This is a genomic window from Rhizobium binae (assembly GCF_017357225.1).
Taxonomy (GTDB): domain Bacteria; phylum Pseudomonadota; class Alphaproteobacteria; order Rhizobiales; family Rhizobiaceae; genus Rhizobium; species Rhizobium binae.
Genome location: NZ_CP071604.1, coordinates 1862490 through 1920160 on the forward strand (window position 1 = coordinate 1862490; position 57671 = coordinate 1920160).

48 protein-coding genes, 1 tRNA gene and 3 pseudogenes (2 of these 52 cut by a window edge) are annotated in these 57671 nt (G+C 60.4%); 18 read left to right on the forward strand and 34 right to left on the reverse strand.

The features are described from left to right. Positions 1–1099: the 3' portion of a caspase family protein gene (locus tag J2J99_RS09050; RefSeq protein WP_168294938.1), read on the forward strand. It extends 839 nt beyond the left edge of the window; the window shows 1099 of its 1938 coding nt (coding positions 840–1938); the start codon falls outside the window, past its left edge; its stop codon occupies positions 1097–1099. Positions 1100–1552: 453 nt separating this feature from the next. On the opposite strand, the gene J2J99_RS09055 is transcribed toward J2J99_RS09050, so the two are convergent. The 6 genes from J2J99_RS09055 to J2J99_RS09080 all read right to left on the reverse strand — a co-directional run bounded on the left by J2J99_RS09055 (position 1553) and on the right by J2J99_RS09080 (position 12319). Continuing rightward, the gene (locus J2J99_RS09055) at positions 1553–2200 is read right to left on the reverse strand and encodes a hypothetical protein (RefSeq protein WP_168294937.1); all 648 of its coding nucleotides are present in this window, start codon (positions 2198–2200) and stop codon (positions 1553–1555) included. Positions 2201–2208: 8 nt separating this feature from the next. Next, on the reverse strand, positions 2209–5313 hold the full coding sequence (locus tag J2J99_RS09060; protein ID WP_168294936.1) for a DEAD/DEAH box helicase: 3105 nt from the start codon (positions 5311–5313) through the stop codon (positions 2209–2211). 148 nt (positions 5314–5461) lie between these two features. Further along, complete coding sequence (locus J2J99_RS09065) at positions 5462–9274, reverse strand: vitamin B12-dependent ribonucleotide reductase (RefSeq protein WP_168294935.1); 3813 nt, start codon at positions 9272–9274, stop codon at positions 5462–5464. Between the two features lie 625 nt (positions 9275–9899). After that, positions 9900–10394 (reverse strand): xanthine phosphoribosyltransferase, encoded by a 495-nt coding sequence (gene gpt, locus J2J99_RS09070; RefSeq protein WP_010025058.1) that lies wholly within the window; start codon positions 10392–10394, stop codon positions 9900–9902. A gap of 200 nt (positions 10395–10594) precedes the next feature. Continuing rightward, positions 10595–11437 carry a universal stress protein gene (locus tag J2J99_RS09075; RefSeq protein WP_168294934.1) on the reverse strand — a complete coding sequence of 281 codons (843 nt, stop codon included), beginning with the start codon at positions 11435–11437 and terminating at the stop codon, positions 10595–10597. A gap of 105 nt (positions 11438–11542) precedes the next feature. Continuing rightward, positions 11543–12319, reverse strand: a complete 777-nt coding sequence (locus J2J99_RS09080; protein WP_168294933.1) for a competence/damage-inducible protein A — start codon at positions 12317–12319, stop codon at positions 11543–11545. A gap of 261 nt (positions 12320–12580) precedes the next feature. On the opposite strand from J2J99_RS09080, the gene wrbA reads away from it, so the two are divergent. Continuing rightward, a complete protein-coding gene (gene wrbA / locus J2J99_RS09085; protein ID WP_168294932.1) occupies positions 12581–13177 on the forward strand; it encodes an NAD(P)H:quinone oxidoreductase type IV in 597 nt (198 codons plus the stop codon). 181 nt (positions 13178–13358) lie between these two features. On the opposite strand, the gene J2J99_RS09090 is transcribed toward wrbA, so the two are convergent. Both J2J99_RS09090 and J2J99_RS09095 read right to left on the reverse strand, forming a co-directional pair. Further along, entirely contained in the window at positions 13359–13577 is a 219-nt protein-coding gene (locus tag J2J99_RS09090; protein ID WP_168294931.1) for a hypothetical protein, read from the reverse strand. A gap of 24 nt (positions 13578–13601) precedes the next feature. After that, a complete protein-coding gene (locus tag J2J99_RS09095) occupies positions 13602–15530 on the reverse strand; it encodes a hypothetical protein (protein ID WP_168294930.1) in 1929 nt (642 codons plus the stop codon). 189 nt (positions 15531–15719) lie between these two features. On the opposite strand from J2J99_RS09095, the pseudogene J2J99_RS34680 reads away from it, so the two are divergent. The 5 genes and pseudogenes from J2J99_RS34680 to J2J99_RS34460 form a co-directional block, all read left to right on the forward strand. Further along, positions 15720–15851, forward strand: a pseudogene (locus tag J2J99_RS34680) (YcaO-like family protein); the annotation flags it as partial. Between the two features lie 101 nt (positions 15852–15952). After that, positions 15953–16205, forward strand: a pseudogene (locus J2J99_RS33915) (NADPH-dependent FMN reductase family protein); the annotation flags it as partial. A gap of 221 nt (positions 16206–16426) precedes the next feature. Continuing rightward, a tRNA-Leu gene (locus tag J2J99_RS09105) sits at positions 16427–16512 on the forward strand. A 299-nt stretch (positions 16513–16811) separates the two neighbouring features. Beyond that, entirely contained in the window at positions 16812–18806 is a 1995-nt protein-coding gene (locus J2J99_RS09110) for a hypothetical protein (RefSeq protein WP_168294928.1), read from the forward strand. 206 nt (positions 18807–19012) lie between these two features. Continuing rightward, a complete protein-coding gene (locus tag J2J99_RS34460) occupies positions 19013–19144 on the forward strand; it encodes a hypothetical protein (RefSeq protein ID WP_259664534.1) in 132 nt (43 codons plus the stop codon). A 107-nt stretch (positions 19145–19251) separates the two neighbouring features. Here J2J99_RS34460 and J2J99_RS09115 read toward each other — a convergent pair whose 3' ends face one another. Next, positions 19252–19626, reverse strand: coding sequence for a VanZ family protein (locus J2J99_RS09115; RefSeq protein ID WP_168294927.1), 375 nt, complete (start codon positions 19624–19626; stop codon positions 19252–19254). On the opposite strand from J2J99_RS09115, the gene J2J99_RS09120 reads away from it, so the two are divergent. From J2J99_RS09120 to J2J99_RS09135, 4 genes are all read left to right on the forward strand, one after another. Next, positions 19613–19828, forward strand: coding sequence for a hypothetical protein (locus J2J99_RS09120; RefSeq protein ID WP_168294926.1), 216 nt, complete (start codon positions 19613–19615; stop codon positions 19826–19828). The two genes, J2J99_RS09115 and J2J99_RS09120, sit on opposite strands and share 14 nt — an antisense overlap. Positions 19829–19843: 15 nt before the next feature. After that, positions 19844–21094 carry a threonine ammonia-lyase gene (gene ilvA, locus J2J99_RS09125; protein WP_168294925.1) on the forward strand — a complete coding sequence of 417 codons (1251 nt, stop codon included), beginning with the start codon at positions 19844–19846 and terminating at the stop codon, positions 21092–21094. A gap of 37 nt (positions 21095–21131) precedes the next feature. Next, on the forward strand, positions 21132–21455 hold the full coding sequence (locus J2J99_RS09130; protein WP_168294924.1) for an HlyU family transcriptional regulator: 324 nt from the start codon (positions 21132–21134) through the stop codon (positions 21453–21455). Positions 21456–21696: 241 nt separating this feature from the next. Next, entirely contained in the window at positions 21697–22968 is a 1272-nt protein-coding gene (locus J2J99_RS09135) for a GGDEF domain-containing protein (protein WP_207600960.1), read from the forward strand. 284 nt (positions 22969–23252) lie between these two features. Here J2J99_RS09135 and J2J99_RS09140 read toward each other — a convergent pair whose 3' ends face one another. Beyond that, positions 23253–24029 carry an SDR family NAD(P)-dependent oxidoreductase gene (locus tag J2J99_RS09140; RefSeq protein ID WP_168294922.1) on the reverse strand — a complete coding sequence of 259 codons (777 nt, stop codon included), beginning with the start codon at positions 24027–24029 and terminating at the stop codon, positions 23253–23255. A 93-nt stretch (positions 24030–24122) separates the two neighbouring features. Here J2J99_RS09140 and J2J99_RS09145 point away from each other — a divergent pair, with 93 nt between their 5' ends. Beyond that, the gene (locus tag J2J99_RS09145; protein WP_168294921.1) at positions 24123–24698 is read left to right on the forward strand and encodes a TetR/AcrR family transcriptional regulator; all 576 of its coding nucleotides are present in this window, start codon (positions 24123–24125) and stop codon (positions 24696–24698) included. Positions 24699–24752: 54 nt separating this feature from the next. Here J2J99_RS09145 and J2J99_RS09150 read toward each other — a convergent pair whose 3' ends face one another. Then, positions 24753–25367: an FMN-dependent NADH-azoreductase gene (locus tag J2J99_RS09150; RefSeq protein WP_168294920.1), complete on the reverse strand. Its 615-nt coding sequence runs from the start codon at positions 25365–25367 to the stop codon at positions 24753–24755. 137 nt (positions 25368–25504) lie between these two features. On the opposite strand from J2J99_RS09150, the gene J2J99_RS09155 reads away from it, so the two are divergent. Next, positions 25505–26473 carry a LysR family transcriptional regulator gene (locus J2J99_RS09155; protein WP_168294967.1) on the forward strand — a complete coding sequence of 323 codons (969 nt, stop codon included), beginning with the start codon at positions 25505–25507 and terminating at the stop codon, positions 26471–26473. A gap of 39 nt (positions 26474–26512) precedes the next feature. Here the strand turns inward: J2J99_RS09155 and J2J99_RS09160 are convergent, their stop codons facing one another. The 4 genes from J2J99_RS09160 to J2J99_RS09175 form a co-directional block, all read right to left on the reverse strand. After that, positions 26513–28501 carry a bifunctional 2',3'-cyclic-nucleotide 2'-phosphodiesterase/3'-nucleotidase gene (locus J2J99_RS09160; protein WP_168294919.1) on the reverse strand — a complete coding sequence of 663 codons (1989 nt, stop codon included), beginning with the start codon at positions 28499–28501 and terminating at the stop codon, positions 26513–26515. A gap of 324 nt (positions 28502–28825) precedes the next feature. Beyond that, positions 28826–29227, reverse strand: coding sequence for a PilZ domain-containing protein (locus J2J99_RS09165; RefSeq protein WP_168294918.1), 402 nt, complete (start codon positions 29225–29227; stop codon positions 28826–28828). Between the two features lie 83 nt (positions 29228–29310). Further along, positions 29311–30192 (reverse strand): DMT family transporter, encoded by an 882-nt coding sequence (locus J2J99_RS09170; protein WP_168294917.1) that lies wholly within the window; start codon positions 30190–30192, stop codon positions 29311–29313. A 71-nt stretch (positions 30193–30263) separates the two neighbouring features. Beyond that, positions 30264–30725: an Lrp/AsnC family transcriptional regulator gene (locus J2J99_RS09175; protein ID WP_168294916.1), complete on the reverse strand. Its 462-nt coding sequence runs from the start codon at positions 30723–30725 to the stop codon at positions 30264–30266. A gap of 154 nt (positions 30726–30879) precedes the next feature. On the opposite strand from J2J99_RS09175, the gene ald reads away from it, so the two are divergent. Next, entirely contained in the window at positions 30880–31998 is a 1119-nt protein-coding gene (gene ald, locus J2J99_RS09180; protein ID WP_168294966.1) for an alanine dehydrogenase, read from the forward strand. A 16-nt stretch (positions 31999–32014) separates the two neighbouring features. On the opposite strand, the gene J2J99_RS09185 is transcribed toward ald, so the two are convergent. From J2J99_RS09185 to J2J99_RS09205, 5 genes are all read right to left on the reverse strand, one after another. After that, positions 32015–32524, reverse strand: coding sequence for a DUF1203 domain-containing protein (locus J2J99_RS09185; RefSeq protein ID WP_168294915.1), 510 nt, complete (start codon positions 32522–32524; stop codon positions 32015–32017). A gap of 267 nt (positions 32525–32791) precedes the next feature. Then, positions 32792–33352, reverse strand: coding sequence for a GNAT family N-acetyltransferase (locus tag J2J99_RS09190; RefSeq protein ID WP_168294914.1), 561 nt, complete (start codon positions 33350–33352; stop codon positions 32792–32794). Between the two features lie 5 nt (positions 33353–33357). Further along, entirely contained in the window at positions 33358–34227 is an 870-nt protein-coding gene (gene sseA / locus J2J99_RS09195) for a 3-mercaptopyruvate sulfurtransferase (RefSeq protein ID WP_168294965.1), read from the reverse strand. A 14-nt stretch (positions 34228–34241) separates the two neighbouring features. Then, positions 34242–34979, reverse strand: a complete 738-nt coding sequence (locus J2J99_RS09200) for an alanyl-tRNA editing protein (RefSeq protein WP_168294913.1) — start codon at positions 34977–34979, stop codon at positions 34242–34244. A gap of 5 nt (positions 34980–34984) precedes the next feature. Next, positions 34985–36022: a cysteine synthase A gene (locus J2J99_RS09205; RefSeq protein WP_168294912.1), complete on the reverse strand. Its 1038-nt coding sequence runs from the start codon at positions 36020–36022 to the stop codon at positions 34985–34987. A gap of 223 nt (positions 36023–36245) precedes the next feature. Between J2J99_RS09205 and J2J99_RS09210 the strand changes: the two genes are divergently transcribed. Together J2J99_RS09210 and J2J99_RS09215 are read left to right on the forward strand one after the other, a co-directional pair. Then, the gene (locus tag J2J99_RS09210; protein ID WP_207600961.1) at positions 36246–36905 is read left to right on the forward strand and encodes a ChrR family anti-sigma-E factor; all 660 of its coding nucleotides are present in this window, start codon (positions 36246–36248) and stop codon (positions 36903–36905) included. A 98-nt stretch (positions 36906–37003) separates the two neighbouring features. Then, entirely contained in the window at positions 37004–37837 is an 834-nt protein-coding gene (locus tag J2J99_RS09215; protein ID WP_168294911.1) for an SDR family NAD(P)-dependent oxidoreductase, read from the forward strand. On the opposite strand, the gene J2J99_RS09220 is transcribed toward J2J99_RS09215, so the two are convergent. The 7 genes and pseudogenes from J2J99_RS09220 to J2J99_RS33920 form a co-directional block, all read right to left on the reverse strand. After that, positions 37838–39097: an SAM-dependent methyltransferase gene (locus J2J99_RS09220; RefSeq protein ID WP_168294910.1), complete on the reverse strand. Its 1260-nt coding sequence runs from the start codon at positions 39095–39097 to the stop codon at positions 37838–37840. A 96-nt stretch (positions 39098–39193) separates the two neighbouring features. Then, on the reverse strand, positions 39194–40045 hold the full coding sequence (locus tag J2J99_RS09225; RefSeq protein ID WP_168294909.1) for a DUF1365 domain-containing protein: 852 nt from the start codon (positions 40043–40045) through the stop codon (positions 39194–39196). Continuing rightward, the gene (locus J2J99_RS09230) at positions 40042–41379 is read right to left on the reverse strand and encodes an NAD(P)/FAD-dependent oxidoreductase (RefSeq protein WP_168294908.1); all 1338 of its coding nucleotides are present in this window, start codon (positions 41377–41379) and stop codon (positions 40042–40044) included. The genes J2J99_RS09225 and J2J99_RS09230 overlap by 4 nt, the downstream gene beginning before the upstream one ends. After that, positions 41376–42827 (reverse strand): cryptochrome/photolyase family protein, encoded by a 1452-nt coding sequence (locus J2J99_RS09235; protein ID WP_168294907.1) that lies wholly within the window; start codon positions 42825–42827, stop codon positions 41376–41378. Before J2J99_RS09235 ends, J2J99_RS09230 begins: the two co-directional genes overlap by 4 nt. Positions 42828–43015: 188 nt before the next feature. Then, entirely contained in the window at positions 43016–43342 is a 327-nt protein-coding gene (locus J2J99_RS09240) for a hypothetical protein (RefSeq protein ID WP_168294906.1), read from the reverse strand. A 545-nt stretch (positions 43343–43887) separates the two neighbouring features. Next, positions 43888–44511 carry a hypothetical protein gene (locus J2J99_RS09245; protein ID WP_207600962.1) on the reverse strand — a complete coding sequence of 208 codons (624 nt, stop codon included), beginning with the start codon at positions 44509–44511 and terminating at the stop codon, positions 43888–43890. Between the two features lie 331 nt (positions 44512–44842). Continuing rightward, positions 44843–45386 (reverse strand): annotated as a pseudogene (locus tag J2J99_RS33920) (IS1595 family transposase); the annotation flags it as partial. Between the two features lie 183 nt (positions 45387–45569). Here J2J99_RS33920 and J2J99_RS09260 point away from each other — a divergent pair. Next, positions 45570–46250 (forward strand): HAD-IA family hydrolase, encoded by a 681-nt coding sequence (locus J2J99_RS09260; RefSeq protein WP_168294903.1) that lies wholly within the window; start codon positions 45570–45572, stop codon positions 46248–46250. Positions 46251–46275: 25 nt separating this feature from the next. On the opposite strand, the gene J2J99_RS09265 is transcribed toward J2J99_RS09260, so the two are convergent. The 7 genes from J2J99_RS09265 to J2J99_RS09295 form a co-directional block, all read right to left on the reverse strand. Then, a complete protein-coding gene (locus J2J99_RS09265) occupies positions 46276–48933 on the reverse strand; it encodes a nitrate reductase (RefSeq protein ID WP_168294902.1) in 2658 nt (885 codons plus the stop codon). Further along, positions 48933–49283: a nitrite reductase small subunit NirD gene (gene nirD / locus J2J99_RS09270; RefSeq protein WP_064810169.1), complete on the reverse strand. Its 351-nt coding sequence runs from the start codon at positions 49281–49283 to the stop codon at positions 48933–48935. Before nirD ends, J2J99_RS09265 begins: the two co-directional genes overlap by 1 nt. Positions 49284–49287: 4 nt before the next feature. Then, positions 49288–51738, reverse strand: a complete 2451-nt coding sequence (nirB, locus tag J2J99_RS09275) for a nitrite reductase large subunit NirB (protein ID WP_168294901.1) — start codon at positions 51736–51738, stop codon at positions 49288–49290. Between the two features lie 18 nt (positions 51739–51756). After that, positions 51757–52998: an MFS transporter gene (locus J2J99_RS09280; RefSeq protein WP_168294900.1), complete on the reverse strand. Its 1242-nt coding sequence runs from the start codon at positions 52996–52998 to the stop codon at positions 51757–51759. A 385-nt stretch (positions 52999–53383) separates the two neighbouring features. Further along, entirely contained in the window at positions 53384–54667 is a 1284-nt protein-coding gene (locus J2J99_RS09285) for a CmpA/NrtA family ABC transporter substrate-binding protein (RefSeq protein WP_207600963.1), read from the reverse strand. A 34-nt stretch (positions 54668–54701) separates the two neighbouring features. Then, entirely contained in the window at positions 54702–55289 is a 588-nt protein-coding gene (locus J2J99_RS09290) for an ANTAR domain-containing response regulator (protein ID WP_168294899.1), read from the reverse strand. 84 nt (positions 55290–55373) lie between these two features. Further along, on the reverse strand, positions 55374–56378 hold the full coding sequence (locus J2J99_RS09295) for a LacI family DNA-binding transcriptional regulator (protein WP_168294898.1): 1005 nt from the start codon (positions 56376–56378) through the stop codon (positions 55374–55376). 226 nt (positions 56379–56604) lie between these two features. On the opposite strand from J2J99_RS09295, the gene J2J99_RS09300 reads away from it, so the two are divergent. Further along, positions 56605–57671, forward strand: the 5' portion of a protein-coding gene (locus tag J2J99_RS09300) for a sugar ABC transporter substrate-binding protein (RefSeq protein ID WP_168294897.1). It continues 73 nt past the right edge of the window; 1067 of the gene's 1140 nt are visible here — the first part of the coding sequence; the start codon lies at positions 56605–56607; its stop codon lies beyond the right edge, outside the window.

The following is a 57671-nucleotide window of genomic DNA, read 5'->3' on the forward strand; positions in this document are numbered from 1 at the left end:
CGATGCGGAACGCTTCCTCGATGTCATCCAGCCCGTGTGCCGAAGTTTGCATGATGAACCCGCTACGGCAGCAGCCTTCATCATGGGGTTGTCGACGACATTCGGAGTGCGAGCGGAGACGTTGGACGACCCATTCGAAATCGGCCGTGTCCACGCGGCATGCGCCGTAGCGTTGCTTCCTCTGGCGGAGTCGAACCCACTCTGTGGAAGCGCGATCCAGCAGTTGGTATCGAGGGTCGTGGATGCGGTCGTCCGAGGCGTGGAAAATCTCGCAGCCGAACTCGACCGCGAGAGCTATCATCTGCTGATATCAGGTGCCGGTGCCGCGGACTATTATTTCCTGCCGCTGAGAGTCATGAGTATTCTCGGCTGGATTGGTGCTGCGGCCCAGTTGGCAGGCGTCGCGGGTCAAGCTGTTGCTGAGACGATGGCTCCGGCTCGTGATCTCGTGCGCGTGATTTGCTCGCACTACTGCAACTCGATTGTTCCTGTGTCGGATGAGATTGCCCCGTTCTACGTCGCTTTCGCCTCGGCAGCTGAAGCCCTCGGATGCGGTGACGAGTTGGAGACCGTTTCTTGTCTTTTGCTCAGGAAGCTTCATGACCGGGGCGGCTACCTCGCAGCACCCGGATTGAACGGCGAGGAAGCCTTCCGGTTCCTGAATGCTTCCGCCGAGGGGCGATACGAAGATTGCCGCAAGCTCATCGCGAATCCCACGGGTCTTCTGCCAGCAGTACTGCTCGTGTTGAAGCAGATCGGACTCTCCGGTCAGGCGGAAGGTGCAATGCGAGGATTCGACCATACGAATATCAACTTTTTTATCCCCGATAATTACTGCGATTTCGGAGGTCGGGTGATCGAGGATGGCACCAATTTCACCCTGAACATCGGCCACACGATCTTCACGATCGACGATGTCTCCATGGAGTGGGGGACGATCGCCGATGGCCTACGATCCAACACTGCCCTGGCGACAACCTCCGTCAGGGGCGCTTGTTTACTGGCGTCTCTTCTTCGACCAGATCGGATCCCATGGTTCCTGATCGCCGAGCACCAGACAGCAGAGCCAGCCAGCACTAACGACACGGTTGAGGCATAGTGAACCGAAGTTGGGGGAAACGAAGATGGATCCTTGCGACGCAGCCGCAGCCTACCTACTTTCTCTATGAGATGTCTAAGCCTCGCCTCACCACATGCTCGAATCGAGGGTGACTACCATGACGGAAAGAGATAGCAGCCAAGGAAGCAGAAGCGTGACGCCACGCACGACCACTCCGGCACAGCCGGATAGGTCACCGGGCGAAGTGTCGTCTAATCCGGTGACTACAGGCGACGTTACGCCGCCCTCGCTGCCAAGACGCTAGGCGATTGATAACGACCATCGAAGGGAAGACACATGTCCGGCAATGGAAGCGATTACAGCCAGAAGAGCGCCACACCTAGAACAACAACGGTTCAGCCTCAGACTACCAGTGGTCATGGCGGGCAGCAGGGCTCCGTCCAACCACTGACGACCGGATCGGGTGATCGGCCACCACCGCCGCGGCGCTGATCATTTTCTCCAACCAACATCAATCTGCTTGATTTCCGACCGCGGAATGTAAGTGATGGTGGTGTCGCCCGCCGCGTTTACTTGATCGAATTCACGTCTCTCGTCGCCTTCGTATACAGCCGTCACATACATGGCGATACCGTCGTCATTCAGGATGATCGGTTTGGTCGGGATTCCGGCCTGTTCCGGCAATGCCAGCAAACTTTCGACGATCTTACCGTTGGCAAGGTGAACTTGAACGAAGCTCCACCTCGTATCGGCTGACATTACTGATCTGAACGCCGATGTCTCGTGATCGTCGTGATAGATCTTCAGCTTCGACATTGCGGCCTTGACCCACTTCTCGAGATACTTGCGCCACAAGAGCGCAAAGCCGACCGATCCGATGATGGCGAGCACGCTGATGATTGCGACGCTCTTGTAGTCCGACTCCACAACGGTGGTCGGCGCCCAGTAGCCGAGCTTCATCACCAGCCGCGCCACTACGTACGAGAACACCCGTCCGAGCGTTCCGAAGACCAGAACCTGCAAAAGGAAGTCTTCAGTCTTATGCTCGACCTTCTTGGTGGCCGTAGTCAGCTTGTAGCCGAGATAACCCGCCACGAGGACGATCTGGATTTCGAAGGGCAGTTTCAGGAGCTCATTCATCGGGTCATCTACGCCACGAACTGGGGAATGACGGGCAGGGGTGCAGCCGCCGCTTTCGATTTGCGCTCTTCCGCCGATCGGGCTGCCCCTCGCACTACTGCAACTTTTTCCTTGTCGTCGCCGAGGAGACGAAGAATGTCACCGTCGTCAGCAGTCACGATTTTTGCGGTATCGGCCAACCCGGCTTCGACCAGGGCACAATAGTCGCCGCGCGTAAGGGTCGCTCCCGCCTCACGGGCGAGATCAGCGGCGGCGCCTGGCACGCCATAGGTTAACCGCACAGCGAGCCTCTGGATGCGCTCCGCCAAGTCGAGTTCAGGATACAGAATTTCCGCAACCCTCGCTGCAACACCGATCAGGTCCGCGGTACGCGAGGAAACGCTCCGGATCGGTCCCGCGGATCCCCCGAACGCGCCGCCGTGCTGCCCCATCGTCACCTCGATTTCGCTCATCGACAGGCCGGAGACATACAGGAGCGTGGCCATAGCCTTTTTGGCTCTCAGAGTCGCGCTATGCTGATCGATTGCCTCTGAGTTCAGTCGGCGAATGACGTCCCATGGAACCTGTTGCTGACCAAGCATCGATGGCCATGTGTGCGGCTCCTTGTGGATGCTCTTCCTGTTGATAGGGAAGTTGACCTCATCCAGTTCGACAGTGTTCTGAACCACCGTGAGGAGCACAGGCTCCGTTATCTGTGACGGTGGCAAATGCGAAAGAGCGTCGACAAGCCTGACGATCGATCCAACTTCGGTAGCGCTCTCTCCAGCAAGGCGACCGAGTGGCACCAGCGAGTAAAGCCCTTCGCTGTTCTTCTGGATCAGTCCATTGGCTTCCAAGTTCGAAAGTGCACGCACAAGATCGTCGTGCGACCAGCGCCATCCGTCCTGCTGTCGCCCAGCCAGGTATGCGCCGAAGCTGCTCTCAAGGAACGACACGATATCATCGCGGGCAACACCAGAGGCAGCGGAGCGAGGCAGTGCGACGAGAACGCGGACGACTAGAGAGCGGGGATCCGTGCCGCTGGAGACAAAGCGCGAAGACAGGTCCTCCGGTTTACCAACCACGTAGCGGCGCCAGAGGTAGTCTTCTTCGCGGGCATTGATTGCCATCAGGTACGACGTGCCTTGGTCCGCGTATCCCAGACGGCCTGCACGACCAACCAGGTTCTTGTACTCGGCAACCGAATAGGGAACCGGGACTGGTCCGGGATGCTCAAGGCCCACGATAATCACACTGTTGGCGGGCGTGTTTACACCCATTGCAAGGGTGGTCGTCGCAGAAATGACCTGGAGCCCCGAGCCTTCGCGCCGGAATTCCTCCTCGATCACCTGGCGTTCGGCAGCCTGCAGGTCGGCGTTGTGGAACGCGACCCCATGCTGGAGATCCGCGATCAAATCGCGGTGCGCCTGCGAGGGGTCGAGCCGAGGCATTCGACGGAGGGCTTCGTCGGCAGGCGGCAGCCCCAACTGGGCCGCGAGATAGTTTCCAACGTTGCGGGACTCGCTCTTCGACTCGCGGAAGACGATGACGTGCTCGCCATTGGTCGTCAGTTTGCGTAGGAGTGGAATAATCCAATCCTGCGCCGTTTCCTTCAGGCCCATCCGAACGACGACACCACGCTCAATCTTCTCGGTCCCGTCCGAGGGATCGAGGTAGCGGAAGGAACCGTCGTAGCGCAGCACGCCCTCGCGCAGCGGTACGGGTCGCTCGGTGCGCCGAAGCAGCCTGCCGCCGAGCCATGTTTCCAAGCCGCCGGTATCGCCAATCACAGCGGAGAGGGCGATGATCTGCGGTTCGATGCCTTCACGTCTCCGCATCCTGATCAACGTCAGAATGAACTCGAGGTTGGCGCCACGTGACTGATCCGCAATCATCTGGACTTCGTCGACCACGATCGTGCCCGCCTGTGCCAAGATGTGAGGATAGGCCAGCGCCAGGGCCGCGAACTTTTCGTACGTGAGCAGGGCGATATCGTACTTGCCGCGAATCAACGGCGACACGTCGTCCGTTTCGCCGGTAGCCTCCAAAACACGGAGACCGAACCCGCCGTAAACTTTCTCGAAATGACGGCGCTTGTCCGCTACCAGCGCCTTCAACGGCAGGAGGAATATCGCACGCTTCCGGTCCACGACCTGCCGCAGCGCAGCCAACTCGCCGACCATGGTCTTACCCGACGATGTTGGTGCGGAAACGAGAAGATGCTTTCCGTCGAGGATCCCGTAGTCGTTAATCGCTTCGACCTGAAGGGCATTAAACGAAGGTATCGCTTGTCCCCATGCGGTGACGATCTCGTCCGGAAAGCCATACGAAGCCAGGCTGGCAACATCTTCGGTGACCGCTGCCGGGCGTGCGGATGGAAACGCCGCCAGGTATCGAGCTCCCTCCGCAAAGACAGGCCAGTTCAGGCCGTCGATTTGGCCCCGCATAGCAGGGTTCTGGCTTTTCCCGATCTGGTGGGCCGCAGCCTTCACGCGGCCGGTGACATATTCCAGCACCTGGTAGACGGACAGCCTTCCGGCCTGAACGATCTCTGCCGGTCCGCGTAGTGCTTCCAATAGGTAGTAGGTAAGGAGCCCGTGACCGTGGCTCGAGAACTCCCAGGCTTCTTCCGACGCCGCCGAGGCGGTGAGAATCAAGCGTCCGTTTCCAGCGAGCTTCTGAAGCCTAGCCTCGGTCGAAGCCATGCTGCGGGGAATGGCCGGTACCTGAAGAACCTTTGCACCGAGGCCGCCCGAAAAGCAGCAGTCGAGAAACAGGATCACCCGACGTGCCGGTATCTTCGAGAACCACTCCTGCAGCCGGTCGAGGGGAAGGGACGTGGCCTCGATATCGTAGTAGTCGGTATCGTGGACGATTAGTTCATGTGTTTGCGACCCGTGGCCGGAGAAGGCGATGACAACGGTATCTTCGGCATCGCACTGGGTCAGCTTATCGAGCTCAAACTCGATCCGAGAAAGGGTGGCATCCTGATCAGCCAAGAGGACGGTCGGTCCGCCAAGGGTATCGGAAAAGAGTGCGTCGAGCGCGGTCGCATCGCGAGCAGCGCAAGACAAGTCACCGATATCGGGCGACTGATAGCGGTCGACGCCAACAAACAAACCTCTGAAAGCCATCGCATTCACCCTTTGTTCTTCAGGGGATTTTCCGGACACCAGCGGCGCCCGGAAAGCTCTTCTGCGACTGAACTCGCCTTTGTGGCAAAGATTACGTCAAAGTGGCAAAGTTCATGTCATCTCACAATACTGAAGAACCGCAAGCCGCTCAGCTGCACCCGCTCGTCGCACCGCACGTGTCGCACTTCTCGCAGGTGCCGTTCCGCACCATCGTGAAGTTCTGGCATTCCGAGCACATGTTGCCGGTATAGCCCTGCATGATCGAGCGCTGGCGGCGTTCGGCTTCCACCTTCTTGGCTTCGGTCTTGGCCGTTGCCGCATCGGCTGCCGCCTTGTCGGAGAAGAGGGCAGTGGCGTCGCTGGTGATTTCTTCCATCACCTCTTCGGCGATCTCTTCCGCCAATTCCTTGGCGCGCTCCTCGTAATCGCGCTTGAAGGCGACGATTTCGGAGGTGGAGATGGCCGCGGTCGGCTCCAGCTTGCGGGCCGCAGAACCTGCAAAGGCGGTCACGGTGCCGGTGGAAGCGGCGCGGGCAGGGGCGGCGGTGGCCGCACCCTTGGGTTCGCCCGCCTGGCGTTCGCCGCCGGTGCCGGGAACCAGCGTCGGCTTGTAGCCGCGGGTCCAGCCAGTGGAGAGCAGGTTGGTCTTGCCTTCCTGGATGCCCTTGCCGAGTGCGGTGTTGGAGAAATCAGACGTATCGACATGGGCAAGGTCATGACGGCCGAGATAGGAGACGGCAAGCTCGCGGAACACGTAGTCGAGGATCGAGGTAGCGTTCTTGATCGCGTCGTTGCCGATGACCATGCCGGCCGGCTCGAACTTGGTAAAGGTGAAGGCCTCGACATATTCCTCGAGCGGCACGCCATATTGCAGGCCGAGCGAGATGGCGATAGCGAAATTGTTCATCATCGCCCGGAAGGCAGCCCCTTCCTTGTGCATGTCGATGAAGATCTCGCCGAGGCGGCCGTCACCGAATTCGCCGGTTCTGAGATAAACCTTGTGTCCGCCGACGGCGGCCTTTTGGGTGTAACCCTGGCGGCGGTTCGGCAGCTTCTCGCGTTCGCGCGAAACTCGTTCGATCACCCGCTCGATGATCTTCTCGGTGATGGTGACGGCCTGCGCGGCGACCGGCGCCTGCAGCAGTTCTTCCAGCGCATCCTCGTCGTCCCCGTCCTCGATCAGCGAGGCGTTGAGCGGCTGCGACAGCTTGGAGCCGTCGCGATAGAGCGCGTTGGCCTTCAGGCCGAGCTTCCATGAGAGCATATAGGCGTTCTTGCAATCCTCGACGGTCGCCTCGTTCGGCATGTTGATCGTCTTGGAGATCGCGCCAGAGATGAAGGGCTGGGCAGCCGCCATCATGCGGATATGGCTTTCCACCGAGAGATAGCGCCTGCCAATCTTGCCGCAAGGATTCGCGCAATCGAAAACCGGCAGATGCTCGGCCTTGAGGAAGGGCGCGCCTTCCAACGTCATCGCGCCGCAGACATGGATGTTGGCCGCTTCGATGTCCTTCTTCGAGAAGCCCATATGGTCGAGCAGGTTGAAGCTCATGTCGGATAGCTGCTCGTCGGAAACCTTCAGCGTCTCCTTCAGGAAGTCGGCGCCGAGCGTCCACTGGTTGAAGACGAACTTGATGTCGAAGGCGCTCTTCAGCGCGGCGTTGACGGCTTCCACCTTCTCGTCGGTCAGGCCCTTGGCCTTCAGCGTCGACGGATTGATCGCCGGCGCCTGGTTCAGGTTGCCGTGACCGACGGCATAGGCCTCGATCTCGGCGATCTGGCTTTCCGAATAGCCGAGCGTGCGCAGCGCTTCCGGCACGGCGCGGTTGATGATCTTGAAGTAGCCGCCGCCGGCCAGCTTCTTGAACTTGACGAGGGCGAAGTCGGGCTCGATGCCCGTCGTGTCGCAATCCATGACGAGGCCGATCGTGCCGGTGGGCGCGATGACCGAGACCTGGGCATTGCGGTAGCCATGCTTTTCGCCGAGCTCGAGCGCCTTGTCCCAGGCCGATTTGGCATGGACAGCGAGATCCTGGTCGGGGTTTTCCGAATGGATCAGCGCGACCGGATGGATCGACAGCGCCTCATAGCCGGAGGTTTCACCGTAAGCGGCGCGGCGATGGTTGCGGATGACCCGCAGCATGCTCTCGCGGTTCGGCGCGAAGTTCGGGAACGGGCCGAGTTCGCCGGCGATCTCGGCCGAAGTCGCATAGCAGATGCCGGTCATGATCGCCGTCAGCGAACCGGCGATGGCGCGGGCCTCAGTGGAGTCGTAGGGAATGCCCGACGACATCAGCAGGCCGCCGATATTGGCGTAGCCGAGGCCGAGCGTGCGGTATTCGTAGGAGAGTTCGGCAATGCGCTTCGACGGGAACTGCGCCATCATCACCGAGATTTCGAGCACGACTGTCCACAGGCGAACCGCATGTTCGTAATCGCCGATATTGATGCGCTTGGTGGCCTTGTCCTTGAACTGCAAGAGGTTCAGCGAGGCGAGGTTGCAGGCCGTGTCGTCGAGGAACATGTATTCCGAGCACGGGTTAGAGCCGCGAATCGGGCCGCCGGCCGGCGACGTGTGCCAGTCGTTCATCGTCGTGTTGAAGTGGATGCCCGGATCGGCAGACGCCCAGGCGGCATAGGAAATCGTTTCCCAGAGGTCGCGCGCCTTCAGCGTCTTCATTACCCGGCCGTCCTTGCGGGCGGTCAGCTTCCATTCGCCGTCATTCTCGACGGCGCGCAGGAAATCGTCCTTGATCGAGACGGAGTTGTTGGAATTCTGGCCGGAGACCGTGAGATAGGCTTCCGAATCCCAATCGGTGTCGTAGGTCTTGAATTCGAGATCCTTATAGCCCTGGCGGGCGAACTGGATGACGCGCTGGACGTAGTTTTCCGGAACCTGATCCTTCTTGGCAGCGCGGATCTCGCGCTTCAGGGCAGGGTTCTTGGCCGGATCGAAGCAATCGCCATTGTCGCCTTCGCAATTGAAGCAGGCCTTCATGATCGCCTTCAGGTGCCTGGCGACGATCTTCGAGCCGGTGACCAGAGCTGCAACCTTCTGCTCTTCCTTGACCTTCCAGTTGATGTATTCCTCGATATCGGGATGGTCGATATCGACGACCACCATCTTGGCGGCGCGGCGCGTCGTGCCGCCCGACTTGATGGCGCCGGCGGCCCGGTCGCCGATCTTCAGGAAGCTCATCAGGCCGGAGGAGCGGCCGCCGCCGGAAAGCTTTTCGCCTTCGCCGCGCAGCATGGAGAAGTTGGAGCCGGTGCCGGAGCCGTATTTGAACAGGCGCGCCTCACGCACCCACAGATCCATGATCCCGCCTTCGTTGACGAGATCGTCCTCGACCGACTGGATGAAGCAGGCGTGCGGCTGCGGGTGTTCGTAGGCAGACTTGGATTTGGTCAGCTTGCCGGTGAAGGGGTCGACGTAGAAATGGCCCTGGCCGGGACCGTCGATGCCATAGGCCCAGTGCAGGCCGGTGTTGAACCACTGCGGCGAGTTCGGCGCGACGCGCTGGGTGGCGAGCATATAGGCAAGCTCGTCCTTGAAGGCGGCAGCATCTTCTTCCGAAGAGAAATAGCCGCCCTTCCAGCCCCAATAGGTCCAGGTGCCGGCGAGACGGTCGAAGACCTGGCGCGCATCGATTTCGGAGCCGGTCTGTTCGTCTTTCGGCAGGTTCTTCAGCGCGGCATCGTCTGGAACGGAGCGCCACAGGAAGGACGGAACGTCGTTTTCCTCGACCTTCTTCAGGCGGGTGGGAACGCCGGCCTTGCGGAAATACTTCTGCGCCAGAACGTCGGTGGCGACCTGCGAGAACTGCGCGGGAACGTCGATATTCTCGAGGCGGAAGACGATCGACCCATCCGGGTTCTTGATCTCGCTGGTCGCCTTGCGGAATTCAATATCCGCATAGGCGCCTTGGCCGGCCTTCGTGAAACGACGTTCGATGCGCATAGTCTTGACCTCGCGTTGGCGCCTGTCCCCAGGGCGCAAATTTCCTATCCGGCGGCACATTGTCGTCGTGCAGCCAGTCTCGTTTCCGTATCGTGACAGGGGTGTCATCCGGAGATGTCCTTCCTGTATCTTGTGGTGATGGTGGCTGCAAACGCTAAATATAGTATTAACAGCTTATTATCGCCAGTCCTGATGTCACTTTTTTTGGAGGCAGAAAACCGCGCAGAGTTCCCTGCGGGCCAGAACCGGTGCCGGCGCAATGCCCCCAATCTGCGTCTTGTTTTTCAAAGGGAACCGGGCTCGTTACCTCCGGTCCTGTCGCCGCCGCAACATCAGGAACAGTAAAGTTTGAAACGGCTGATTCCGTCAAGGGCTGGTTTTTAATTGAATGGTAACCACAACATCTTGTGGATGCGCCTGTGGAGATTGGGGAAAGCCGGGGAGCGCTGAAAATACAATGACTTGCGGGCGTTCCCGGCTAAGGAAAATGCCGCAGGGGCAAAAAAGTGTCCCGCGGCAAATCTTGTGATGGCATTTCCAGCGCAAATGCGCATGCCGATTCGCAGGCGAAATCAGCGCTGTTGAAGTGCGCCGACGATGAGCGGCGCACCTTCGATTGTCGCGATCAGCGCGCGCCCTTGGCAATCGGCTCCTGGTAGGTGAAGCCCATATCCCAAGGGAAGTAGATCCAGGTGTCCTGGCTCACCTCGGTGATGAAGGTGTCCACGGTCGGCACGCCCTTCGGCTTGGCATAGACGCAGGCAAAATGCGCCTTGGGCAGCATGGTGCGCACCTGCGCGGCGGTCTTGCCGGTATCGGTGAGATCGTCGACGACAAGCACGCCTTCACCGCCGTTTTCCGCAAGCTCGGGCGCAATTCCCTTGAGCAGCACCATGTCGCCCTGGTTCACATAATCATGATAGGAGGCGATGCAGACGGTTTCGATCAGGCGGATGTTCAGTTCGCGCGAGATGATCGCGGCCGGAACGAGGCCGCCACGGGTGATGCAGACGATCGCCTTGAACGTCTGGTCGAGGCCGGCAAGCCGCCAGGCAAGCGCGCGCGCATCGCGGTGGAACTGATCCCAGGAAACGGGAAAGGCTTTATCGGGAAGGGACATCGGGCTGCTCCGCGGCATGATAAAGATGACACGCCGTTTGCCGGCGACCGGACGGGCTTGCAGCGGCGATCGGCAAAACAGGAAATCGCGCGAGCCGGAACTGCGCGAAATCGGCCGAGGCTCGAAGCCCTCATCGGTCGCTGCAATTAGCGGGATTTGCCGGCAAAAGGCAAGAGCGGCCAACTATTCCGGCAAGAGGCTCAACGCGACAGCAGCGTCAGCGCCGTCATCGATTGCAGCAAACTCCTCGTCGTGCCGCCGAAGATCAATTCCCAGAGCCAGGAATGGGTATAGGCGCCCATCACGAGAAGATCGATGCTGTCGTCGGAAAGCCGGTTCTCGATGACATGCGAGGTGTTCTTATCAACGCTTCGGGCGGTCGAAAGCGTCGTCTTCACGCCGTGGCGGGCCAGTGTCGCGGCGATCTCGGCGCCTGCGGTCAGCGGCGATTGCAGTGCCGTCTCGGCCGGATCGACCGAAAAGATCTCGACCTCCTCGGCCGCTTTCAGGAACGGCATCGCGTCAAAGGTTGCGCGCGCCGCCTCCTTCGAACCGTTCCACGCGATCAGCACGCGCTTGATCGGCTTCGGCTGGCGGATGATATAGGGGATCATCAGCACCGGCCGCCCGGTTTCGAAGAGGAAGTCCCCGACGTCGACATGGCTGTCGGAGGGGTTGGCCGGGTCGGCCTGCGAAGCGATCAGGAGATCGGCGCTGCGGGCGCTGTCGATTAGCGGCGCCGAGCCGTAGCCGGTCGATGTGGCAAAGCTGCGCCATTCGGAGGAGGCGCCGGCGGCCTGCGCTTTGGCGCGGAATATTCCTTCGACGGCGGTCGTTTCGGCATGCGCCATGTCTTGCAGCGCCTGCACGGCGACCGGATCGGGGATTTCCATCGGCGCCACCAGCGGCATGGCGGAGATGTTCTCGGCATGAAGTCCGATGACATGAGCACCACTTTCGGCGGCAATGGCAAAGGCGAAATCGGCAACGGTGGCGCTATTGTCTCTCGTATCGATAATGGCGAGAATGGTTTTGTAAGACATATCAATTCTCCTTGCGCTGAAATGGCTGGCGCGAGCGAAGGAATGCACCGGACCCTTCTCCTGTTCCTTGACTGATATCAAGGATGGCCAGTTCCCGTGCTGTCCTCAAGCCTCGGCGGAATGATTTTTGACGACCTCCTTTCTCCGGCGGATCGCGTCGATCATCGCATGCACCTCGGCGCCGGCCGCATCGATCACCGCCTGCGCGCGGCCGCGCACGACGATCTCGGTCGAAAATTTCTGGCCGATATAACGCGGGTAGGAACCGATGCTGGTGTCCGGATGGGCTTTCTGAATTGCGGCAAGCGGCGTGCCGATGTCGCCTTCGCCGTAAGGGCAGGCGATGGCGAGCGAGAGCACCGGCGTGCCGGTTCGAAGCGTCGGCAGCACATTGTCGACCATCGCCTGGAAGACCTGCGGCACGCCGGCCATGACATAGACGTTGCCGATGATGAAGCCCGGCGCGGTCGAGACCGGATTGGCGATATGGGCAGCCCCGCGCGGCATGCGCGCCATCCGCTGGCGCGCCTCGGTGAATTCCATTTCGCGGCGACGGTACATCTCGGCAAGCAGCGTCATCGCCGCCTCATCATATTCGCAGGGCAGGCCGAACGCCTTGGAGATCGCATCGGCGGTGATGTCGTCATGCGTCGGCCCGATGCCGCCCGAGGTGAAGACATAGTCATATCGGGCGCGAAGCGCGTTCAGCGCTTCGACGATCGCCTCCTCGTCGTCGGCGACGATGCGCACCTCCTTGAGATCGATGCCGGAAAGGGTAAGGAGCTCGGCGAGGTGACCGATATTCTTGTCCTTGGTGCGACCGGAAAGCAGCTCGTCGCCGATGGCGAGCATGGCGGCGGTGACGACGGTGTCATGGCTCATTGGGTGTTCCGTGATGTGAAGCTGGTCAATAGGTAGCGCCCTGCGGCGGTATTGCAAACACTCGAAGACGAAGTGGAAAAGTGTAAGCGGTTTTTTGAAACGACCGATACGTCACGTTCGGCGATATCAAAACCGCAAGTGAATTTTCGTCTACAGGTGTTGAACACTGAGTTCTTCGCCGTTGGGCTGCGTCCGGCCGTTGGGGCTGGTAGAAGTCCACCGGTCACGAAATTCACCCACTGTTCCCAAGGAGAATAGAAGATGGCGAAAGTTCTCGTTCTTTATTACTCGGCTTACGGCCATATCGAAACCATGGCCTATGCCGTCGCCGAAGGCGCGGAATCGGCCGGCGCCGACGTCACCGTCAAGCGCGTTCCGGAATTGGTTCCGGAAGACGTCGCCAAGGCATCCCATTACAAGGTCGATCAGGCCGCCCCGATCGCCACCGTCGACGAACTGGCGGATTATGACGCGATCATCGTCGGCGCCGGCACCCGCTTCGGCACGGTCGCCTCGCAGATGCGCAATTTCTGGGATCAGACGGGCGGCCTCTGGTTCGCCGGCAAGCTGGTCGGCAAGATCGGTTCGGTCTTCACCTCTTCGGCAACCCAGCACGGCGGCCAGGAATCGACCATCCTCGGCTTCATCCCTACCTTCTTGCACCAGGGCATGGTCGTTGCCGGCCTGCCTTACGCCTTCCAGGGCCAGATGGGCACCGAGGAAGTCAAGGGCGGCTCGCCCTACGGCGCGTCAACCATCACCAACGGCGACGGCTCGCGCCAGCCTTCCGAGATCGAACTGGAAGGCGCGAAATACCAGGGCGCTCACATCGCCAAGCTTGCTGCCAAGCTTGCCTGATCTTTGATGTCGGAACGAAAGAGGCGTGGTGGGTGCGAACCCACCGCGTCTTTTTGTTATCCCTGAGGAACTGGCGGCCCAATGGCGTGACAACGGCCTTTACGGCGCCTGTTTGGTGCAGGGACCGCGAGCGGTAATCTCAGCCGCTGTCCAGCGCGGCGCCTCTAAAGTCTATGCGCGTTTAGCCATCATAGTGGCCCGAAAGGGCGGCCTCGGCAGACTTAACAACCACAGCTATATTCACGCCCTTCGTCAAAATTGTCCCGGTCGAGCGAAGATCGGTCACCACTTTCAGATCGCCCGATTTGGGCTCCGGGAGAGGAACAACAGTGCCGTTGTCCAGATCAGCGATCCAGAGCCCGTCCCGACCTTCAATGCTAATAACAACAACGGTAGTCATATTTTTTCCTCCAACGATTGATGTTTAAAATCCAGCTTTCTTCAGGCCTTCACGATAAAGATCTTTATGCCATTGTTCTTTACTTGGAACCGCAGACAACCATTTGTCCACATCGAAGTCCGGGTTGCCTTCGCGAAACCTCCTGACGAAAACCCGAGCTTTGTCCTGACGGCCCAACATCGCCCAGCTCGCGGCTGATAGCCTGTCCGCCAGACTCGGATCGGCCATTTGCCCAATGTAATCCAGGGAATCTTCAAAATCCCCGAGGGCGAAATTTGCTCCCGCCGCGGTCCAAAAATAGGTGTCGGGAGCAAGCGGGTTCAACTCGATGGCTCGCTCGATCTTTCGCAAGGCCATGGCGGGGAGCGAGCAATGAACCAACGTGTCTGCGTAGTCGGCTATCACGTCGGCGTAATGTGGAGCAAGGCTCTCCGCCACTTCCATCGCCTCGGCGCTTTCGTCAAATGCGCCCTGCAACAGTTTGGCGACCCCGAACTCGCGATACCCGTCGGCGAAGTCCGAACGCGTCGCGGTGGCCTGCCTTGCCAAAGTCTCCGCCGTTTGCAAAAGCTCGATATCACCTCGGGCGGTCAGCAACCATTCCTTCGAGTAGGTCCGCGCCATCGAACTCAGCGCGGGTGCAAAATCAGGGCTGACGCCGAGGGCGGCTTTCATTTCTTTACGCGCACGCCGCAGGTTCGGAAGCGTCAACCGCGTCAGATGCCGCCTGCCGACAAGATAGTGATGATAAGCGACTGGGTTCAGATCTTCGCGCAACGCCTCGTGGCGTTCAATTTCACTACACACGGAAAGCGCGATCCGTCGGGCGACGGTTCTCCGGTCTTTGACCAGAGCCATTTGGTCGATGTTGAATCTTTCCGCCCAAACAATTTGATTTTGGTCGAAAAAGATCAGTTGGGCGAACAGGGTGACTTCATCGCCCGTATTGCTGATCCGGGTGTCGAGGATATAATTGACGCAATGCCTTTCAAAGAAGGCCTTCTGCGTCTCCAGCTGGTGGCCGATTTGAACCGCCGAATACGGCGCTATGACCTCTAGGCTGTTGAAGGCGCAAAATCCGATTGTGATATCTTCGATCAAAGACGCGGCTAGAAAACCGGCTTGGGGTCGGACTGATTGATTCTTGGGCGGAAGCAGCACCAGGCGGGGAATTGCAATCCGGATATCTTGGGGTTCAAGGACTGCGGCCGCGAGTTTCGGCTGTGAAGACGCTTGTGTCGGGCCGAGCGAATTTCCGCCACCGTCATCGGATCTCGTGCGCGCCGCGATCCCTCGCAAAATCGCATTCCGCCGCTGTTCAAAGTAGGTCCGAAGGGACGCAACTTCCTCTTCCGCCTGGAATATCTCTATGAGCATTTGCAGCGTATTTGGATCCTTCGGCTCCGTCCGAAAGAGAATCACTGCAGCTTTCTTCAGGAGTTCGATTTCCTTCGGCGACTGCGCCAGTCGGGACGCCGTTTTCAACGTATTTCCGAGGAGCGCGATATGGCAATTTTCGCGCTCGGCGAGCCACCGTTGAAACCGGCGGCTATGACTGTGAACCCGCCCCAGAAAAGGCTGGTCCATGAGCTTCACGAGTCGCTTAAGCCGCGAGAACGGTTCAACCCCTTCCTCCGTCTCGGATAACAGAATGTCGGAAGACAGAGACTCCCTATCAAGGGTGACCATGTTACCCTGGGATGAAAGGAAATTAATTCCGAGTTCAATTTGACGGGCCTTCATTCTCGAAATCAACTTACGCAAAGTCGCAAGCGTATCGTCCCTATCGGCGTCGCCCCACAGAAAGCTGACCAATGTTGTTCGATCCGCGGACCCTTCATCGGTTGTAAGCAAATATGCGAGAAGCAACAGGCCTTTCTCGGGAAGCGCTACATCATTCCCGTCTCCGTCAACGAGCTGCAACCTACCGAATGTCTTGAGTACAAAAGCCATTTTGCCCTTTAAGCCACCCACGGCCCGGCGTTTATATGAAGTGCAGTTTGCGTATTCTACCAGCAGAAGCCGCAAACGATGTCCTTGCGCCGGAACTTTGTCCCACTATGCTACGAAATTCAACAAGCTCATACGTGGTAGAGGTTATGCTATGATTTCTAGGCTAACTAACCAGGACAGAGCTGGCGTTTGGGATCACCTTCTTGCTGCGGTTTCAAGACGTTACAATGGGGACGCGGCGCAGGCGCGCATCCGAATCCTGGCCGCGCGGCGATCAAAGCTGTTACCGGGGCAGCGCAATCGAGGCTCACCTACATCAGCGGCGCCAGAGATGACATTCATGCTGAAACCTTTGCGCGTCCGCTTCTCGCTCATCTGCGAGAGTTGCTTTTTATTGAACCGCCCCACGACGCGCATGCCCTGGACACCTCTGGTTCGCCGGCAAGCCTGGTCGGCAAGATCGGTTCGGTCTTCACCTCTTCGGCAACCCAGCACGGCTGCCAGGAATCGACCATCCTCGGCTTCATCCCCACCTTCCTGCACCAGGGCATGGTCGTTGCCGGCCTGCCTTACGCCTCCCAGGGCCAGATGAGCACCGAGGAAGTCAAGGGCGGCTCGCCCTACGGCGCGTCAACCATCACCAACGGCGACGGCTCGCGCCAGACTTCCGAGATCCGGGCGCTCAGATCGCCAAGCTTGCCTCATCTTAATGCCGAAATGATCAAGGGGCGGCAGCCGTGGCTTGCTGCGCCTCTTCCGTTGTCTGCCTGCGCCTTGAGACTTGAGCAGAACAGCTATGGGTGAGCGCCCCTGCCTTGTTCGTGCGATAAGAAGCCTGATATAGGCGATGGCGCGCGGCTCAATATTGAGTCGCGCGTTGCATGGATCCAAAAGCAGGCCGCTTGCCGAAATTGGTAGACGGAAGGCACTTAAAATGCCTCGGGCTACGCCCGTGCGGGTTCGATTCCCGCAGCGGCCACCATCAAATAGATTTGAGGGCCTCAGCCGACACGCTCAACGTCACGGCTTGTAATGACAAGACACTGCCATTGGTACATAACCTCAAGGTTCCGGATTGCAGTCTCACAGTTTACAAGCTATGGCGGTCCAAAAGCGACAATGCGGTTGGGTGGACGTGCAAATCTCCTACAATTTTCAGTGTTACCCTATGTTCAGCCGAATTTCCGCCGCCCGGATACGTTCCAGTCAGGTCGCTCGCGCGCTCGCGTTCATGCAGCCAGTGAAGCGGAGAAGCGCACCAGCCGGGAGTAGCATCAGGCCATGACCGTCCTTGCCGCCTGGCTTGCCGTGGTCGCGATTTTACTCTTCGGCCTCACCCTGCATCGCGCCCTTGTGCTTCGATTGAATCGTGGCGTTAATCCACCCGTTCACGACGGCACGGACCTGCTCTTGAGCGGCGTATTGCCCGGACTTGCTCTCGTCGGTGGGTTGGCAACCGTGTTCGGGGCGATTCATTTGCTGCGCGTGGAGATCGTGTTGCCGGTCGTCGCCATTTTAATGGTCTGGCGCCGGAATGACTTGCTGGGTGTTCTTGTCGACCTGCGCAATTTGGCGATGGTGGGCGTGCGGGCGACTGCCAACGGCGATCCTTTTCCCCTGTTGGCCACTGCCGCATTTGTCGGTCTAGCGTGCATCATATCGATTACGGCGCTTTTCCCGGCGGGATCGGCCGACGTCTGGGCATTTCAAATTCCGCTCGCCCAAAGCATCGTTTCCCACGGCGGCTTTGTGACGCCGCAGATTGATAGTAATTTTTACGGAAACATACCGCTTTTCTTCAACCTGCTTTTCGCCTGCGTCTTGCTGTTCGTGGATCACTGGCTCGCGGCAGGTCTGATTAACGGAGCGATTTTCCTCGGATTCCTGTTGTTGCTGGCAAGTTGCGCACCCCGCTGGCGGGCCGCCGGATTGTTGCTGGTTTTCCTCCTGATCGCGCTCCAGCCGTTTTTCACGCCGGGTGCTGCGGTTCCTTTGACAGATCTTCCGCGATCGTGTTTTTCGGTCGCGGCCGTCCTTTTTCTTTGGCGCTACTTTGAAACCTCGCGACCTTCGGAGCTCGTCTCCTGCGCTTTGGTCCTGGGTGGAGCCGTTGGCGGCAAATATACCGAGCTTCAAATGGTGGGGTTGATCGGCTTGGCGCTGTTGCCTTCGATCTGTCGCGGTAAATTGACATTGTCGCTGTTCCTGACATGCCTTGCCGCCTTTTTGTGCCTTGCAGGCTACTGGTACGCTAAAAACCTTATTGCGCTCGGCAACCCGATCTATCCTTTCGTCTTCGGACATCCAGGACTTTCGGATGAATGGATGGCGCGCTATCGCCTCGACGTGGGACGTCCCTTTGATCCGGCAAACCGAGTTTTCGTCACGGATCTGATGACCCGTCGGGGCTGGCATGACTTTTTCTTCATCCTGCATGATTGGTTTCTGGATCGCAGACGGTACGCGATTGTCGCTCTCATCCTTATTATCGGCGGCCTGATCGTCTCGCCGAGAAGAATATTCGTGCTTGCCGCAATGACCGCCGCGATGTTCGTCATCTGGTATACTGTCATGTTCAACCATATCCGATGGGCGACGCCGGCTTACCTGTTGTATTTTTCGACTGCCTACGTCGGCGCCATCTTGATCGCGGAGAGCATTGCGACGAGCAGAGCCGCTCAGTCCGATGGGCTGATGGCCGAAATATCAGCGCGGCTGCGAACCAGACACAAGGCTATCCAGGGGCATTTGTTCGTATTTGCCGTGGCGCTGATCGCTCTTGTTGTTTTTTGTTTTCCTGCCATCAGATATGTCTCCCGCCCCCATGGGCAACCCTATTCGTGGATGGAGCAGGGAGTGATGGATGTTCTGTTGGGCCGGCAGAAACTTGACGATTTTCTCGGCGCTCAGCGCGAAGGCTACATTCTCTACCGCTACATTGCGGCGAATGATTTGAGGACGGTTTTCCAACCGTTCGATACGGGCAGCACTCTGTATGCAGCGGCCTATAATGGAGGACATGATAAGGGATGGTTGCTGCCGCCTTACAAATTTCCTGAATCTGACGCCGATGTGGATGCCTTTATCACGCGCAACAACATTCGTTACTTCATCCGGGTAACCGAAAAAAAGGAGCTATTGACTGACCGCATAGGCGCAGCCAAGTTCGTGTTGGCCGAGAAGACCATTTCGCGAATGCTGCCGAAGTCGACCTTGTTGCTGAAAGACGGATTTGGATGGGAATTGTATCGGTTCGACGGCTTCCCCGCGCAATAATGGCGACCTTCGCATCCGCATCAGTCCGTTAGCTAGGCGCTCCACGGGCACAGATGCGCCGCTTGCCTCGTCTGCCTTAACTTCATAATTCCATTGAATATGCGTGTATATCGCGCATAAATCGAGCAATCGCTTGACAAGCGCATTTTTAGTGCAAGCATTGCGCCGCGACAGTTGAGTAAGTGTTGTCTTGTGGGAGTAAGACGATGGTTTACGATTGGAGTGGAGCCAAGGTTCGGCGGGTCCGGATCTTCAAGGCCGGTGCAGCGCTTGTGCTGGGAACCGCGATGGCCGCAATACCGCTGCTCTGGTGGGCGATGCAATTGCGCGATTTCTAGAGTGTCCTTAGCGCGTCCGAGCAGACGCGCTAAGGACACCCTACTCACCGCCGAACCGTACCAATTCCGAATTGGGATTTTCGGATTAGGTCTGTTCCGGGTAATAGTCAGCGTTCGGTGAGCGTAACGGGGCTCGACCCCCTGCTTTCGCGCCACCTGTTGATCACCCAGCCGGCCAGCAGGCCGAGCGCGGCCCCCATCGCCTTGACGCCGGCATCATGCAGGCGGGGGTGGCGGGTCGGCGCGAAGTATTGCAGGTATTCGATGGCGGCCGCCCCTGCTATCAGCAGCACGGCCACCAGTTTCCACTGTCTGGGATAGGCGAGCGCGAAGGTGAGGCCGAGGAGCACATAGGCGCCGCCGCGGTCGGTATCGACGGTCGTGACCGTATGCGGTCTCAGCCCCAACGGCGAAACCGTGACAAAGAGGATCAAGGCGAGCAGCAGCCAGGCCAGCGGTTTTGCGAATTTGAAGATCATCATCGCTCCATATAAGTGGCCGGCCTTTGCATTGACAGTTAAAATCAGTTCATCCGCCGCCGATTTTGCGATGGGCTTAAGAAAGCCTTCCCGAGGCCGGGGCCGGCATCAGGATATCGGCGGCTCGGTCAGCGAACCGGAAATGGCCGGAGCGGGCTTTCTTTTGCCAGCCGGCCTGTGCCATAGCGGCGTTGGCTATCATTAGGAATGGACCACGCCCGTGACGAGACTTGATGTCGAAAGCGCCGAGGAGGCAATGCGCAGCCTGTTTCCGGCAACGCCACTGCAGCTCAATGACCATCTCTCCGCCCGCTATGGCGCCGATATCTGGTTGAAGCGCGAGGATCTGTCGCCGGTGCGCTCCTACAAGATCCGCGGCGCCTTCAATTTCTTCCGCAAAGCGATCGGGCAGGGGGCGGCCGGCAAGACCTTCGTCTGCGCTTCGGCCGGCAATCACGCTCAGGGCTTCGCCTATGTCTGCCGCCATTTCGGCGTGCCGGGCGTCGTCTTCATGCCGGTGACGACACCGCAGCAGAAGATCGACAAGACCCGCATGTTCGGCGCCGGATTCATCACCATCCGGCTGATCGGCGATTTCTTCGACCAGTGCTACCAGGCCGCACGTGACCATGTTGAGGCGATCGGCGGCGTCATGGTGCCGCCCTTCGATCACGCCGATATCATCGAGGGGCAGGCGACCGTCGCCGCCGAAATCATGCAGCAATTGCCTGAAGGAACGGTGCCGGATTTGGTCGTGCTGCCGGTCGGCGGCGGCGGCCTTGCCGCCGGCATTACCGGTTACCTCGAAAGCATCGTGCCGAAATCGGCCTTTGTCTTTGCCGAGCCCGCCGGCGCGCCGAGCCTCAGGCGCAGCATCGAGGCCGGCCAGGTGACGACGCTTGCCAAGGTCGACAACTTCGTCGATGGCGCGGCCGTCGCCCGCATCGGCGACCTGAATTTCGCCGCTCTGCGCGATTTCCCGGCAAGCCAAGTGCAGTTGATGCCCGAAAATGCCATCTGCGTCACCATCCAGGAGATGCTGAATGTCGAGGGCGTCGTGCTGGAGCCGGCAGGCGCCCTGTCGCTGACCGCGATCGCCGCGATGGATGCCCATGCGATTCGCGACAAGACCGTCGTTGCGGTCGTTTCCGGCGGCAATTTCGATTTCGAGCGCTTGCCTGACGTAAAGGAAAGAGCCATGCGTTACGCAGGGCTGAAGAAATACTTTATTCTCAGGCTTGCCCAGCGCCCCGGCGCGCTCAGGGATTTCCTAAGTCTGCTCGGCCCCGACGACGATATCGCCCGCTTCGAATATCTGAAGAAATCGGCGCGCAATTTTGGCTCGATCCTCATAGGCATCGAAAGCAAGGCGCCGGAGAATTTCGCCCGGCTGATCGCAAATTTCGAAGCCGCCGGCATGGGTTACGAGGATATTACCGAAAACGAGATCCTCGCCAGTCTGATCATTTGACTTGGCGAGCGCGATGCCGCCGTGTTAGAGACGGATCATGGCTTCCTTCCTTTCAAATCTCTTTTCGATGCTCTCTGGCGGCAAGACCGCTTCGGAGGCGGCAGGTCCTTCCGGCGAGCCGCAGCTTTATGGCGACTGCACGATCTATGCGGAGCCACGCAAGGAAGGCAGCCAATACCGACTGGCCGGCCGTATCGAAAAAAAGGTCGGCGACGAGGTGCTGGTGCGCAATTTCATCCGCGCCGATCTTTTCTCGTCCTCCGACGACGCGATCGAGTGCACAGTGCGCAAGGCGCACCAGATCATCGACCAGCATGGCCCGTCGCTCTTCGGCGACGGCGAGAAGCTTCGCCAGGTCTGAAGGCGCGATCTGTTCCGGCTGAGGCCCCGGACCGAAATTCCTTGCTTTTCAATCGTATGACTTGAGCGGTCAACCCTAATATGAGAACGCGCTCACGCAATCTTAAAGGATTGCGGCGAAAGCTATGGCCTGCAGGATTTGCAGGACGCGCCCTCGTGTGTGACTTTTTCGGACGATCGATCAAAGGATCCGCAGCCGCGATCGCCGCATCCGCGCGGCGCCGGTCTGCAGCCGAGGTGTCGTGATGGAGGCGCTCAACCTCGTTCTCTTCATCGTCGAAGCCATCGCCTATTTCATGCTGATGGTGACGCTTCTGCACTTCCGCCATCGGCTCGGTCTCGGGGTCTTCCTGACAGCGCTCGGCGTCATGCATTTCATGGAGACCTATCTGGCGGCGGTCTTTTACGTCTCGCTGCCGTTCGGGGATGTGTCGCCGGGTTCATCCGTTTTCTTCTCCGGCAAGCTGATGATGATCCTGATGCTGTACCTGTGGGAGGATGCCGCCACGGTGCGCCAACCGATCTACGGCCTGTTCCTCGGCAACCTGCTGACCGTCGGCATCGCCTGGGTGCTGCAAATGCACCAGCCGCTGCAACTATCGTCTAACCATACGCCCGACGTCGATTTTCTGAAGGAGATGGGTTGGCTGATGATCTGGGGCACGGCGCTGCTCTATGTCGATTCGCTCGGCATCATCCTGCTCTACGAAAAACTCGGCGATTTCTTCCGCAAGCGCGTCGTGCTGCGTTTCATGATCTCCGGCTTCGCGCTGCTGACCTTCGACCAGGTCGGCTTCTTCGCGGCGCTGCATTATTTCCTCGATGTGCCGATCGCCGTATTCTGGGGTGGTTGGAAGGCGAAGATGCTTTCCGTCTGCCTCTATGGGGCAATGTTTGCGATCTATGAATATCGTATCCGCCGCCTCGGCGCCGATGCTGCCGCGCGCTCCATCAGTGACGTCTTCGGCGATCTGACATTCCGCGAGCGCTACAATGATCTTCTGGAGCGCACCGGTCGCGACATGCTGACTGGCGTCTATGACCGTACGCGCATGGAGCTGGAAGCGCCGTTGATGTTGCGCGAGGCGCTGCGGCTGGGACTGTCTGCGACCGTTCTCATTATCGACGCCGATCACTTCAAGGACGTCAACGACGGTTACGGTCATCTTCAGGGTGACGCCGTGCTGAAATCGATCGCCGCCCGGCTCGGCACAACGCTGCGTTCCAGCGACCGCATCTTCCGCTTCGGCGGCGAGGAGTTTGTCGCCGTCTGCCCCGGCACGAACCACGAGGAAGGACTGTTGCTTGCCGAGCGTCTGCGTTGGACGATCGCGACCAGCGTCAAGACGCCGGATGGCAGTCCGGTCACCGTCTCTATCGGCGTTGCGACCGCCGACGAGGACGGCACCAGCTTCACCACGGTGCTGTCGGCTGCCGACGGCCGGCTTTACGCGGCAAAGAAGAGCGGCCGCAACTGCGTCGTCGGCCGATCCGGCGTGGTGAAGCTCGATTAAGCCGATCAGTCTCCCGATCAACGCGACAGGTCGGGTGCAGGCGCTTGAAGTGTTGCACGAATCAAAACAATCGGCTTCATGTCCGCCGCCATTCTGAGCCGGGTGTTCGTGGCGGGCTCTGTGGTCATCAGGATCCGTTCTATTCCCTTCTGGTCCTGACGAGCCTGAGGCTGGTCTCCGTCCTGCTGTTCCTGGTGGGACAATCGTCCTGTCCCGTGTTGTCCGCCGCGTAAGGAATGGCTGACCGAGGCCGGGCAAGCTCGACTTGCCCGGTCCTCGCTGATTCATGCGGCGCGGAAGATCTTGGCGCCGGACGGTGCGCTCGTCATGCCGCCATCGACGGTAATCTCGATGCCGGTGACATTGGATGCGTCCTCGGAGGCGAGATAGAGCGCGGCTTTGGCGATCTCGTCGGCTTCGCTCATGCGCCCGAGCGGGCTCATGCCGCCGATGCGGGCCTCGAGCGCCGACATCGCGTCTTCCGTCTGGGCCATCGGCGACCAGATCGGTGTCTTCGTGCCGCCGGGCGTCACCTGATTGACGCGGATCCCGCGCGGCGCCAGCTCGGAGGCCATATTGCGCGTCATCGCGCGGACCGCGGCCTTGGTCGCTGCATAGGCCGACCAGCCGGGAGCGCCGAGCACGGCATGCACCGATCCGTTGAGGATGACTGAGGCGTCGTCGTTGAGATGCGGCAGGGCCGCCTGCACGGTAAAGAAAACGGCCGTAAGATTGGTGCTGATGATCCGATTGAACTGCTCCGGCGACGTGTCACCGAGCGGTGTCGCGCCGCCAATACCGGCATTGGCGAAGATGATGTCGAACCTACCGACCTTTGCGGCAGCTTGCGCGAAGGCCCTTTCGGTGGCGATTACATCGGTAACGTCGAGGTTCAGCGCCACGACGCTGCCCCCAAGAGACTTTTCGGCGGCAGCGAGCGTTTCCGGATTGCGACCTGTGATCACGACCTTGGCGCCCTCATCGATGAAGGCCTTGGCGGTCGCAAGACCGATGCCGCTATTGCCGCCGGTGATTAGGGCGACCTTGTTTCTTAGACGCATGATTCATGCTCCTCTTGGAAATGACAACGATCTAGATTATGATCGTTATCTACAAGGATTATGATTGTAATCCACATAAGTCAAGAGGCGCCGATGGGTCGTACGCAACTGGAAAAACAGAAGACGCATGAGAAGATCGTGGAGACTGCGTCCAGGCGTCTGCGCGAAGCGGGACTCGACGGCATCGGTGTTGCCGACCTGATGAAGGAGGCCGGGCTGACCGTCGGCGGCTTCTACAAGCACTTCGCTTCGCGTGACGATCTGGTCGCCGAGGCGATCCATTCGGCTTTCGATTCATGGGGACGTAAGTTGGAGACCGAGGGGATCAACCCGGCGGAGATGACGGCTGCCGATATCGCCGAGCGTTATGTCAGCACCTATCACCGCGACAATCCCGGCGAGGGCTGCCCTTTTGCAGCGCTAACCTCCGATATATCGCGCAGCGGCGAGAAGGCGCGAGCGATCGCGACGGATGGACTCAGGCGCAATTTCGCGGGATTGGCGAGCAGGGCCGCAGGAGCGGATGAAGGGGAGAGGCGACGCAAGGCGATCATGGCCTTCGCGATGATGGCTGGCGGCGTCGGCCTTGCCAGGATTTCCTCCGATGAGGCGCTGTCAGCCGAAATCCTCGAGACGATCCGCGATTTTGTCGCTGCTATCGACAAATGACAACGGCCGGCGAAGGGCCGGCCGTTGCATTACACCAAAGCGTTGGAGAGCCGATCAGGCGGCCAGCGCGATTTCCTGGACGCGCGACTTGGCGGCGTCAATGGCCTTTTCGGCGGCTTCCGGGCCGAAGGCGAGGCCTTCGACATAGATGGTTTCGACGTCTGTGATGCCGAGGAAGCCGAGAACCGACTTCAGGTAAGGCACGGCATGGTTCAGGGGAGCGGCCGGACCCTGCGAGTAGACGCCACCCGAGGCGAGAACGACATAAACCTTCTTGCCTGCGACGAGACCGACCGGGCCGCTTTCCGTGTACTTGAACGTCACGCCGGCGCGGGCGATATTGTCGATCCAGGTCTTCAGCGACGAGTAGATATTGAAGTTGATCAGGCCGGTGCTGATGACGATCGTGTCGGCAGCAAACAGTTCGGCGACGAGTTCGTCGGAGATTTTAACCGCGGCGATCTCTTCGGCGGTACGGGCTTCCGCCGGCTTGCGGATCGCGCCGGTAAAGAGGTCATCGATGTGCGGCAGCGGATTGGCGGCGAGGTCGCGGCGAACAACGACGCTGCCCGGCTTCTGGTTCTTCAGCTTTTCGGCGAGGTCGACGGCGATCGGCGTCGAGAGCGAGTCGGCACGCGGGCTGGACGTCAGAAGAAGGATGGACGACATGCTGCATTTCCTTTCGAATTGAATTGGACGGCTCGTTGCTGGGAAGTGAGCCGCTGTGTCGAGGGGGAAAATAAGTCTGGCCCGCTATCGAAAAAACTGTGATAATGTCGATCGAAACTATCGATAGAATGGATGAGATGCTTCCGAACCCGACTTTGGACCAGTTGCTGGTGTTTTTGACCGTTGCCGAAACCGGCAGCTTTTCGGCCGCATCGCGCGCGCTCAACCGTGCGCAGTCGGTCGTCAGCTATACGATCGCCAATCTGGAAGCGCAGCTTGAAATGCCGCTTTTCGAGCGCTCCGGCGCGCGCCAGCCGAAGCTGACGGAAGCGGGCAAGGCAATGCTCGAGGATGCGCGGCGCATTCTCGGCGACCTGCAGCTCATGCGCGCGCGCGTCAAGAGCCTGCGGGAGGGCCTCGAAGCCGAGGTTTCCGTCGCCATCAGCGTTATGGTGCCATCGCGGGCCGTCGTGGACGTGCTGCACGAATTCCGCGAAAGATACCCGACCGTTTCGTTGAACCTTAATGTCGGTGAACTTGGAATGGTCATGGATCTCGTTCTGAGCGGCAAGGCGACGGTCGGTATCGGCGGCGCGGTGCTCAAGCCGGACGATTCGATGGTCACGGAACGAATCGGCCATTCCTTCATGGTGCCGGTCGCCGCGCCCGACCACCCGCTTGCCGCGATCGGCCGGCCGCTCATGCTCGGCGACGTGCGCGAGGAAGTGCAACTCGTCGTCACCGACGCGTCAGGTCGGACGAAGGGGCGGGATTTCAACGTTCTGTCCTACAAGACGTGGCGCGTCAGCGATATTGCGACAAAGCACCAGCTCATTAAGGCCGGGCTCGGCTGGGGCGGTCTTCCGGCATCCGTCATCCATGACGATCTGCGCAGCGGCGCGCTCATCCATCTCGATCTGGATGCCTATGAACAGGGCGAGTATTCGATCTATTCGATGCGCCAGCTCGCCAATCCGCCAGGGCCTGCCGCCAGCTGGATGATCGACGCCTTCCGCACGCGGCTTTCCCATTGCCCGAACCAGGCCGATTTCCATGCCGAGATGGCGGAGCTGCGTGACACCGCTCCGCCGCTCGCGGCCGAATGACGAAGGCGCGCAGCCGCGCCTTCGTCGATATGCCTTCCGTTAAAGAAGCAGCCTGAACTTCGAGAAGCCGTCGGCCCCGTCGCCGGCGTCCTCGATCTTGACGCTCTTGACCGCGGCGAGGAACTGCTTCGCCTTGGGGCTGCTTTCGAAGGTCACCGTCGTGCCCGGCAGCGGCTTGAAGGTCCAGTTCGCATCGGCCGACGGATTGATCGTGCCCTGCTCGTGGACGTAGCGCACGATGACGTCGCGGTTGGTGTCCGGCGCCTGGAAGATCACCTTGTCGGCAGCGATCTCGGGGAAACTGCCGCCGCCGCCGGCGCGGTAATTGTTGGTGACGACGACGAACTTCTGGGCCGGATCGATCGGCTTGCCGTCGAAGGTGAGGTTCTGGATGCGGTTGGCATCCGGATTGATCGCCTTACCGGAGGAATCGTATTTCGGCGGCTGCGACAGGTCGATCTGGTATGCAACGCCATCGATCACGTCGAAATTGTAAGACGGGAAGTCGGTATTGAGCAGCGGCGCATCCTTCGCCCCGACGTCGATGTGATTGAACATGCCGGCCGACATTTCCAGCCAGTTTTTCACCTGGGCGCCGGTAATCGCGACAGCCTGCACCGTGTTCGGATAGAGATAGAGGTCGGCGACGTTCTTGATGGCGATATCGCCGGCCGGGACATCGGTATAGTAATCGGCGCCGCCGCGCCCGCCGGCCTTGAAGGGGGCAGCCGCTGAGAGCACCGGCAGATCCTTGTACTCGGTGTCGGCAAGCATCTGCTTGATGTACCAGGTCTGGGCCTGGCTGACGACCTGCACGGAAGGGTCGTCGGCGACGAGTGCGAAATAGGAATAAAGCGGTGCGGAGGTCTTGCCGACCGGCGTGCGGACATAGGCGAGGGTCGCCTCATGCTCGGCCTTGGCGGCTTCGACCACGTCCTTTTTGTCGGCGTAGTCGGCGACCACCTTCTTCTTGTCGTCGCGATGGTAGATCGGCCGCGCTTCCGAGGTGAAGTCGACGATCTTCCAACTGTTGCCGTCCTTTTCGAGCAGAAGGTCGATGAGGCCGAGATGCGAGCCCCAGAACCCGGCCATGACAGCGGGTTTGCCATGCAGCGTGCCCTTGACGGGATCGGCATTGGCGATGCCGTCCCAACTCTTCGGGCCGGGGAAGACGAGATGCTGGTGGCCGGTGAAGATCGCATCGATCCCTTCGACGGCGGCGAGATGCAGCGAGGCGTTTTCCATCTTTTCGGACGGCGCGGCTCCGTCTATGCCGGAATGGGAGAGCGCAATGACGACATCGGCGCCGGCTTCCTTCATCGCGGGAACCCAGGCCTTGGCGGCCTCGACGATGTCGCGCGTCTGCGCTTTGCCTTCGAGGTTCTTGATGTCCCAGAGCATGATCTGCGGCGGTACGAAACCGATGAAGCCGATCTTGACCGGGCTCTCCTTGCCGGCGCCGTCTTTGATCTGCTTTTCCACGATGATGTAGGGTTTGAAGAAGAGATCGTCCTGCTTCGGATCCGAGGCGAGCTGGCCCTTGGTCAGGTTGGCGCAGACGAAGGGGAAATTGGCGCCGGACAGGACCTTGAACATGAAGTCGAGGCCGTAATTGAACTCGTGATTGCCGAGTGTCCCGACCGTGTATCCGAGCGTGTTCATTGCCTTGATCACAGGATGGATGTCGCCGTCCTTCATGCCGTGCTGATAGGCCATGTAGTCGCCCATGGGATTGCCCTGCAACACGTCGCCATTGTCGATCAGCAGCGAATTGACGGCCTCTGCGCGGATATTGTCGATGATCGTTCCGGTGCGCGACAGGCCCATCGTTTCGTTCGGCTTGTCGGCGTAATAGTCATAAGGAAAGACGTTGACGTGAATGTCGGTCGTTTCCATCAGCCGGAGATGCGCCTGGTTGGCGCTGGCGCGGGCGCTGAACGGGTGCAGTAGCACCAGGGCGGAAGTGGCGGCGAGACCGCCAAGCAGGGAACGGCGGCTCATGACGCCGACATCGAAAATGGAAGACATGGAACTCTCCTTCAAGGATCATGCAATCGTCCGGCCGGTCAGGATTAGGACGAATTGGCGAGGAGTACACTGTGAAAATGACAGGACGTCAAAACGATCGACAGGAAAGGTGAAATGATTTCGAAATGCAATGCGTGGTACAGCCCTCCGGCTCAAATCCATCGAGGGCGGATCCAGGGCCGGCATTGGTTGGCTCCATCGACATCGGCAACGTCGACGCCGGCCTGCCGCAGACGCAAAGCTCTCGTTCCGCTCGACGTGAATGTCAACCAGTAGCGGCTGAAACGATTTCAGCCGCTCCTTTGCCACAGAAGCGGTGCAGCCTTAAGATTTCAGCGTCAACGTCGCCGAACGAGGCGGACGCTCGATATTGGTCGCGGCTCTCAGTTGGCGCACCGCCAGCACGGGGCGTATTTCCTGATGGAAGAAGCGGAAATAGGAGGAGACCTGCGCCCGCGCATTCGAATTCACGTCGAACTGGATGCCGATCCGGCCATTGTGCTTCCAGCGGATGATGCCTTCGAGCAGTCCAAGGTTTTCGGCTTCGATGCGCACCTTGCTGCCGGAAGCGGCATGGAGCGGCGCCTTCGTCTCAAGGGCGGCGCCAGTCACCGACAGGTTGAGAATTCGGACATCCACTTCGCTGTTCAGATATTTGACGCTGCCGAAGACACGGCAATTCTTCCGATCTGCCTTCCGCGCCGTGATTTTCAAGTTGCTGCTCATGGTGGCTCCCTTAGTCGCGAAGGGAGCATAGCGCCGGAAAATTGAAATGGTTTTAGGGGCTTGGCTAAAATTGCAGTGAAACCTCAATTGGCGGCAGCCGTCCTGCGCCCCACCACATGTTCGCGCCAGACGGTGAAAATGCCGGCGGCAACAACGATGATCGAGCCGATGATCGTGTTGAGACTGAGCGTTTCGTCATAAATCGTTACACCGATGATCGAGGCATAGACTAGTGACAGATAGGTCAGCGGCTGGACGGCGGCGGCATCGAGAAGATCGTAGGCGCGGATCAGGAAATAATGGCTGGAAATGCTGGTCACGCAAACAAGCGCCATCCAGCCCCAGTCTCCCACGGACATCCAGCTCCAGTAGAATGGGCCGACGATGGTCATGGTGAGGGCGCCGATGACGCCGGTATAGAAGAAGCTGGTCATCGACGAATCGTCGCGGCTGGCGAGACGGGTGGCAATGACATAGAAGGCGAAGTTGAAGCAAGAAAGAACGGCCAGAAGCAGTTTCACATCGAAAAACTCGCCTTCCGGCCTCAGGATCAGCAGCACCCCGAATAGTCCGACGGCGATCGCCGTCCACCGTCGCCAGCCGACCCGCTCGCCGAGGATCGGCATCGACAGGAGCGCGATCAGGATTGGCGTCGCGGAAAAAATCGCTTGTGAGCGCGCAAGGCCAATCACTGCGAAGCAGGTGATGGCCAGAACCACCTGGACGGCAAGCAGCACGCCGCGCACCACCTGAAGAAGTGGACGCTTGGTGCGGGCAGTCGCCTTGAGGCCGCCGCGCATCTTCGAAGCGAGGATGATCGTGAACAGCGCGAAGGCCCAGTAGCGAATCATCGTCACGAAGATCGGCGGGTAGGCAGATGCCAGATGCTTCGAGATGGCGTCCTGCAAAGAGAAGATGGTGATCGCCAGCAGAGCGAAAATATAACCGGGGGTCTTCGATGTCATGATTTGCCATTGAACGGGAACGCCTGCGCGTTGCGAAAGTCTGGGCAGGGATTCGGCAAATAAGCAAGGCCTCAAAGCCCCACATTCGGCCTGTCGATGATTTCTCTGAGCGCGAAGCTCGAATTGATCTTGACCACATGGGGAAGCGCCGACAGCCAGTCGCGATGGATGCGTTCGTAATCCTCGAGGTCGCGGGCAGCGACCCGGAGGATATAGTCATATTCGCCCGACATCAGGTAGCAGACGAGCACATTCGGACAGAGCTTCACCGCCGCTTCGAATTCCGCCAGCGTCTTGGCGAACTGGCCCGAGAGCGAGATATGCACGATGGCAATCATCTTGTAGGCGAGCGCCTTGTGCGAAAGCCGGGCGTGATAGCCGTCGATGACGCCGCTCCGTTCGAGGATGTCGAGCCGGCGCGAACAGGCCGAAGGCGACAGGCCGATCTTTTCGGCAAGTTCGGCGTTGGTGATGCGGGCATTGGCCTGCAGCACCTTGAGAATCGTAAGATCGATGGTGTCGAGATCGGTCATTCGAAGAACTTTCGAAGAATAATGATAACGTCGCAATAATCCGCGAAAAATCGGTTCCATGCAAATCGTCTTTGCAAGGACATTTCGCCGTCTTGGTGGTTGGATTTGTAGCGAGGAGATCCGCGACCGCGGAGACAAAATGAGAGGAACGCCAATGCGTGTCGGTTGCCCGAAGGAAATCAAGAACCATGAGTATCGTGTCGGCCTGACGCCGGCTTCGGTGCGCGAATACGTCGCCCATGGCCACGAGGTCTGGGTCGAGACGAAAGCCGGCGCCGGCATCGGCGCCGATGACGCCGCCTACGCCGCGGCTGGCGCGAAAATCGCCGCCTCCGCCAAGGACATCTTCGAAAAGTGCGACATGATCGTCAAGGTGAAGGAGCCGCAGCCCTCCGAATGGGCGCAGCTGCGTGACGGTCAGCTTCTCTACACCTATCTGCATCTGGCGCCCGACCCCGAACAGACCAAGGGTCTGATCGCCTCCGGCGTCACCGCGATCGCCTATGAGACGGTGACCGACGAACGCGGCGGCTTGCCGCTGCTGGCGCCGATGTCAGAGGTGGCAGGACGCCTGTCGATTCAGGCGGGAGCGACCGCGCTGCAGAAGGCCAATGGCGGTCTCGGCGTCCTGCTCGGCGGCGTACCCGGTGTGCTGCCGGCCAAGGTGGCGGTGATCGGCGGCGGCGTTGTCGGCCTGCATGCCGCCAGGATGGCCGCCGGCCTCGGCGCCGATGTCAGCATTCTCGACAAGTCGCTGCCGCGCCTTCGCCAGCTCGACGACATTTTTGCGGGCCGTGTGCACACGCGTTATTCCAGCATCCAGGCGTTGGAGGAGGAAGTCTTTTCGGCCGACCTCATCATCGGCGCCGTGCTCATCCCCGGGGCGGCTGCCCCGAAGCTCGTCACGCGCGAAATGCTGTCCGGCATGAAAAGGGGCTCCGTCATCGTCGACGTCGCCATCGACCAGGGCGGTTGCTTCGAGACCTCGCATGCGACGACTCATTCCGATCCGACCTACGAAGTCGACGGCGTGGTGCATTACTGCGTCGCCAACATGCCGGGCGCTGTGCCCGTCACCTCCGCGCACGCGCTGAACAACGCAACGCTGGTCCATGGCCTGGCGCTCGCCGACCGCGGCCTGCGCGCCATTGCCGAAGACAAGCACCTGAGAAACGGTCTCAATGTGCATAAGGGCCGCATCACCAGCAAGCCGGTCGCCGAAGCCCTCGGCTACGAAGCCTTCGCGCCGGAGAGCGTATTGAACGTAGCGTAAGCTCCCTGACTCTGGGTTAGGTGAGGGCGTCGGTCTTTGTCAGGGCCGGCGTCCTTATCTTGTCGATTCGGCATTGGAAGCAGTTGTTGCGGGCCGAGCGCACATGCACATAGGCAATCTCGGGCCGCGCCAGCAATGTCTCGGCATAGGCGGGAATATCGGCGATAGCGGTCACCGCGCCGGTGCCGTAGATGATGCGGTTGTTTTCGCCGTAGCCGCGCACGATGAAATCGCGGCTGGTCGTCAGCACCGGCGGCAGGATTTCATCCGCGGCGTAACGTGCGCAGGGTTGCTTATGCAGGAAAATCGGTCCGGTTTCGGCATAAGGCTGCAGCTCCGGGAAGGGCCGGTAGGCAAAGACCAGCATCTCCTCGCCCTCTTCGATATTCTGCAGGCAATGGCGGCAAGGGTTGCCGTCACCGTCTGATATCATCGTCTCCGGCAGGTTGTCATAGGCGTCTCTGCCGCCGTTCCAGAGGGCTCTAGCATCGGCAGTCGGCATCGCGGCAAAACGAATGGTGGTCATGGCAAATCTCCTTGATGGTTGCCATGAAAGTGCACCCGGACCGCCGTCCGAGCCACCCGTTTCTTGCGCCTGTTATTGTTTGTCGAGATCGCCGCGGCAAAACCTCGGGCACGCCAATTCATCAACGTTTGAGGGAACTCAAGGCCCGGGATGACGGAGAGCGTGGTTGGCATTCTGGCCAGTTTCGCGCCGGCGTACGGAGACACACCACCACGGGTGCTTCATTAGGCCGGCTCTTAGCACGCCCTTACACAGCAGACCAATCCATCAAGCTTTCCGGACAAGCTCCAGCAGTTCCTTGTCGCTGAGCGGCCGAACGATTCCGGTGCCGGTCGAAACCGGGGAGAAACCGTACATCTGATAGAGCTGCAATGCGCGCGGATGGTCGAGATTGTTGGTGGTGGTGGTGACCCGCTTCGGATTGAGCGACCAGATGGCATAGAGTGCCTGCAGCAGGAACCACTTGCCGATGCCGAGGCCGAGCGCATGTTCGATCAGGCCGAAATGGCTGAGTTCGATCGTATCCTCATCCTCGCAGAAATATTCATAGAAGCCGGCCGGGGCGCCGTTCACATAGAGGACGCTGATATTGTTGCGCTTGTCGTTCAGTGTCGCGGCAAGTTGCTCGTCGCTCATGCGCAGCCGGTCTACCCATTGCCAGCGCGCGCCCACCTGCCGGTAGAGATAGCGGTAGAAGGGCAGCGGTATGCCGGGCGCGCGCATGATCGCCGTCTGGATATTGACCGGCACCGGCATGCTGGCCTTCGGCGCTGCCGTCATTTCCAGCCGGGTAATGTGAGCTTTCAGCGAAGCGGGTGTCTTTCCCATGGCGATCAGGCTTTGACCGGCGTCGGCGGACCGATGACCACGGGCGTATCGTCACGACTGCCCCATTCGCTCCAAGAGCCGTCGTAAAGTTTGTTGTCCTGATGGCCGAGCGATTCCAACGCCAGCGTGATGATGGCAGCCGTGATTCCCGAGCCGCAGGAGGTGACGACCGGCTTCGAAAGATCGATGCCGGCATCCTCAATCGTCTGGCGCAGTTCGGGCAGTGATTTGAACCGGCCCCGGCTGGCGAAGACGCCGGAAGGCAGGCTGCGGGCGCCGGGCATATGGCCGGAGCGCATGCCGGCCCGCGGTTCAGGCTCGGTGGCGGCGAAGCGACCGGCGCTGCGGGCATCGGCGATCTGCATCGCGCCGCTCGAGACGATGTCGCGCATGGCATCGAGCGTCACCACGCGGCTCGAATCGAAGTTCGGCGTAAACGTCGTCGGCGCATGGCTGGCCGTCGTCGTTTCGAGCGGACGCCCCTCGGCCTTCCAGCCGTCGAGACCGCCGTCGAGCACGAAGACGTTTTTTGCCCCCATCACCCGGAACAGCCACCAGACGCGCGGCGAGGCGAACAGGCCGATGCCGTCATAGACGACGATCCGATCATTCTCGCTGATGCCGAGCCGGCCGACTTCGGCAGCGAAATAGTCGGGTGAGGGTATCGTGTGCGGCAGCGACGCTGAATGGTCGGCGATCTTGTCCTGATCGAAACGGATGGCGCCGGGAATATGGCCGGCCGCATATTCGGCATCCGCATCGCGTTTCTGCACCGGCAGATAGAAGGAGGCGTCCAGCACACGCAGATCCGGTTTGCCGAGTTCGGCCTGCAGCCAGTCGGCCGAGACGACGAAACGGCTCTTGCTCTCAGTCATCATGGTCTCCCCTGTCAGGCTTCGTCGCCGGGCGCACCGAAGCGGATGCGGAAGCGCCGGTTCTCCTTGCCCTTCTTCTCGATCTTGGCGATGTGAATCTGGCCGACTTCCTGCGTTTCGGAAACATGTGTGCCGCCGCAGGGCTGGCTGTCAATCGAGGAGTTCTTGCCGATGCAGACGAGGCTGACACGACCGAGCCCCATCGGCGGGCGTACGTTCTTCGATTTGACGATATCGGGATTGGCCGCAAGCTCGTCGTCGGTGATCCATTGCAGGTAGATGGGATGGTTCTGGCCGACCAGTTCCATCAGCCTGGCCGTGACCTCGTCCTTGTCGATCGTCTCGCTCATATCGAAGTCGATGCGGCTTTCTTCCTCGCCGACCGCCGCCCCGGTGATCGGATAGGGGCAGACGACGGACAGCAGGTGGCAAGCCGTGTGCATGCGCATCAGCCTGTAGCGGCGCGGCCAATCGACATGCAGCACCAGCGTCTCGCCGATCTCAGGCTGCGGCTCATTTTCGAGCGGCACATGGATGATGACACCCTTGCTCGCGCCATGTTTCGTCTGGCCGAGCGCGATCGTGCTGCCGTCGGCGCGTTCAAGCTGACCGGTGTCACCGGGCTGGCCGCCCGATGCCGCATAGAAGCAGGTCTGGTTGAGTTCGATGCCCCCGTCGTCGTGTACGGCGGTGACGACCGCCTCGCATGTCGAGAGATAGAAGTCGTCACGATAGAGGGCATTGACGGGCATGGGTCTCACACGGGTTCATAGGGAACGTGTATGTCGGACGACCGAGCCATCCAGCCCGGAACGGGCAGTCCTTTCGACCTCAGGAAATCCGGGTTGAAGAGTTTCGACTGATAGCGGTTGCCGTAGTCGCAGAGGATTGTCACCACGGTGTGACCGGGGCCGAGATCCCGGGCGAGATTGACGGCGCCGGCAATATTGATCGCCGTCGAGCCGCCGAGGCACAGGCCCTCGTTTTCGACGAGATCGAAAAGATAGGGAAGGGCTTCGGCATCGGAGACTCGGTAGGAAAAGTCCGGCGTGAAGCCCTCGAGATTGGCGGTAATGCGGCCCTGGCCGATGCCCTCGGTGATCGATGAACCTTCGGATTTCAGCGTGCCGTTCTGGTAGAATTCATAGAGAGCGGCGCCATCGGGATCGGCGATGCCGATCTTGACGTTGGCCTTGAAAGCCTTGAGGCCGGCAGCGACACCTGCCAGCGTCCCGCCGGAACCAACGGAGCAGATAAAGCCATCGATTTTGCCGTCGGTATCCTTCCAGATTTCCGGCGCGGTCGTTTCGACATGCGCCTGCCGGTTGGCGACGTTGTCGAATTGGTTCGCCCAGATCGCTCCGTTCGGCTCGCTCTTTGCCATTTGCTCGGCGAGCCGCCCCGATACCTTCACGTAGTTGTTCGGGTTCTTGTAGGGAACGGCGGGCACTTCGACGAGTTCGGCGCCGAGCAGTTTCAGCGCGTCCTTCTTTTCCTGGCTCTGCGTTTCCGGGATGACGATGACCGTGCGGTAGCCGAGCGCCTTGGCGACCAGCGTCAGGCCAATGCCGGTATTGCCGGCCGTGCCTTCGACGATGACGCCGCCGGGCCGCAGCAGTCCCTTCCGCTCGGCGTCGCGGATGATGAAGAGCGCGGCACGGTCCTTGACCGACTGGCCGGGGTTCAGGAACTCCGCCTTGCCGAGAATGGTGCAGCCGGTTAGAGCCGAGGCCCCCTTGAGTTTGATCAGGGGCGTGTTGCCGATGGCTTCGAGGACGGAGGGGTGGAAGGTCATGGAATCTGCCTCTTTCGAACTCTTACTTTAAGAACGGTCTTTTCGCTTCACAAGGCTGTGTTGGCAAGAAATGCTATTCCATGCCGCTGTCGGCCACGACAAAATTTCGCTTTCCCTGTCCGAAAAGGCGCATCACCCGCCATCCGCCGGTGGCGCAGTGATCCGAAGGTTGACTTTACTCGTAGGGATGATGACAAACCAGAACGCAACGCAGCAATAGGGCGTGGCCAAAACCGACATGGTTCACGAGCAGATCGAGACAATCGACGCATTGATCGCGCATTACGTCGCCGGTTCCTTGCCCGGGCCGGCGCGGGTGCTGGTACGATCCCATCTGCAAATGAAGCCGGATAATCGAAGCCTGGTGAGCAGCCTCGAGCTTTTGGCCGGGGAAGCCCTGGAAAGCACGTCGCAAGCCGCCATTGCCGATCGCGACCGGCGGCTTGCGGCGATCTTTTCCTCTGCTCCTCCCGCCTCCGAATCCCATGTTTCCAAGCCTCCCGTCAGGGCGCCGTTTCCCCCGGCTTTGCGCGATCTCCTCGGCTTCGAAGTCGAGGATGTTCCCTGGCGCAGGCGCTTGCCCGGCCTCAGGGAATATTCGTTCGAGATGGAGGGTTGCGAGGTCAGCCTGATGTGGATCCGGCCGGGCCGTGCCTTACCGGCGCACACCCATAAAGGCATGGAACTGATCCTGATCCTCGACGGCGCCTTCAATGACGAACGCGGCCATTTTGGTCCCGGCGACATCTCCATCGCCGACGAGACCGTCGAGCATCGGCCGGTCGCCGAAAAGGACAGGCCGTGCATCGCCTTTGCCGTTTCCGACGGGCCGGTCAAGCTAACCGGATCCCTTCGTCAGATGATCGGCGACCTGATCGGCTGAAAGCAGCCACAATGGTGTGATAAAGCCGTAAATCCGGGAGGAGATGAAAACTTCCGGACCTGTTGTCGTGGTGGCTAGGCAGAGCCGGAGGACATGTCATGCGTGATTTCATCGCCCGTCCCGAACATGGAATCGTCTGGATATCGGGCGCGAGTTCCGGCATCGGCCGGGCGCTTGCGCTGAAGCTCGCCGGCGAGGGATACAAGGTCGCCGTCACCGCCAGAAGCCATGAAAAACTGGTCGAGCTGCAGGCCGAGGCCCGCGGCCTTGACGGCAGCATCGTCGTTCTCGACGGCGACGTCACCAATGCCGAAGACATGGAACATGCCATGGCCTCCATCGAATATGAGCACGGCACGCTCGCCATGGCGATCCTCAATGCCGGCATCTATCTGCCTGTTCACGCCGACGACTTGCACCGAGCCGATTTCGAAGAAAGCTTCGCCGTCAATCTTTCCGGCGTCGTCAATTGTCTCTTGCCGGCAATCCGCCATATGAAAGCGAAAGGGCAGGGGCAGATCGCCATCGTGTCCTCCGTCACCGGCTATGGCGGCCTGCCGACCGGCGCTGCCTATGGCGCCACCAAGGCCGCCCTGATCAACATGGCCGAAAGCCTGAAATTCGATCTCGATAAGCTCGGTATCCGCATCCAACTCATCAGCCCCGGCTTCGTCGACACGCCGGCCACGAGAAAGAATCACTTTCCTATGCCGGCCCTTGTTTCGACCGAAGAAGCTGCCCGGGAGATCGCCGCCGGGCTGAAATCGCAGGCCTTCGAGATCACCTTCCCGAAGCGCTTCACCATCCTGCTGAAGCTCGCGCGGCTGCTGCCTTACGGCGCTTATTTCGCGCTGGTGAACCGCGTAACCGGCTGGCGCGAACGGCCGTCTTCAACGGGACGCCATCCGGTGACGCCGCATCCGGCGGAATGATCAGCTGCGCGAGAACACGACCTGGCGCACATCGATATTGCGGGCGCGAAAGCCGGCTTCGCAATAGAACAGATAGAATTCCCAAAGCCGCTTGAAACGCTCGTCGAACCCCAGCGGGCGGATGCGTTCCCAGACTGACCGGAAGCGCTCGCGCCATTCGGCCAGCGTCCGGGCATAGTCGAGCCCGAAACCGAAGTCCCTGACCAGTGACAGATCGACCTTGCCGGCGAGTTCGGCGAGATGATTGCGCGTCGGCAGCATGCCTCCGGGGAAGACATATTTCTGAATGAAGTCGGGGTTGCTGCGATATTGGTCGAAGGCTTCGGGCCGGATGGTAATGATCTGCAGTCCGGCCTTGCCGCCGGGCTTCAGACATTGGCGGAGCTTGGAGAAGTAGGACGGCCAATATTTCTCGCCGACCGCTTCGAACATCTCGATCGAGACGATCCGGTCATAGAGCCCTGTCTCATCGCGGTAGTCCTGAAAGCGGAATTCGACGCGATCCTCCAGGCCGGCTTTGCGGATACGCTCCTCGGCGAAGGCGAGCTGTTCGCGGCTGATCGTCAGTCCAGTAACCTTGCAGTTCAGCTCGCTTGCGGCAAATTCGGCAAAACCGCCCCAGCCGCAGCCGATCTCCAGCACATGATCGCCGGACGCGATGCCGGTCGCGTCTGCGAGCGCGCGGTATTTGGCGTTCTGGGCCGATTGCAGGTCGTTGGCGCCGGTCGAATAGAGCGCTGAGGAATAGGTCATGCTCGGATCGAGCCATTGCCTGTAGAAATCGTTGCCGAGGTCGTAATGGGCGGAGATGTTGCGCTTCGAGCCTGCCCTGGTATTCGCGTTCATCCAGTGGCGGACGCGCTCAACGAGGCGGCCGACGCCGCGTTTGCCGTGCGAATAGCTGTGCGCTGCCTCGCCGTTGACGAGGAAGAGTTCGAGAAAGGCGGTGATGTCGGGGCTGTCCCAGTCTCCGTCCATGTAGGTTTCGGCGACGCCGATCGTTCCGCTCGTCAGCGCCCGATAGGCGAGGTTCCAGTTATTGAGGTTGAGCGCCGCTTTCGGCCCGGCCTTCTTACCATCGATCAGCAGCCTGCGCCCGTCGGGCAGGGTGACCGCAAGCGAGCCGTGCTGCATGCGCAGAAGCCCGCGTAGCGCCAGCTTCGCCTTGAACGGTAGCCCTTTCACCAGGCGGGATATGTTTTCTGCCGTCAGCGTCACCGCGTCCCGGGCCAGCAGATTCCAGTCCTGCGCCTTGTTCATTCTTCCTCCTCCGGCATTTTTTTGCCGGTTAAGGACGACGACACATCCGTAACGATGTGCTCGGGCGGCCTCCGGCCATTACGTGAAACGCTAATGTTATTCCGCTGCATCTGCAAGCTCGCGGGGTCGGTGGATGCTGACGTCAGGCGGCGGCGTCGGGCGCGCGATATAACGCGCACCCTTCAGCCAGAGCTTAAGCGCTTCCCAATGAATGCCCGCGACGACCTTGATGGTGAGGAGGGGGATGTGCGCCGTCAGCCTGAGCAGCGAGGCGCTGGTAAGAGGCATCTGCCGTCCTGAGAACGTCGCCGAAAGAAGTGGGCCGTCGCTATCGGTTTCGAGGATGCGCCAGCGAATTTGCTTACCGGGCGGCAGCATGCGGAAATGGTAGCGCGCCGTCATGCCGATGAAAGGCGAGACGTGGAAGAGCTTGTCGCAACTCTGGCGAAGCCCGCTTTCACACATCTCGCCATGGCCGACGGGGCAGACATAGCTGTGCCGTTCGCCGAAGGTATTGCGCACCTCATAGATCATCGCGACGAGCGCGCCGTCGCCATCATAGGCGTGATAGACAGAGAGCGGATTGAAGACATAGCCAAGAATGCGGGGATAACAGACAAGCAATATGCGCTCGGCACGTTCGAGACCGGCCTCGGCAAGCAGTCGGTCGGCATAGGCGCGCAACGTCGCGCCGCCGGCATCGGCATGATCCTGTTCGTGAAACGAGACGAGATTGCGTCGGTTGACGGAAAACAGCGCCGACAGGCGGCCAGCCTTCTGCAGCCCGTCGAGATCGACGAGCAGCGAGAATACCCGATAGCGGAAGCGATGGCCGAAGGGTTTCATGCGTTGATGCATGATGTCGCCGACATAGAGCGCTGCTGCGGCATGCGGCGGAGGGCCGTTCTCCGTCATGCTGATACCGCGTCTTTTATCTCGCCCGCTCATGCCGCGCTGTCCGGTTGGGATTCGTGGAAAATGGTTCGGGCAGTTCTCCAGGGTATGATCGCGCCCAGAGCTTCGGCTGCCGCCAAGCCGGAAACGAGCCCGTCCTCGTGGAAGCCGTATCCCGTCCAGGCGCCGGCGAAATGGCAATGATTCTCCCCCTGAATGGCCACGAGCGCCTGTTGCGCCGCCATGGCCTCGACTGAAAATTGCGGATGCTCGTAAGTGAATTCCGCAAAAACCCTGCGGGGATCCGGTTCGCGGTGCGGATTGAGCGTCACGAACAGCGGGAATCCGTGTTCGATGCCCTGCAGCCGGTTCATCCAGTAAGTGACCGCTACACCCGCCATTCCATCCGTACGGCTCGATCGCAGATAGTTCCAGGAAGCCCAGACCTTGCGCCGCTGTGGCATCAGCGCTTCATCGCGATGCAGGACGACGCGGTTCGGCTGGTAGGGGATGGCGGCAAGCACTGTGCTTTCCCGATTGGTGGCGTCGGCGAGCAGGCGCGCCGCCTGATCGCTATGGCAGGCGAAGATCACTTTGTCGAAGGAGCGTTCGCTGCCCGTTTCGTCGATGATGGTAACGCCATATTCGGAGCGGATCACCGCACGCACGCCGCAGGATAGTTTAACCCGCTCGCTAAGCGGCTGGAGCAGCCGGTCGAGGTAGGTGCGGCTGCCCCCGGTCACCGTGCGCCATTGCTGCTGCCGGCGGTAGATCAGGCGGTGATTGTCGAAGAAGTTGACGAAATGCTCTGCCGGGAACTGCAGCATGCGGGCCGATGGCGTCGACCAGATCGCTGCCGCCATCGGCACGAGATAGTTGTTGGTGAAGCCGGGCGAGAAGCCGCGCCAGTCGAGGTAGTCCCCGAGCGAGCGTGAGGCGAGGTGGCCGGCGGCGCGGTCTGCGAGGCACGTGCGGTTGAAACGCAGGATCTCGCGGATCATCCAGAGGAAGGAGGGGCGCAGCAGGTTCCGCTTCTGGGCGAAGATCGAAGAGAGCCCGCCGCCGCTCCATTCCAACTTGCCGCGGTCGAGTGAGAGCGAGAAGCTCATGTCGCTCGCATGCGTTGCAACGCCGAGCTCGGCAAAGAGCGCGGTGAGGTTCGGGTAATTCAACTCGTTATAGACTATGAAGCCGGTATCGACCGCAATCCGGAACCCTTCATAATCCACGTCGATCGTCGCCGTATGGCCGCCTGGCCGCGCCTGGCTTTCGTAAAGCGTGACATCATGCACCTGGCGCAACGCCCAGGCTGCGGAGGCGCCGGAAATGCCGGAGCCGATGACGGCGATCTTCAGTCGGCGCGGGGTGGAATGGAAATGCACGTTCATGCAACACCCTTTATGGCGTTGTAGGCCGCGAGCGCCCGGTTGCGGGCTCCGGCATGGTCGACAATGGGTTTCGGATAGGTTTCGCCAAGGATGACTCCGGCCTCGCCGAGCACACTCTTCGGCGCCTCAAATGGCTGGTGGATGTATTTTGCGTCGAGCGTCCGAAGCTCCGGCACATGAGCCCGAACATAGTCGCCGTCGGGATCGAATTTCTCGCCCTGCAGCACCGGATTGAAGATGCGGAAGAACGGCGAGGCATCCGCTCCGGAGCCCGCCACCCATTGCCAGCTTGCCGCGTTGTTGGCTGGATCGGCATCGACCAGCGTGTCCCGGAACCAAGCCTCGCCCCGGCGCCAGTCGACCATCAAGTCTTTGATGAGGAAAGAGGCGGCGATCATCCGCACGCGATTGTGCATCCAGCCGTAGCGCCAGAGCTGGCGCATACCGGCATCGACAATCGGATAGCCGGTCATGCCGCGGGACCACGCCTTGAAATTCTCTTCGCCGCTACGCCATTCGAAGCGATCAAAACGATCGTCCCAGTTGGCCGAGGCAAGACGCGGGAAATGGAAGAGTAGATGATAGGAGAATTCGCGCCAGGCGATTTCCTTGCGGAAATGCACGATGTCGGCGGCAGGTACGTGTTTCGACAAGCCGCGCGTCGCATCCCAGATGCGGGCAGGGGAGATCTCGCCGAGCGCCAAATGCGGCGACAGCATCGATGTCGCCGGCTTTGCCGGATGGTCCCGGTTTTCCTTGTAGCCGTCGAGCCTATTCTCGATGAAGGTGCGAAGCTTTTCCTGGGCGCCTTCCTCGCCCGGCTTCCAGAGATCGGCGAAATTACTCGTCCAATCCGGCCGCGTCGGCAGCAGTTTCCAGCTCTCCAGTTTTTCCGATGCGGGAAGCTTTGATGCCAGCTGTAGTTTCGACGGAATGTCCAGCGGCGGCTCGGGTTCGCCGGCGCTCTCCAGAGCGCGCCAAAACGGCGTATAGACGCGATAGGGCGTGCCGCTGCCGGTCATCAGCTGCGAAGGCTCATGCAGTAGCTGGCCGTCGAAACTTTTTACTTCGATCGCCTGCTTTTCCAGTTCGTGCCCGATGCGGGCGTCGATGGAGATGCCCGGCGGATCGTAGCGCTGATTCCAGAATACGGCTTCGGCGTCGCTTTCCCTGATGAGGGCGCGGAGCACTTCAAGCGCTTCGCCGCTTGCAAGCGTGAGCCCTCCGTGCCGTTTGCGCAGCGACGCGTCCAGCGCTTTCAGGGAGTTGTGCAGCCACCAGGCCTGCGCCGCCCCCAGCGGCCCGGTGCCCGCAGCCTCCAACTCCCTTATATAGAGGGAAATGATCGGCCGCCCCGAAAGATGGGCGGCGTTGAGCGCCTTGTTATCATCAAGGCGCAAATCCTTGCGAAACCACAGGATGACAGGTTTTGTCGCGTCTCTTGCCAATGAAGCCGTTTCCCATCTGTGCTTTTCAAGCTGCTACGGATGTACGGAAGGCCCGGATCAAAAGTTTCAGCGCGCGAGGCGAGTTTTTCACTGCCGCCGCGACATGAAAAAAGGCCGGCGTGAACCGGCCTTTTTCCAAGCATGAGGCGCGCTCGCGCGACGTGCTTTGGGAGGAGAGAATTGCCTGCTCAGTTGTCGTATTCGCGGCAGGCTTCGCTGATCGATGCGCCGCTCTGACCGCCGCGCGTATCGACGCCGGACATCTGCTGAGGCATGCCGGCGCATTCCATCGTCTGCGGCCGGCCGATGCTCTGTGTCGTGGTCGGATCGACCGGAGCGACCTGCACCGGATGAATGCCATTGTCACTGTTGGTGTAATCGGACGAATAGTTACCCGAACTCGGATCGGTCGAGCCGCCGTTCGTCGGCCCAATCGGATCGGGGTTCGACTGGGCAAAGGCCGACGATGCCATGCCGATCGCGAGCAGCGTAGCGGCGATAAGGGATCTTGTCATGAGGTTATCCTCCTTTGATTTTCATCTTGGATGACCCTGGGGTAACTGCGTCACGGAATCATTGTTCCGAAATTCGCGAAAAACTTGCACGCGGACCTTGCATGGTTACGCATAAACCTTAATGGCCGAAGCCGCTGGATCGCTGCCACTGCCTGCCTTAGGGCATGACGAAACGCCAATCCGCAGCATGAGGCCGCTATGTTCGCTTCTCCCCGCGAGGCCGCAGAATTTGGTCTGCAGAATGGCTTATCCCGTTCGCACAGGTAAACACTTCTAATAGTTTACCCAGGGAAGCGAAAATGCTTTCCAAAATCGACGTACGAGCAGCCGTGACACCATAAAGGGCCAGAAACGAGGTTTGAATTAGGTCAGATTCGCCCCGCTATGTCGCATCGAGCCGCAGACGCAGACGAACAGTCCCCAGTCTTGAGAGTTAGGTATTGCGTGATACCAGCGCTCGGTCCGCGTTCAGTCTCCATAGCGGCCCAAGCCCTGCGTGTGCCAGATGCTTGGCGCTAGGGAACGACGTCTGCGCGAATAAAGTGTCACGGAAAAGAATTCGGAAAATCGTCGTCAACAATATAGAAATGATCAGCGAGTTTCGTGACAGAGATATATTCATCTGGCGGGGCGGAGGTGAGGCGAACGCAGTCCTTCTTTTCCGCGCAACGTCGCTCCATTTGTTGCAGCCACGAAATTGATTGGGTGCCTGGCGGCAAGGCAATCTGGTCGCTCTCGTCGTAGACGAGGGTTCGATATGTTTTGGCAACAAATGTGTCGTCCCAAGGAAACGTCTTGAACCGCGGCGTTTCAGGTTCGACTTCGACCCGTTGGACCTCTTGAAGATAGGTATTCTTGGTCAGGTCGAACCGAAAATGGTCAGGCGTTATATCCAACCCCATAAGAATGCGATGTGAAAAAAAGACAAGAAAAGCGGCCAGAAAAAGTGAGAACACCCGTCTCCAGCGCATTCGCATCAGGTTCATACAAAGCGAAATCAAAATCGTTGGCGCAAGCACAGTGAAAATTGCTAAATCGATGGTCCACCAGTCCAGCGTCGGAAACACCCACCATGTCCACAGAAGCAGTTCGGGAACCAGGAACCACAAGACATAGATCAGCGTGAACTTGTCGCCCCTCCGCCATGTGCGCACACCACTCATGCTCACTTCACCGACTCCATCCTATCCGATCCTATTCTCCAACAGACTTACAGGCCTCCGCCGCGTGGAGGTCAATGCCTGAAACTTTGGACAGCTCCACTCCGGCACTTGTTTACCTGAGTTCGAATGTTTTCGGTCGGGCTCCGGTTATCTTTGAGCCGATGGGGACATGGCGGAGATAGCCTCTGATGATGTCTTCGGGAGCAAGGCTCGGCGGATGGACGTATCGCCGGGTGCCACGCTCCTCGCCGGGGCGCCTTGGCGGAAGCGCGGAGCGCCTCGGCTTCCTTCGAGCGTATCGCCACCTCTTCTCGTGTCGTCGGACTTCGTCGAGGGCACCGCCGCCTTCCGGCTCGTCCTTCCGACGGAACGGCACGTTGGTCTCGTCGATCTCGATCATCCCGCGCAGGGGGCGTCTGTCCGGATCGACCATCGCCCCGCGAATTTTGTGGAGCAGAAGCCAGGCCGTTTTGTAGCTGCCGAGGCCCAACTTCGGCTGAAGCTGTAGGGCGGACATCCCATTGGAATGAGTGGCGAGTAGGTAGGCGGCCAGGAACCAGCTTCGAAGCGGGAGATGTGTGCCGTGCATCACCGTGCCAACGATCAGCGATGTCTGGGTGTCGGCACCCGGAGGACGTTCGCCTTCCATCATCATCATCGACGACGACACCCTGGCATTCCCAGACCCACGGCCGAGCCTCAAGTCGCTAGGCGCGGTTCCCGCCGCAACGTGAGCATCGAAAGCCGTCCTTCCAGCGCTTCTTCGCTAGATATTCCGCTCAGGCGTAATCGTCGGCGAAGTCCGATGTGAACTTCTCCAGCGATGGAGGTTTATCGTTCGCCCAGCGCGTTGGAAACAGGCTTTCGCTCACGCCCTCCATTTACCAGACCGGATCGGCCTCCGCCTCGCCTGCGACCTGATCGCCACATCGGGCGCCACTGCTTTTTAGGGCAGATTTGCGACATCGTCGCCGACATTCTCGAAAGCTTGCAAAACATGGCGATTTGCCGTTTCATCGCGTCGGCGACTGCCATCTGACTCTTTTCCCGAAGGAATCAGCCTTTTGTCCCAGACGATGCCCCGTGGCTTCGACAAGCCTTATGCCGCCTTCCTGTTCGATATGGACGGTACCATTCTCAATTCGATCCGTGCGGCCGAACGGGTATGGAGCGACTGGGCAAGGCGTCAAGGGCTCGATGTCGCCGACTTTCTGCCGAAGATGCATGGCTCGCGCGGCATCGACACGATCGCCCGGCTCAACCTGCCCGGTGTTGATCCCGAACATGAAGCCAGGTTGGTGACCGAGGCCGAGATCGCCGATGTCAGCGATGTCGTTCCCATTCCCGGTGCCGCGGCATTCCTGAGTTCGCTGCCGCCGGATCGCTGGGCGATCGTCACCTCTTCACCTTTGCGTCTGGCGCACCGGCGGCTGGAGGCGGCAGGTTTGCCGCGGCCGAGGTTCATGGTGACGGCCGAGGATGTGACGGTCGGAAAACCCAATCCGCAATGTTATATCCTCGGCGCCGAACGCCTTGGTGTCAGCTCAGAGGATTGCCTGGTGTTCGAGGATGTCGCTGCCGGCATCGCTGCTGGCGAGGCCGCGGGCGCCGATGTCATGGTCGTTACGGCTACCCATCACCAGAAGATGGAGACGCGTCACCCGACCCTCCCATCCTATGATGAGATCTCGGTCCGCATCTCGGACGACCGCAAAATGCTCGTCGTCCCGAACGCGGCCTTATAGCAGGCCGCATTTGGTTTCCTGCCTTTCACTCCGCGGCGGCGGCAAGACAGCGGTCGATGATCCTGCCGATTTCGCTGCGGCAGGAGCCGCAATTGGTTCCGGCGCTGGTTTCCTTGCCGACCGCCTCGACGCTGTGGCAGCCGCCGCGCACGGCAGCGGCGATCTGATTGACCCCGACGCTGAAGCAGGAGCAGACGGTGGCGCCCGGATCCAGTCTGCCGGCCCCGGGGCGGCCTGCGACAAGCGCGAACCGTTTCCTCAAATCAGCATGCGCGGCGGACAACTGCGAGATCGCCCAGTTGCGCGCCACGGCGACCGGCTCGCGAGCAAGGAAGAGCGCGGCGAGCAGCGTCTCGCCATCGAAAAAGGCGAGCCGGAGGTCGCCAGATTGCCGGTCAGCATATCCCAGCGGTTCGATCTCATCAGGAATAGCGAAAACCGCCCGGCACCAAGCCGTCCAGTCCTCGACGGGTTTGCCGAAGGCAAGCTCCAGCCGCCAGCCGCCGTCCGCTTTCGCCAGCGCCCAATAAGCCGCATCAGGCGTGGCTGGTTTGACGGCCGAGACCGCGAAACCGAAATGGCTGGCGGGGAAGGGCCGGACGGCGACGGCGACGTTTTTCGACGCCGGCTGACCGGAAACGGGATCGGTGATCGGCGCGACCACGGCGTCTATCCGCGCCTTTGCCGCAAACTGGTCGTTCCAGTGCATCGGCGCAAAGATGCCGCCGCGCGCCTGGCGATCGGTCACCAGCGCCCGGACGATCGCCTTGCCGTGCGGGCTGTCGATCTCGACGAGGTCGGCGCTTGTTATACCGGTCTCGATCGCGTCGCGCGGATGGATCTCGGCAAACGGTTCGGCGATATGGGCGGACAGCCGCGCGCTCTTCCCGGTCCGCGTCATCGTGTGCCACTGGTCGCGGATGCGCCCGGTATTCAGCGTGAAGGGGAGGTCGGCATTGGTGCGCTCGGTTGCCGGCGGTTCCACCGCGACGAAGCGCGCCTTGCCGTCGGTATGGTAGAAACCGCCATCGGCGAAGAAGCGGGTGACGCCGGGCGCGCTCCCTGCCGCCTGCGGCCATTGGAAGGGCGACAGTTCGTCATAGCCGGCGCCTGAGATACCGGCGTGGGCGCCGATGTCGAAGTCGCGGCTGCCGTTGTTTTCGAAGGCGGAAAGGGCGGCGTGTTCGGCGAAGATTTCGGGCGGCGCATCGAAATCGAAGGCGGCGGCAAATCCCATGCGGCGTCCGACCTCGGCAAGCTGCCACCAGTCCGGCTTCGCATCGCCTGGTATGCCGAGAAATGGCCGCTGTCTGGAAATGCGCCGCTCGGAATTGGTGACGGTCCCGTCCTTCTCGCCCCAACCGAGCGAGGGCAGAAGCACATCTGCATGTCGAGCCGTATCCGTCTCCTTCAGAATGTCGGAGACGACGACGAAGGGACAGGCGGCAATCGCGCTTTCGACGCTGTTCGCGTCCGGCATCGAGACGACGGGATTGGTGGCCATGATCCAGAGCGCCTTGATGCGCCCGTCGGCGACGGCGCGGAACATGTCGACCGCCTTCAGCCCGGGCTTGGCGGCAATCACCGGCGATTGCCAAAAGCGCTGGACGCGGTCGCGGTCTTGAGGGTTTTCGATCGCCATATGGGCAGCGAGCATGTTGGCGAGACCGCCGACTTCGCGCCCGCCCATGGCGTTCGGCTGGCCGGTCAGCGAGAAGGGACCCATGCCGGGGCGGCCGATGCGGCCGGTCGCCAGATGGCAGTTGAGGATGGCATTGACCTTGTCGGTGCCGGAGGAGGATTGGTTGACGCCCTGGCTGTAGCAGGTGACGACCTTCAACGTCGTCTCGAACAGGCGGAAGAATTCGCGGATCTGCATGGCCGGCAGGCCGGTCCGCTCCAGCAGATCGTTGATATCAAGTGCTGCGGCGGCCGCAAAGGCGCCTGCGAAGCCTTCCGTATGGGAGGCGATATAATTCTGGTCGATCGCAGGGCTTGTCGCGAGATGGGCGAGCAGCCCCATGAACAGCGCGACATCGCCGTCCGGGCGGATGGCCAGATGCAGATCGGCGATATCGCACGTCATCGTCCGGCGCGGATCAATGACGACGATGCGCATGTTCGGCCGCGCCGCCTTTGCGGCGGCCAGCCGCTGGTAGATGACGGGGTGACACCAGGCGAGGTTGGAACCGGTGAGGACCACCAGATCCGCAAGCTCGATATCCTCATAGGTCCCGGGCACCGTATCGGCGCCAAAGGCGCGGCGATGTCCCGCGACGGACGAGGACATGCAGAGCCTGGAATTGGTGTCGATATTGGCCGAACCGATGAAGCCCTTCATCAGCTTGTTGGCGAGGTAGTAATCTTCGGTCAGCAATTGGCCGGAGACGTAGAAGGCGACGGAATCAGGCCCGTATTCGGCGATCGTTTCGGAAAAACGCCGGGCGACCAGATCGAGCGCCTCGTCCCAGCTGCTGCGTGCGCCTGCGATTTCGGGGTAAAGCAGCCGGCCGTCGAGATCGATGGTTTCGGCAAGCGCCGAACCCTTCGAGCAGAGCCGGCCGAAGTTCGACGGATGCTCGGGATCTCCCTTGACGCTGACGGCGCCGGCCTCGTCGATCGTGGCGATGACGCCGCAGCCGACGCCGCAATAGGGGCAGGTGGTCTTGACCTCAGCCGCCATTATTCAGCCGCCATCAACAGGCTTTCCAGCGCGATGAAGAGGGCGCCGTCCTCGTTGCGGACCGGTATGGTCCGCACCTCGCCCTCGTCGGCGCCGAGCGCTTTGCCGGTTTCCAGAGAGATCACCCAATTGTGCAGCGGGCAGGTGACGGCCTTGGCGTGCACGATGCCCTGGGAGAGCGGGCCGCCCTTGTGCGGGCAGTGATCCTCGATGGCAAAAACCTCGTTCTCGGCCGTACGGAAGACGGCGATCTTGCCCTGCGGCGTCTTCACGCAGCGCGCGCCGCGCAGGGGAATATCGGAGATGTCACCGATTGAATGCCAGTTTTCATTGGGCCAATTCATGTCCATCTCCTTACTCGGCTGCCTGCGGATAGCCGATCGTCGCCATCGGCTTGAATTCGTGTTTGTCCTTGCCGGAAACACGCTCCGACCAGGGATCGACCTGGGCAAATTTCTGGGAGAACACGAAGCGGTCGTAATAGGCCTTGCGCTTTTCGGCATCGTCCATGATCTGGCGGCGGATTTCGTCCAGACCGACCCGCTTGGCCCATTTGTAGATGCGCTCGAGATAGCGGGCCTGCTCGCGGTACATCTGCGTCAACGCCACGATATGCTCCAGCGCCTCGTCCTCAGTCTTCACCAGGCCGAGCACCTCGGTGCCCTTGATGTCGAGACCGGCCGCCCCGGCGAAATGGATCTCGAAACCGGAATCCACGCAGATCACCCCGATATCCTTGCAGGTTGCTTCGGCGCAATTGCGCGGGCAGCCGGAAACGGCCATTTTCAGCTTGGCTGGCGTCCATGAGCCCCACATGAATTTCTCGATGCGGATGCCGAAACCGGTGGAATCCTGGGTTCCGAAACGGCACCAGTCGGAGCCGACGCAGGTTTTGACCGTACGCAGGCCCTTGGCATAGGCTTGGCCGGAGACGAAGCCGGCCTTGCCGAGATCGGCCCAGACGGCAGGCAGGTCTTCCTTCTCGATGCCGAGCAGGTCGATGCGCTGGCCGCCCGTCACCTTGACCATCGGAATCTCGAATTTGTCGACGACATCGGCGATGGCGCGCAGCTCGTTCGAATTGGTGACGCCGCCCCACATGCGTGGCACGACGGAGTAGGTGCCGTCCTTCTGGATGTTGGCGTGGACGCGCTCATTGATGAAACGCGACTGGTAGTCGTCGGCATATTCGTCCGGCCAGTCGCAGACGAGGTAATAGTTGAGCGCCGGCCGACACTTGGCGCAGCCGCAGGAGGTCTTCCACTCCAGTTCCTGCATGACGGCGGGAATGCTCTTCAGACCCTTCGCCTTGATCAGGCGGCGAACATCGTCATGGCCGAGTTCGGTGCACGTGCACATCGGCTGCACGGCGGACGGATTGTAGCCGTCGCCGAGCGTCAGCGCCATCAACTGTTCGACGAGGCCGGTGCACGAGCCGCACGAGGCGGATGCCTTGGTGTGGGCGCGCACGTCGTCGAGTGAGGTCAGTCCTTTGCTCGTGATCGTCGAGGTGATCTTGCCCTTGCATACGCCGTTGCAGCCACAGATTTCCGCGTCATCCGGCAAGGCTGCAACGGCCGCCATAGGGTCCAGCGGCGACCCTCCCTGGTAGGCCTGGCCGAAGATCAGCGTCTCGCGCATCTCCGAAATATCGGTCGCTTTCTTCTTCAGATCATTGAACCAGGCGCCGTCGGCGGTCTCGCCGTAAAGCACGGTGCCGATGATCTTGTTGTCCTTCAGCACCAGGCGCTTATAGACGCCGGCGCTCGCATCGCGCAGCACGATCTCCTCGCGGTCATCACCGTCGGCGAAATCGCCGAGCGAATAGAGTTCGATGCCGGTGACCTTCAGCTTGGTCGGCGTGTCCGCATGCACGAAAGCCGGCGAACGGTCGTCGGAGAGATGTGCTGCGGCAATGCGGGCCATTTCGTAGAGCGGAGCGACGAGTCCGTAGACCATGCCGCCCACCTCGGCGCATTCGCCGAGCGCAAAGATATCGCCGTCGGAGGTCTGCATGCCTGCATCGACGACAATGCCGCGATTGACTGCAAGCCCGGCATCCCGGGCAAGCCCGACATTCGGACGGATGCCGACCGCCATGACCACGAGGGTCGCCGGAATGATGCGGCCGTCATCGAGCTCGATGCCCTCGACCCTGCCATTACCGATAATCGCCTTGGTATTTGCCTTGCAGATGACCTTGATGCCGCGTTCCTCGACCGCCTTCTGCAGGAGATAACCGGCGGCGGGATCGAGCTGGCGCTCCATCAGCGTCGGCATGACGTGCAGCACGGTGACGTCCATGCCGCGCTGGGCAAGGCCGGCCGCCGCTTCCAGACCGAGCAGACCGCCGCCGATGACGACGGCCTTTTCGCGCGACTGGGCGGCGAGCAGCATGGCCTGCACGTCGTCGAGGTCGCGATAGGTGATGACGCCGGGCAGATCCTTGCCGGGAACCGGGATGATGAAGGGCACGGAACCGGTGGCGATCACCAGCTTGTCGTAGCTTTCGGTGACGCCATGGTCGGAGGTGACGGTCTTGGCGTCACGGTCGATGTTGACGATCTTGTGGCCCTTGTAGAGCGTGATGCCGTGCTTGATGTACCAGCCGTCACCATGAATGATGATCTGCTCGTAGTCCTTTTCTCCCGAGAGAACCGGCGACAGCATGATGCGGTCGTAATTGACGCGCGGCTCGGCATTGAAGATCGTGACTTCATAGCGTCCGGGCGCCCGTTCGAAGAGGTGCTCCAGCATGCGCCCGGGGGCCATGCCATTGCCGATGATGACGAGTTTTTCGGTCATGCGTTCAGGTCCCTTGGATTAGGTTGCAGCCACAGGCGCGGAGTGGCCCTGGCGCGACAGTTGCTTGACGGACAGGTGCATCCAGATCAGCGAGATCGCGACGATCGCGAAGAGCAGCAGGAAGCAGCTGGACCAGAGGCCAGTCATGTCCTTGAGGAGGCCGAAGGCGATCGGCAGGATGAAGCCGCCGAGACCGCCCATCATGCCGACGATCCCGCCGACGGCGCCGACGCTGTCGGGGTAGTAGGCAGGAATGTGCTTGTAGACGGCGGCTTTGCCGAGGCTCATGAAGAAGCCGAGCACGAATATGACGACGATGAAGATGACCGGTGTGATCGCCGTGGCCGGCAGCGAAAGGATGAGGGTGGCGACGGCCGACACGGCAAACATCGCGTACATGACGCTACGCGCGCCCTTCCTGTCCGACAGCACGCCGCCGAAGGCGCGGAAGATGCTGCCCGGGATGGAATAGGCCGCGGCGATCATGCCGGCAGTTTCCAGGTTGAAGCCGTAGACGCCGACCAGATAGCGCGGCAGCCACAGCGACAGGGCGACGAAGCCGCCGAAGGCGAAGAAATAGTAAAGCGAGAAGCGCCAGACCTGGACGTTCTGCAGCGGTGCGAATTCCTGGGCAAGGCTCTTGGAGGCGACGCCGCCCCCGCGCCGAAGACGGAAGGCCGGATCGTCTGACGTCGTGAACCAGAAGACGATTGCCATCAGCGCCAGGCAGACGGCCCAGATTTCCGCAACCGCCTGCCAGCCCCAGGCGAGCAGCACGAAGGGAGCGGCGAATTTGGTCACGGCCGCGCCGACATTGCCGGCGCCGAAGATGCCGAGCGCCGTGCCCTGCTTTTCCGCTGGGAAGAAGGGCGAGACGTAGGCGACACCGACGGCGAAGGAGCCGCCGGCGAGCCCGACGCCGAGGCCGGCGATCAGCATCTGCGTGTAGGTGTGTGCATAGGAAAGCAGGAAGGTCGCCACTGCGGCGGCAAGCATCGTCAGCGTGTACACCAGACGGCCGCCGTAACGCCCCGTCCAGACGCCGAGGACGATGCGCACGAGCGAACCGGTCAGAACCGGGGTGCCGACCAGCAATCCGAACTCGGCCTCGTTCAGGTTGAGCTCCTGCTTGATACGGACGCCGATGATCGCAAAGATCGTCCAGACGGCGAAACAGAGGGTGAAGGCAACCGTGGAGATCCACAATGCTTTGGCTGGTTCGCCGGCGGACATGGGCTGCACTTTCTCGATGACAGACATGGCTTCTCCGTGGCCCGACAAGGTCGCGCCGATCCATCGCTGGGGGTTAAAAACAAAAAGCCGCTGGTCAGGCTGCGCTGCACGAGGTGCGCGAAATATCCTGATCAGCGGCTTTGCTGGTGACGCCCGCCGTTGGACGCCAAATCTTGGTTTTCTGCGAGCGCCTATTGCGCGCTCATGCTGCGCCGATCGCCATTGATCTGTGCGCTAGTATCCCTGCAAACTGCGTGCCAGTTTGGTTGTCTTTCTTTAAGTGGTTGAAAAGAAAGGAATTGATAGTCGGCGCCTGTCTGCATCTTTTTGCGGCGGCCAAAAATCGTGCTAATCTTTTGTGCGTTGCGGTGAGGGTGGGCATCGAACTTTGCTGGCGTTTTGTGCAGGCCGATCACGCCTCATCGCTGTGGGGAGCGAAGGGCGGGGCGCTTTTGACGGCAAAGCTCGCCACATAGTCCGGCAGTTCCGTCGGGTCGAAGACATGGCCGTCCATGAAGCGGTCGCGTTCGTCATTGCCTTCGATGCGGATATCGGCGTCGTCAGGTGCGTTTGCGTCGCCGAGAGCCGTGCGATAGAGGTCCGGACGATAGGCGGAAGCGGCTGCCCGCGCCTTGTTGAGGCTGGCCTCGGCTTGCCCCCAGCGGATCATCTGGCTGTAGATCCACAGCGCATGGCTCGGGCGGGGATAATTGGCGAAGCCGGAATGAAACTGGAAATAATCGGCGATGATGCGCCGGTTTCCCCTGTCGTCGAGGCTGAATTCGCCGGCGAGAACGCGGCGAATGATATCGACGGGGGCGGCAATATAGCGCGGATCGGCAAGGGCGGCGGCCAGCGCGTCGTGGTTGTCCGGCAGGTCGCACCAGCGGGCTGCGGCGTCGAGCGCCACGATCAGCCGATAAACGGTCTCCGGATGGCTTTCCGCCCAATCCGGCCGCATGCCGATCACCTTTTCCGGGGCCGACGGCCAGATATCCTGTTTGGTGGCGACGATGCGGCCGAGACCGCGCTCCGAGGCGACCATGTTCCAGGGGGCGCCGACGCAGAAGCCGTCGATCGCCCCGGCTGCCAGCGCGTCCGATGTCAGCGGCGGCGGCACGACGACAAGCTTGACGTCCCTATCGGGATCGATGCCGCCGGCCGCTAGCCAGTAGCGGAATTCGTAATTGTGCGAGGAGAAGGGGTAGGTGACCCCGAAGGTTGGCAGCGGCTCGCCGCGCGCCTTTATCGCCGCGATCGTTTTTGCCAGAGCATGGGCGTTATCTAGGGCGCTTGCCGTTTCCGGCAATCCGGTACCCTCTCGCATCCTGTCGAAGAGCCGCGTCGACAAGGTGATCGCATTGCCGCCGCGCCCAAGGGAAAACGGCGTAATCGTCGGCGAGGGATTGGAGCCGAGGCCGAGCATGGAGGCGACCGGCATCGGCGACAGCATATGGGCGATATCGAATTGGCGGAATGCCAGCCGGTCACGGACATTCGCCCAGGAGACGTCCTTGACGAGATCGAGCGTCAGGCCTTCCTTCTGCGCGAAGCCGAATTCCGCTGCCGCGATGAGCACCGATGCATCGACGAGCGGAATGAAACCGGCCCGCAGCACTTTCGGGCCTTCATTGTTGGCGCGGGCGGGCAAAGGCAGGCCGCCGCCGGAACTGGCGGTCTTCGTCATCATATCCACTCCGGTTTCCTCCGGAAATTGGCCGGGTCAGCCATCACATCAAAAGTCCCGCGGCGGTGACAACGCTCTGGGCGATTTCAGACATCTTCTTCTTTTCGTTCATCGCCGTCTGGCGCAGCAGGGCGAAAGCCTCTTCCTCGCTCAGGCCGCGTTTCCTCATCAATATACCCTTGGCGCGCTCGATGAGCTTGCGTTCCTCCAGCGCCGAACGGGCATCGGCAAGTTCCCGCCGCAATCGGCTGAAGGCATTGAAGCGGCTGACGGCCATGTCGAGGATCGGTTTGACGCGTTCCTTCTTCAATCCGTCGACGATATAGGCGGAGACGCCGGCCTCGACCGCAGCCTCGATCGAGGCCGTGTCGGAGCGATCGACGAACATGGCGATCGGGCGGCTGACCGTGCGCGTCAGCTGGAACAAATGCTCCATCATGTCGCGGTTCGGATTTTCGATATCGATGATGATCACATCAGGCATCAGCGTTTCGATGGTTCGGGCGATGCCGTTGACCTCAAGGACCACGGTGACACGCGCATGCCCTGCCTCTCGCAGCCCTTCCTCGATGATGGAGGCGCGAATGGCATTTTCGTCGATCACCAGAATTGTCAGATCGCGATGCGTCATTTGTATATTTATGACGCGCTGCAGCAATGATTGCAAGGCGTTCGCCTGAAAAATGTGCGAGAGCGATTCGTGCACAAAAAATAATCAAACGGTTGTACTTTCGCGCGGGATCAGTGCAAAGCCAAGATCGATTTGCTGATCTTTTGACCTCAAGGAAGAAGTCAGCGCCGCGAGTACCTTTTCAGCGGCCAACTTTCCGGTTTCAAAACGCCGAGTTATTACGGAGGAGAGCGAGGGCGCGGCGCAGGCGGCGAATTCCAGATCGTGAAATCCCATGATCGCGATGTCATCCGGTACGCGTATGCCGCGTTTGCGGCACTCCTGCATGGCGCCGAGCGCCAAATTATCGTCCGTGCAGAAAATCGCCTCTGGAGCCTTACCGCGGTCGCACGTCAAGGCGAAGAGGTCGGAGCCGAGCGCGACGGAGCTGTGGCGCGGCTTCTCGGCGATGATTTGGAGGTCCGGCAAGCCAGCCTCTTCCATCGCCGCCCGGTAACCGTCGAAACGGGACCGGGCTCGATGGTCGAGGTTGCCGGTCAGAAAGGCGATGCGGCGGAAGCCGCCTTCGATCAGGTGGCGCGTCGCCGTCTGACCGGCTTGTTCCTGCGACATTCCGATGTTGAGATCGATCGGATCCGGGGAAAGCTCGAAGGTCTCGACGACGGGCAGACGGGCTTGGGTAAGAAGCTGCCGCGATAGCAGTGTGTGGTGCGTTCCAGTGATGATAATCGCCTCCACCCTCTGTCCGAGAAGCGCCTTGATGGCGCTTTCCTCCTCGACCTCGGAATAGCGGCTATTGACGACGATTACCTGGAAGCCTGCCGCGACCAGGACGTCGTGAAGCGCAAACAGATATTCCGCGAAGATGACGTTGTAGAGGGTCGGAACAATGACGCCGACCGCATGCGTGCGCGCGGAGGCAAGGCGGCTTGCTGCTATATTGGGGACATAGCCGAGTTCCTTGACGGCGGCGTCGACGCGCAGCCGCAGGGCTGGCGAGACCGCATGAGGTTTGCGTAATACCCTGGAAACCGTAATCGGGCTGACACCCGCGAGATTGGCAACGTCATCAAGGGTTATCCGCCGCATGGAGTTCCGCCGCTCGTTTTAGAAAATCAGACTTCATATTCTCTCATGGCAGCAACATTGCCACAACTATAGTTGATAGCGCTAGCAAATGAGATTTGACAGCGCTGTCAGCTATGTTAATCTTAAATTGTACCGGAAGCGTAGGGGTGGAATCTTTTCCGGGCTAAATATGCACATTTAGAAGCATAGAAGAGGCGGCTCAGTTCGCCGGAGGAGGAGAACATCCATGCATAAGGTGAAGAAAGCAAAACTCGCCCGCATTGCCGCGTTTTCTGCGTCCGCATTTGCCTTGCTCTGTGGCGCGGCCAGCGCGGAGCCTAAGGTCGTATCCGGTCCCGCCGCCGACCCCGGATGCATGGTGCCCTGGGCAGCGGACACGCAGTTCCTGCAATATCCGAAGAAGGATGGCCCCTATCGCATCGCGCTGGCCAACGGCTATATCGCCAACACCTGGCGTATCCAGATGGTGCAGACGGCCAAGGCCTATGCCGCTCAACCGGATGTCGCGGCCAAGCTCAAGGAATTTAAGGTTGTTTCGACCGGCGAGGACGTGCCGGCACAGATCTCCGCAATCAACAACTTCATCGATGCAGGTTATGACGCCATCGTGGTGAACGCTCAAAATCCCACCGCCTTCGGTCCGGTGATCAAGCGCGCCAAACAGGCCGGTGTGATCCTCGTTGCCTTCGACAATATTCTTGACACCAAGGACGCGATCAATGTCAACGTCGATCAGAAGGGCCTCGGTGTCATCTGGGCAGACTGGCTGATCAAGCATCTGCCGAATGGCGGCAAGGTGCTGGAAGTGCGCGGCGTCGCCGGCACTTCGGTGGACACGGATCGTCACAATGGCATCCATGAGACCCTGGACGCCTCCGGCAAGAAATTCGCTGTGACCGAAGTGGTCGGAAAATGGGATGATGGCGTTGCTCAGAAGGCGACGGCCGATGCGATCGCCACCAACGGTCCGTTCGACGGCATCACCGCCCAGGGCGGCGATACCGGCGTCGTGCAGGCGATGATCGATGCCAAACATCCCTTTGTTCCATTCGGCGGTGAGACGGAAAACGGTTTTCGCAAATTCTGCGCCGCCCATGCCGCCGACGGCCTGAAATGTTCGTCCGCCGGCACGGGTCCGGCCCAGGTCGCCGTCGCCATCAAGACCGCGATCGCCGCACTTGAAGGGCAGGTTGTGCCGCAGGCTATCAAATTGCCGACCGCGCTGGTTTCTGACCCGGATTTCAAAGAGGGGCAGGACTACTACCCGGCCCAATCCGACAACTTCTTCGTCGG

Bases quoted from the DNA above. Each gene is read 5' to 3' on its own strand.
- J2J99_RS09055 (WP_168294937.1), bottom strand. From the start codon at position 2,200: ATGAATGAGCTCCTGAAACTGCCCTTCGAAATCCAGATCGTCCTCGTG.
- J2J99_RS09060 (WP_168294936.1), bottom strand. From the start codon at position 5,313: ATGGCTTTCAGAGGTTTGTTTGTTGGCGTCGACCGCTATCAGTCGCCC.
- J2J99_RS09065 (WP_168294935.1), bottom strand. From the start codon at position 9,274: ATGCGCATCGAACGTCGTTTCACGAAGGCCGGCCAAGGCGCCTATGCG.
- gpt (WP_010025058.1), bottom strand. From the start codon at position 10,394: ATGTCCCTTCCCGATAAAGCCTTTCCCGTTTCCTGGGATCAGTTCCAC.
- J2J99_RS09075 (WP_168294934.1), bottom strand. From the start codon at position 11,437: ATGTCTTACAAAACCATTCTCGCCATTATCGATACGAGAGACAATAGC.
- J2J99_RS09080 (WP_168294933.1), bottom strand. From the start codon at position 12,319: ATGAGCCATGACACCGTCGTCACCGCCGCCATGCTCGCCATCGGCGAC.
- wrbA (WP_168294932.1), top strand. From the start codon at position 12,581: ATGGCGAAAGTTCTCGTTCTTTATTACTCGGCTTACGGCCATATCGAA.
- J2J99_RS09090 (WP_168294931.1), bottom strand. From the start codon at position 13,577: ATGACTACCGTTGTTGTTATTAGCATTGAAGGTCGGGACGGGCTCTGG.
- J2J99_RS09095 (WP_168294930.1), bottom strand. From the start codon at position 15,530: ATGGCTTTTGTACTCAAGACATTCGGTAGGTTGCAGCTCGTTGACGGA.
- J2J99_RS09110 (WP_168294928.1), top strand. From the start codon at position 16,812: ATGACCGTCCTTGCCGCCTGGCTTGCCGTGGTCGCGATTTTACTCTTC.
- J2J99_RS34460 (WP_259664534.1), top strand. From the start codon at position 19,013: ATGGTTTACGATTGGAGTGGAGCCAAGGTTCGGCGGGTCCGGATCTTC.
- J2J99_RS09115 (WP_168294927.1), bottom strand. From the start codon at position 19,626: ATGATGATCTTCAAATTCGCAAAACCGCTGGCCTGGCTGCTGCTCGCC.
- J2J99_RS09130 (WP_168294924.1), top strand. From the start codon at position 21,132: ATGGCTTCCTTCCTTTCAAATCTCTTTTCGATGCTCTCTGGCGGCAAG.
- J2J99_RS09140 (WP_168294922.1), bottom strand. From the start codon at position 24,029: ATGCGTCTAAGAAACAAGGTCGCCCTAATCACCGGCGGCAATAGCGGC.
- J2J99_RS09145 (WP_168294921.1), top strand. From the start codon at position 24,123: ATGGGTCGTACGCAACTGGAAAAACAGAAGACGCATGAGAAGATCGTG.
- J2J99_RS09150 (WP_168294920.1), bottom strand. From the start codon at position 25,367: ATGTCGTCCATCCTTCTTCTGACGTCCAGCCCGCGTGCCGACTCGCTC.
- J2J99_RS09155 (WP_168294967.1), top strand. From the start codon at position 25,505: ATGCTTCCGAACCCGACTTTGGACCAGTTGCTGGTGTTTTTGACCGTT.
- J2J99_RS09160 (WP_168294919.1), bottom strand. From the start codon at position 28,501: ATGTCTTCCATTTTCGATGTCGGCGTCATGAGCCGCCGTTCCCTGCTT.
- J2J99_RS09165 (WP_168294918.1), bottom strand. From the start codon at position 29,227: ATGAGCAGCAACTTGAAAATCACGGCGCGGAAGGCAGATCGGAAGAAT.
- J2J99_RS09170 (WP_168294917.1), bottom strand. From the start codon at position 30,192: ATGACATCGAAGACCCCCGGTTATATTTTCGCTCTGCTGGCGATCACC.
- J2J99_RS09175 (WP_168294916.1), bottom strand. From the start codon at position 30,725: ATGACCGATCTCGACACCATCGATCTTACGATTCTCAAGGTGCTGCAG.
- ald (WP_168294966.1), top strand. From the start codon at position 30,880: ATGCGTGTCGGTTGCCCGAAGGAAATCAAGAACCATGAGTATCGTGTC.
- J2J99_RS09185 (WP_168294915.1), bottom strand. From the start codon at position 32,524: ATGACCACCATTCGTTTTGCCGCGATGCCGACTGCCGATGCTAGAGCC.
- J2J99_RS09190 (WP_168294914.1), bottom strand. From the start codon at position 33,352: ATGGGAAAGACACCCGCTTCGCTGAAAGCTCACATTACCCGGCTGGAA.
- sseA (WP_168294965.1), bottom strand. From the start codon at position 34,227: ATGACTGAGAGCAAGAGCCGTTTCGTCGTCTCGGCCGACTGGCTGCAG.
- J2J99_RS09200 (WP_168294913.1), bottom strand. From the start codon at position 34,979: ATGCCCGTCAATGCCCTCTATCGTGACGACTTCTATCTCTCGACATGC.
- J2J99_RS09205 (WP_168294912.1), bottom strand. From the start codon at position 36,022: ATGACCTTCCACCCCTCCGTCCTCGAAGCCATCGGCAACACGCCCCTG.
- J2J99_RS09215 (WP_168294911.1), top strand. From the start codon at position 37,004: ATGCGTGATTTCATCGCCCGTCCCGAACATGGAATCGTCTGGATATCG.
- J2J99_RS09220 (WP_168294910.1), bottom strand. From the start codon at position 39,097: ATGAACAAGGCGCAGGACTGGAATCTGCTGGCCCGGGACGCGGTGACG.
- J2J99_RS09225 (WP_168294909.1), bottom strand. From the start codon at position 40,045: ATGAGCGGGCGAGATAAAAGACGCGGTATCAGCATGACGGAGAACGGC.
- J2J99_RS09230 (WP_168294908.1), bottom strand. From the start codon at position 41,379: ATGAACGTGCATTTCCATTCCACCCCGCGCCGACTGAAGATCGCCGTC.
- J2J99_RS09240 (WP_168294906.1), bottom strand. From the start codon at position 43,342: ATGACAAGATCCCTTATCGCCGCTACGCTGCTCGCGATCGGCATGGCA.
- J2J99_RS09265 (WP_168294902.1), bottom strand. From the start codon at position 48,933: ATGGCGGCTGAGGTCAAGACCACCTGCCCCTATTGCGGCGTCGGCTGC.
- nirD (WP_064810169.1), bottom strand. From the start codon at position 49,283: ATGGACATGAATTGGCCCAATGAAAACTGGCATTCAATCGGTGACATC.
- nirB (WP_168294901.1), bottom strand. From the start codon at position 51,738: ATGACCGAAAAACTCGTCATCATCGGCAATGGCATGGCCCCCGGGCGC.
- J2J99_RS09280 (WP_168294900.1), bottom strand. From the start codon at position 52,998: ATGTCTGTCATCGAGAAAGTGCAGCCCATGTCCGCCGGCGAACCAGCC.
- J2J99_RS09290 (WP_168294899.1), bottom strand. From the start codon at position 55,289: ATGACGCATCGCGATCTGACAATTCTGGTGATCGACGAAAATGCCATT.
- J2J99_RS09295 (WP_168294898.1), bottom strand. From the start codon at position 56,378: ATGCGGCGGATAACCCTTGATGACGTTGCCAATCTCGCGGGTGTCAGC.